The sequence below is a fragment of the Kitasatospora sp. NPDC036934 genome (assembly GCF_055608425.1).
In genome coordinates this window covers 14,375-64,349 of the sequence record NZ_JBVJQR010000037.1, presented here as the reverse complement: position 1 = coordinate 64,349, position 49,975 = coordinate 14,375, and the positions used below count along the sequence as shown (strand labels likewise).

The following is a 49,975-nucleotide window of genomic DNA, read 5'->3' as shown; positions in this document are numbered from 1 at the left end:
CCGTCGGTACGAACGCAAGGGCGAACACTTCGCCGCCTTCGCCAGCATCGCCGCAGCACTCATCTGTCACCGCCGACTGTCCAAATGAGATGACTTCTAAGTCCCGGTTCAGGAAGGCCAGTTCCCTGAAGCGCTCGGCCAGCGCGTCGAACGAGAACTCCAGCGCCTCGAAGATCTCGGCATCGGGCCGGAAGGTGATCGCGGTCCCGCTGCCGACGGCAGGTCCAGCGTGGGCGGGCGGCGCGACGGCTACACCTCGCTCCTACTCCAGCACCCAGCGGGCGCCATCGCGCCGTACCTCGGCCGTCAGACGGCCCGACAGCGCGTTGACGACGGCCAGTCCCACACCGGAGTAGCCGCCGAACAGCGAGCGCCGGTTGGCAGGCTGCACCCCGCAACAGAGCACGGTCAACCGGGTCTCCAGTGGAGGGCCGTCACTGTGGCCGGCGTGCTCGACCGGGACGCCCGTGCCGTCATCGGCGACGCGGATGCCGCCGTCGGCGGTGAGGGTGATCTCGACACGGCTGGCAGTGCCGCCGAGGATCTCATCCAGTGCCCGCTCGGCGGCCTCGAACACCAGGTGGTGGAGGCCGCTCACCGATCGATCCGATGTACATCCCGGGCCGCCTCCGAACGGCCTCCAGGCCCTACAAAATCACGATCGTGCTGGCGTCGTACGCCTTGGATTCCTCGCTCATGATGCCCCCTCCGAGGGTATCCGACAGAGCTCCCCCAGCCTAGGAGATTTCCGAGAGAACGCCAGGTCAGAACCAATTTGGCGAGGCCGCTGGCATGCTCCTGAGGAACAATCGGGAGCACCCGGCCAGGAGAAGGTGCGCACTGTCGCCGCAAGCCCGCCGCGGCCCTCTGAGGGTCGTCTGCGCCACTGTTTCGGGCGGCTGCGGGGCCACGAGTTTCAGGAATTTTCACGTCGGCCCGGTGCGGTCGTGGATGTCGGGCGAACCGTCCGGCTCCGCAGCCGTTTGGGCCCACGGAGCCGGACGGTTTGACTGATGAGTGGGCCGTTTCAGTTGTTCGGCTTCCTGACGCCGGGCGTGGAGGAACGACGTTTCGCGTGCAATTGCGAGGGGGTACGGCGCAGCAATGCGCCGCACCTGCCGGACACACGGCCTGGGAGCGACTGTCCTTCGGCGCTGGAGCCAAGCGCCCTCGAGGTCGCTCTGGTTGTTCCTGAAGCCCGTTCCCGCGTCCTGCGCCGCCTCACGACAACGGGCCGGTCGGCGGCCCGGTCTCAGGGCCGCCGACCGCTCATAGCCCCGGCCGGCCACGGAGCGCGGCAGGCATGCCGCTCCGTCAGCTCGCGCCGCCTCGCCTTCGGCTGGGCGGCGGGCGGTCCGGAACTCTGCGCCTCAGGCGACCAGTACGCCCTTGTCGGCAGAGATCTCCGCGAAGGCGGCGGCGAGCTTCTCCGCCCCCTGCCGCACGGTCTCGTACGGGCGGGCCAGAGAAATCCGGATGAACCGCTCACCGCTCTTCGGGTCGGCCCAGTGGAACGGCGCGCAGGGCAGCACGTGGACGCCCTGGGTGACCAGTTTCTGGTACAGCTCACCCGAGCCGGGGCCGTCCTCGGGCAGGGCGATCCGGGCCACGCTGATCTGCGAGGTCGGGTCGGCCAGTTCCAGGCCGACCGCCTCGATCGCCTCCCGAACCACCACACGGTTGCGCACCACCATGTCGCGGGCTCGCTCGTACCCGCCCTCGACCCAGTCCCCCGCCAGCGCGGTGACCAGGCGCAGCACCACCGGGGAGGCCGCGAGCAGCGACTCCGAGAACGCCCGGTACAGCGGAAGCGTCGTGCGCTCACTGAAGGCCAGCAGGCCGATCTTCAGCTCGTGCGTCGGCCACAGCTTGCCCGTGTCCTCGATGACGATCCAGTCGGCCCCGGCCGCGTCCAGCACCTCGTAGGTGTCGTACTGCGCGTCACGGACCTGGCCTCGGAAGCTGGCGTCGATGATGACGGTCTGCCCGTTCCGGGCGGCGTGCTCGGCCAGCGAGCGCAGGTGTCCGCGCGGCGTGACCAGGCCGGTCGGGTTGTTCGGGTGGGTCACCACGATGGCACTGACCGGCGCCTCCGGCCAGTCCCGGTCCATCAGCTGCTGCTCGGTCATCGGCACCAGCTTCAGCCCACGCGTGGTGAACAGGTCCGCAATGTTGTCGAAGGTCGGGTGCAGCACGGCGATGGTGGCGCCGACCGGCAGGGCCCGCGCGACGATGTCCGTGGCCAGCGTGGACGAGTAGCAGCTGAAGATCCGGCCCGTGCCGATGGGCGCGCTGTACTGACCGATCGCGTGCAGGAAAGCCGTGTGCGCCTCGCGCTCGATGTCCTGGAACGGCCGACTCGAAGCCTCCGCGAACATGTCCGGAATGCCGCCGATGATGGCGGCCTGCTCCGGCGTGAGCCCGAGGCGGGCGTGACCGTCGGTCAGGTTCAGGCCGCCGTCGGCATCCGTCAGCGCGTCGACCTCCATCGTGGTCAGATTGACAACGTCACTCATTGAAGAATCAGCCCCTTGTAGCGCTCGGACAACGTCATTCTCCGAATCCGGAAACGAATGCTAATGGCCGGGCCGTCTTTGTGCCTGTCCCATCTAATGGGGACCGAATTGCCGAGACGGCTGCTCGTACACTGCAGAATCCGACCGAGAAGGGCGAGATCGGCCCGGCCCGTTCCGAGGAGAAAACCCATGCACCAGCTGACGCTGACGGCGGAGGAAAACGCCGCACTGCTCCCGATGCTCACCGAACTCGCCGAAACCCACGGCACGATCGAGAATCCGGACCTGCTACGACGGGCGCCGGTCCTGGCCTGCGCCCTGCCGGTGCGGCTGCTGGAGTTCCTCGAGGAGTACCGCCGGACCGAGCCGGCGGCCGTGTGCCTGATCTCCGGGCTGGACGTGGACGAGCGGACCCTGGGCCCGACGCCGGAGCACTGGCGCAACACCCAGCACGGCTCGACGGCCCTGCCGCAGGAGATCTTCTTCTTGCTCTGCGCCGCCAGGCTTGGCGATGTGTTCGGCTGGTCCACCCAGCAGGACGGCCGCATCATGCACGACGTGCTGCCGATCAAGGGCCACGAGCACTACGAGCTCGGGTCCAACAGCCTGCAGCACCTGTCCTGGCACACCGAGGACGCCTTCCACCCGTGCCGGGGCGACTACGTCTCGCTGATGTGTCTGAAGAACCCGGACGAAGCAGCGACCACGGTCTGCGACGCCGGCTCTCTCGACTGGGCGGCGCTGGACGTCGACGCCCTGTTCGAGTCGAACTTCACGCAGATGCCCGACAATTCCCACCTTCCGCAGAACACCGCCAAGTCGACCGGTGACCCGGTCCAGGACCGGCTGCGAGAACGCAGTTTCGCACTCATCCAGTCCTGGAACGAGAACCCCGTGCAACGACCCGTCCTCTCCGGTGACCGGCACGACCCTTACATGGCCCTCGACCCGTACCACATGAAGCAGGACGACTGGTCCGAGCGTTCGCTGCGCGCGTTCCAGGAACTCTGCGAGCAGATCGAGAAGAACATGCAGGACCTGGTCCTGCGGCCTGGGGACGTTGCCTTCATCGACAATTTCCGCGCCGTACACGGGCGCCGGTCCTTCCGGCCCCGGTACGACGGTTCGGACCGCTGGCTCAAGCGGCTGAACATCACCCGGAACATCCGCGGCTCACGGGCCTGGCGGCCTTCGGCTGCGGACCCGATCATCTACTGAGCGCGGCTCCGGCGGCGGCGAACCGCCGGGCGAGCTCACCGATGGCCGGCTCGTCGACATTGCTGAAGCTGACCCGGAAGGTCCCGCAGTCGTCCGGCCCGAATGCCGTGCCGGGGAGGACCAGGGTGTCGTGCTGCAGGACCAGGTCGCGGACCACGTCCTCCGTGGCCCGGCCGGCGAAGGGGTGCCGCACCCAGCCGAAGAACCCCCCGCTGGAAAGCAGTTCGAAGCCGCCCGGCCGGTCGGCCATGACGGCGTCGAATCGGACCTTCTTCGCCGCGATTTCGGCCACCCGCGCGGCCCGCCAGTCGCCGGCCGCGGTCAGCCCGGCCCACGCCGCCTCTTGACCGATCCGAGGCGCGCAGATCGCCACGCAGTCCAGCAGCTTCATGATCTCCCGGTTGACCTCGGCGGAGGCGACCACCGCACCGACCCGGTAGCCCGGGATGGCCAGGTCCTTGGAGAAGCTGTGCAGGCTGATCACGCTGCGGCCCCAGCCCTGCTGCCCGAACAGCGCGTGCGGCGGCTCCTCGGTGCCGCAGAACGTCCGGTAGGTCTCGTCGAGGATCAGCGCGATGCCACGGCGTTCGGCCAGGGCCGCGAACCCGGCGATGACCTCGGGCGCGAGCACCACGCCGCTCGGATTGCCCGGGGTCACCAGGACGATGGCCCGGACCCGGTCGTTGATCAGCGCCTCGCACTCGGCGGGGTCCGGGACGAAGTCGGCGCCCGGCTCCAGGTAGCGCGGCCGGATGCCGTTCATCTTCAGCCACATGTCGTGGTTGAAGTAGTAGGGAAGGGCCAGCACTACCTCGTCGCCGGGCCCGGCGACCGCCGACACCGCGAGGCAGAATGCCTGGTTGCAGCCTGCGGTGACGACGATGTCGTCCATGCCCACCGTCCCGCGGTACGCCTCGCTCAGCTCGACCGCGAACACCTCCCGCAGTTTCGCGAGACCGGCCAGCTCGACGTAGTCGGCGCCGCGGGCGCTCCGCGCGACGGCTTCGACGTGGGCGACCACCTCCGGCGCGGCCGGGTACTGCGGGGCGGCCTGCGCCAGGTCCAGCAGTTCACGCTGACCACTGCAGTGGTCGAGCAGGTCGTACGCGGCGCCGATCGGAGAATCGGTCTCCCGGTGGACGAGCGGATTCAGTCGCATGTTGCGCTCCATTCTTCGGTTTCTGCGGAGCCTTCCGGGAATGTCCGGCGGGCGCCCACTCACCGGTTCAGGGGACTGGCGCCCCGAGCCCGCGCCGGGGCTCACGAGGCGTTGCCGAGCCGGTCGGCGAAGACGGCCCAGCTGCGGGCGTATCTTCGGGCGAGCCTGGCCACCGCCTGTACGGAGTGCGGGGGCAGGCCGGCCGCGATTGTCTCCCCGTCCCGCAGGAAGGCGGCACTGACGTCGAGCAGGCGCAGGACCGAGCGCCCGGTGTCGTTCAGGCGCAGGGACGGATCGCGTCGCAGGGCGTCCAGGATGTCGCCGGCCGGCAGCTCCCGGCCGGGTTCCGCGGGGCGCTGCCGGACCGCCGTCCGGGGAGCCGGGGGCTCCGTCAGGGTCGGGCTCTCCCCTCTGGCCAGCCGCGCCCGCACGTCGGAGACGGTGGTGGGCGAGACCCCGGACTCCTTCGCGATCTGCCGGAGCGAGGCGCCGGGGTTGCGGGCCAGCAACTGCGCCGCCAGGAGCCGTCCCCGGTCGGGGTCCAGCGGACGGACCCGCCCGTCCCGTCCCACCCGGGCGGTGCCCGGGGCGGGTTCGCCGTACAGGTCGCGCCGAACGTCCGCGGCCTTCCCCGGTGCCACCCCGGCCAGTGCCGCCACCGACCGGTCCGCCCACTCCGGGTGCCGGGTCAGGATGCGCCGCACCGCCGCGAGACGCTCGTCCAGCGACAGCGGACGGCCGTGCCGAACGTTCAGGGCCACTGCCAGCAGGCGGCTCTGCGTCTCGCTCCCCTCGAAGAAGCGGGCCTCGATGTGCGTGGCCCCCCGCAGCAGAGCGGCCCGCACGCGATGTACTCCGTCGATCACCGACATCGATCCGCGGTGCACCAGGACAGGTGGTAGCGACCCGTCGAGGTCGGCGAGTTCACGCGTGTAGTCAGGACATTCGACAGTGTTCCGGGGAGATCCTGCGATCAGCAGGTCCCGCAGCGCGACCGTGTGGACCGGGGCCCGGCCCACCGCATCGCGCAGTTCCAGCAGGTGCTCCGCACCGGAGCGCACGGTTGACGCTTCCACAGCAGTACGAGCAGCTTCCACCCCGGACCTCTACTGCCAACCCGAGTCGCCGGGCGCCACGACCATCGTCCGGACGCTGCCCGCCGCGACCGGCCCCGCCACCACGGCACCGCTGGCGCCCGCGGCCCATCCCCCCGACCACCCCAGCAGCCCCGACGCCGCCAGTACGCCGTTGACACGTCGCATCGTCTCTCTCCCCCAAGTATGAGTACCGGCCGGTAGCTTCCGACCGGTGGCAAGATTTTGACCGGCCGATCCGGGGGGCGAGAAGAGGGGCTGGAGGGGGCAAAGTGGCCATGTCCTCCTCAGGACACGGCCACTGCCGGAACGGCCCTTCGGTCATTCATCGCCCAGCGCCAGCAGCGGTACCTCAGCGCGCAGCAACTCCCATTCCCGGAGCGCCGGCTCGGCATCGACCAACTGCTGCCAGAGCAGCCGGGCGGACTCCTCGGCCCGGATCAGGGTCGACTCCCGCAGGTACAGGCCGACGACCGGGCAGGGGCGGTCCGAGGAATGCACGACCACGTGCACGACCCCCGGGCGGGCCGCCAGACCGGCGACGGCCGCAATGCACTCGGGCGGCAGGGCCACCGCTGCGACCAGCGGCCTCAGATGAATATGGACCAGATATGTAGTCATATGCCGCAATCAAAGGAGTCGGAACAAAAGGTGCATACCAACCAAAGTGGCTTTGCTAGAATGAAGCAACCACGAGTCAAGTTCGCAAGTACCGGAGGTGGGCCGGGTGCTCAGCCGCCTTGGAATAAGTGCAGCCGCCGAGTCGGTATATCGGACAATGCTGGCCCATCCCAACGAAAACGTCGTCAGCTGGGCGCACCGGCTCGCACTGTCAGAATCCGAAGTGCGCGACGCGCTCAGCGAGTTGAGCGAGTTTGCACTCGCCCGCCCATGCACAGAGGACCAGAACCAGGTCCGCCCGGTCAATCCGCTACTGGGCTTGGATGCCCTAATTGCGCGACAACAAGTCAATCTCGCGGCGCATCAGCAGCAGCTCGAGGAGAGTCGCGCAGCCATCGCGGAGGCGATCTCCCAGTACGGGCGCCAATACGCCGCCGGAAATGACGGAGGAATTCGCCACATAGAAGGCATCGAGGCGATACGGGAGCACCTCGAACTTCTCAACAGAACGGTCCAGGACGAGTTCCTGACGCTGGCGCCGGGAGGCGCCCAGACCGTCGCCAACATGGCCGCCTCCCGGCCCCTCAACCGCCGTCTGCTCGAACGGGGTGTCCGGATGCGGACCGTCTACCTCGACAGCGTCCGGCGCGACCCCCCGACCATGGCGCACGCCCAGTGGCTGGAGAGCCTGGGGGCACGGGTCCGCACCTCACCCACCCTGCCCAACCGCGTCATCGTCATCGACCGCCGGACCGCGCTGGTCGCGAACCGCAGCGACAACACGGCGGCCAGCGCCGTCCTGATCCAGCACCCTGGCGTGGTCGCCCTGGTCCGTGCGCTCTTCGAGAGCATCTGGGAGTCCGCCGAGCCGCTCGACACCCAGGCGGCACCGGAGCGCGGCAGGCTGCCCCGACAGCGGACCGAGGTACTGCGGCTGATGGCCCAGGGAAACACCGACGAGTCGATCGCGAACAGCCTGGGCATCTCCACCCGCACCGTCCGTCGGATCGCGTCCAACCTGCTCGAACACCTGGATGCGCGCAGCCGGTTCCAGGCCGGGGTGCACGCCGTGCAGCGCGGGTACCTGTCCGCCTCGTCCGACTGAACCGCGGGGCCGTCCAACCGCCCACGGAGGCGGTTGGACGGCCCCGGAGATTGGCCGGATCGAGTCCCCTCGGGCTAGCCGACGGCCCCGGCGATCGCGGCGAGCACCTGCTGCTCGGCCGGCCCCGTGATGAAGTGCCCACCGGGCACCCGGTCGAGGTTGAAGGCCGCCGTGGTCTCCTCGCGCCAACCGGTCATCCGCTCCGGCGGCGCGGAGAAGTCGTCGATGCCGGCGAACGCGTGGATCGGCATGCCCAACGGCACCCTGTGCCGCGGTCGGTAGGTGCTGAGCACGGTGAGGTCGGCCCGCAGGGTCGGCAGCAGGGCGGCCATCAGCTCCGGCTGGGCCAGGACCTCCTCGGGGGTTCCGCCCATGCTCCTGAGGTACCCCTCCAGGCCGTGCTCCTGGTCCTCCCACTCGAACGTGCCGTCGTCGGTGCTCGGCGCGGTGTTGGCGGCCAGGAAGAGCCGGCGCGGCTGCGGCATCGCCCGTTCGCGCAGCGTGTGGGCGAGCGCCCAGGCCACCCGGGCCCCCATGCTGATGCCGTAGAAGGCGAACGGCCGCTCCAGGAGCGGGTTGACCACCTCGATCAGGTCGTCGAGGAGCGGCTCGATCCGGTCGTACGGCGGTTCCTTGAACCGGTCGGTCCGGCCGGGCAGCTGGATCGCGATCACCTCGATGCTCGATGGCAGCAGCTTCGCCCACTGCCGGTACATCGCGGCGTTGCCACCCGCGTGGTGGAAGCACAGCAGCTGGATGGCGGCCGTGCTGTCGCGTCGGCCGAACCGCTTCAGCCAGCGTCGTTCGTCGTTCATCAACTGCCCGTTCATGTTCTGCTCCCCGGACCCGCCTCGATCAGGTAGTACGCCGATCAGCCGCTGACCACCGCATCGCGGCGCGCGCTCCGGGGGCGGAGGTCCGTCCAGTCGGCCTCCACGTAGTCGAGGCTCTCCTGTCGGCCGGCCGGGCCGTGAACGGCCTTCCAACCGGCCGGGACGTCCAGGTCGGACGGCCACAGGGAGTGCTGGTCCTCGTCGTTGACGAGAACGAAGAAGATGCCCTCGGGGTCATCGAACGGGTTCACGGCAGCGGCTCCTTACCCGGCCGAGCCGGGAGTCCAGTGCAGTCGGCAGGCCGCAGTGGCGGCACACGGCCAGATCCGCTGGCCGCGCGGCCACGTTACTAAGAGTGGCTCCCGCGGCCCCGTCCCGTGAATCGAGGACGCCCGTCTGCGGCGGTCCGCGCCTAGGGTTCCGCGAGGGCGGCCGCCCGTCCCGCCTCGTGCCGGAACCGGCCGGCGGGCCCTGCGACCAGTGCCGCCCAGCTACCGCTACGGGATAGGCATCGTTATGGACATCGCCATTGCCAAGCTTGAGGCGTGGATGCGCGACTACTACCACAAAGTCGACCACGACATCGGCAGCAGCGGTGTCCGGGATCTGACCATGGCCGAACTGCGCGCGATCTGCGGATTCGAGCTGTCGGAACTGGACACCATGATCTTCCACGACAGCGAGAGCTACGGCGGCAGCGGCCTCCGCAGCGCCCTCGCCGACAGGTGGACCAGCGGCGACGTCGATCGGATGATGGTCACCCACGGCTCCAGCGAGGCGATCTACCTGGTCATGCAGCTGCTGCTGGAGGCGGGTGACGAAGTGATCGTGGTGGACCCGGCCTACCAACAACTGCACGACATCGCGGCCTCCCGCGGCTGCCGGATCACCCGTTGGCAGCTCGACGTCACCGACGGCTTCTCCGTCGACCTCGGCCGGCTGCGGGAGCTCGCCCGCTCGCGCCCGCGGATGATCGTGGTCAACTTCCCGCACAACCCCACCGGGGCCTCGATCACCGCGGAGCAGCAGCGGGAACTGGTCGCGATCGCCGAGGAGGCGGGCGCCTGGCTGGTGTGGGACCACGCGTTCGGCGAACTGACCTACACCACCGACCCGCTGCCGATCCCGATCCAGTACGAGCGCGCCGTCGTCTGGGGTACCTTCTCCAAGAGCTACGGCCTGGCCGGCCTCCGGGTGGGCTGGTGCGTGGCCCCGCCCGAGCTGCTGGCCCGGATGGCCCTGCTGCGCGACTACATCGCGCTCTACGTCTCGCCCGTCCTGGAGTTCTTCGCGGAGCAGGCCGTCCGCAACGCGGACAAGATCGTGGCCCTGCAGAAGGAACACGCCCAGCACAACCTCCGCCTGCTCACCGACTGGGCCGCCCGCCTGCCGGAGCTGGTGCGGCTGACGCCCCCGGCCGGCGGGGTGTCCGCCTTCGTGGAGTTCCCCGGGCAGCCGGACGTGGTCCGTTCCTGCCGCCGGCTCGCCGAGCAGCACCGGGTGCTGCTGGTACCGGGCGACTGCTTCGGCGACGCCTACCGCAGCCACGCGCGACTGGGCTTCGGCGCCACGACCAAGGAACTGACAACGGGGCTCTCGCTCCTGGAACGAGTGCTGCGTGAAGACGCAGGGATGACGGTGAATCATGACTGACCTGCAGAGCCGCATCGCGGCCCTGTCCCCGGAGAAGCGGGCCCTCCTCGAACGGCGGCTCGCCGAACGCACCGCCGCGCTCGGTGGTACCGCAGAGAACCGGATCGCACCGCGCGACCGCTCGGAGCCCACTCCCCTGGCCTTCCAGCAGGAACGCGAGTGGGCCATCGGGCAGTTCCGGCCCGCCAACAACATCCCCGGCGCGTTCCGCGTCGAGGGCGCCCTCGACCTCGACCTGCTGGGCCGGGTCCTCACCGAGGTCACCGAGCGGCACGAAGTGCTGCGCTCCACGGTGGAGCTGCGGGAGGGCGGGCAGCGCGTGCAGGTGGTGCACCCGGTCACCCCGGTGCCCACCCCGGTCACCGACCTGACCGGCCTCAGCGCCGAGGAGCAGAAGGCGGAGGTACTGCGGCGGTGGAAAGCCGAGGTGGTCAAGCCCTTCGACCCGGCTCACCCGCTGCGGCTGCGGACCTCGCTGCTGCGCATGGGCGAGGACAACCACGTGGTCCTGATCACCACCGACCACGCCGCCGCCGACCTGGTCTCGGTGGCGATCCTGGTCCGGGAATTCGCCGCCCTCTACATCGGCCACCAGAACGGCGCCGAGGACATCCTCCCCCCGCTGGACATCCAGTACGGGGACTACGCCTCCTGGCAGCGCGGCTTCGGCGAGGAGGGCGTGGCCGGCGAGGTGGAGCACTGGCGCAGGACGCTGGAGGGCATCCCCGGCGCCCTCACTCTGCCCAGCAACCGGCCCTTCCCCGCGCGGCCCACCTTCGCCGGCGCCGCGCACTTCGTGGACCTGCCCGCCGACTTCGCCGAGGAGCTGCGGCAGTACACCGAACGGGAGAAGGTCTCCCTCGGGGTGGTCCTGCTGGCCGCCACCTCCGTCCTGCTGCACCGGTACCTCGGCCAGGACGACATGGTCATCGGCGAAATCGTCTCCGGCCGCAACCGGACCGAGACGGAGCAGTTGATCGGCTGCTTCGTGACCGCGCTGCCGCTGCGGATGCAGGTGACGGAGGAGATGCTCCTGCGCGACGTGGTCCAGCAGGCGCGCAGCACCGTGCTCACCGCGTACGACCACCAGAACCTGCCGATGGAGCGCCTGATCGGCCAGCTCGGCCTGGGCCACGAGGCGTCGCAGACCTCGATGAGCCACATGTGGATCGACGTGCGCACCCCGGAACGGACGCTGGAGGTACCCGGGCTGCGGATCAGCGCCGAGCCGATCGAGGTGAACGTGGCGGCCGCGCCGCTCACGCTGGACGCCAATCCGGGTGCCGAGACACTGCAGTTGCAGTGGATCTACATGACGGAGATGTTCGACACCGACACCGTCGTGCTGTTCGCGGAGCAGTTCGACCGCATCCTGCGTCGACTCGTCCGGAGCCCGGACACCACCGTCGGCGGGGTGGAGCTGGCCACCGGAACCGTCGGGGCGACCGTCCCTGCGACCGGGACGGACGCCGGGGCCACCGCCGAGCCGGGCTTCGTCGAGCTGTTCCAGCGCCAGGTCGCGCTCGCCCCGCACGCCCCCGCCGTCATCATCGACGGAACCGAGACCAGCTACGCGGAGCTCAACGAGGCCGCCAACCGCCTGGCGCACCACCTTCGTGCACTGGGCGTCGGCCCGGAGTCCCGCGTCGGCATCCTGGTGAGCCGCTCGCCGCGGCTGGCCTCGGCGATCCTGGGCGTGCTCAAGGCCGGTGCGGTGTACGTGCCGCTGGACCCCGGCTACCCGCCGGAGCGGACGGCGTTCATGCTCGCGGACGCCGACGCCTCGGTCCTGGTCACCGAGCAGGAGGCGGCCGCGGCGCTCGCCGCCGGCACCGGCGGTGACCTGCCCTTCCGCACCGTCCTTCTCGACGCCGGTCCGCTGCCCGGCGGGGACGTCGCACACGACTTGCCCGAGCTGCCCGCCCCAGACTCGGCGGCGTACATCGTCTACACCTCCGGGTCGACAGGCCGTCCCAAGGGCGCTGTCGTCGAGCACCGGTCGTTGGCGACCTTCGCCCGGGACGTGGTCGCCCGGCTCGGCCTCGGCGCGGGCGACCGGTTCCTGCAGTTCGCCTCGCCCGGCTTCGACGTGCTGGTGGAGGAGCTGTTCCCGACCTGGCTGGCGGGCGGCACCGTGGTCATCCCGACCGGCCACATCATCAGCGGCCAGGTCGACCTGGTGGACTTGATCGCGCGCGAGCGCCTGACGGTCATGGAACTGCCGACCGCGTACTGGCACGAATGGGTGCGCGAGCTGGACCGCACCGGCCGTGACCTGCCGGACAGCATGCGCCTGGTGATCATTGGCGGCGAGCGGGTGCTGCCCGACCGACTGGCCATGTGGCGACGGCTGGGCGTGCCGCTGCTGCACGTGTACGGCCTGACCGAGACCACCGTCAGCTCCACCTTCTTCCGCGTCGACCCGCGCGATCCGGTCCGCGACTGGCCGAACCTGCCCATCGGCACCCCGCTGCCCTCCGCGGACCTGCGGATACTCGACCGGCGCCTGCGGCCCGTCCCGGTGGGCGCGACGGGCGAGCTGTACATCGGCGGCGTCAGCGTGGCCCGTGGCTACCTGGGGCGCCCGGGGCTGACCGCGCAGCGGTTCGTCGCCGACCCGGAGCAGGCCGGTCGACGGCTCTACCGCACCGGAGACCTGGTCCGGCAGCGTCCGGACGGGAACCTCGAGTTCATCTCCCGGGTCGACACCCAGATCAAGATCCGCGGCTTCCGGGTGGAGCCCACCGAGATCGAGTCGGTGCTGGACCGGCACCCGCAGATCGCCGAGTCCGTCGTGACGCTGTACGAGCCGACCCCCGGCGACCGCCGCCTGGTCGCCCATGTGGTCCCCGACGGTGCGGGCATGCCCACCGTCGAGGAGCTGCGCCGGTACCTGGAGCGGGAGTTGCCCGCCTACATGGTGCCCTCGGCGTTCATCGAGCTGGACGCACTGCCGCTGTCCCCGAACGGCAAGGTCGACCACAAGCGGCTGCCGTCCCCGGAGGGGCTGCGCCCCACCACGGACGAGGTGTACGTCTCTCCGCAGACTCCCATGCAGCTGCGGCTGGCCGAGATTCTGCAACCCGTCCTGGGCGTCGGCCGGATCGGCATCCACGACAACTTCTTCGAGGTCGGCGGGGACTCCATTCTGGCCATCCAGGTGGTGGCCCGGGCCCAGGAGGAGGGTCTCCACCTGTCCCCGTACGACCTGTTCACCAACCCGACGATCGCCGCCCTGGCGGAGGTGGCCACCGCCGGACCGGCCGTCGACGCCGTCCAGGGCGACGTCACCGGGCCGGTGCCGCTCGCCCCCGGGCAACGCCGGTTCGCCACCGCCCAGGTGCCCGAGCCCCGGCACTGGAACCGCTCCGCCGTGCTGGAGCTGCCGGACCGGACCGACGCCGACCAGGTGCGGGAGGTGGTCGAGGCGCTGCTGGGCCACCATGACGGACTGCGCCAGCGGTTCCTGCTGGCCGGCCCGCGGACCAAGGTGCGGATCGCCCCGCGCGGCGACCTGACCCCGTTCGAGGAGCACGACCTGTCGGACGCGACCGATGCGGACCGGGACACCCGGCTGGCGGAGGTCCACACCGGGCTGCAGCTCGGCCTCGACCTGGCCGTGGGCCCGTTGCTGCGCGCCGCGCTGATCCGCCACGACGGGCAGCGGCCGGACCAGCTGGTCCTGGTGCTGCACCGACTGGTCGCCGACGAGACCTCGCTGGGGATCGTACTGGCGGACCTCCGCAGCGCCCTGAAGCAAGCGGCGGCGGGCGAGCAGATCCGGCTGCGGGCCAAGACCACCTCCTGGCAGTCGTACCACCGGCGGCTCGCCAAGTACGCCGCCACCGACGAGGTCCAGTCGCAGCGCGCGTACTGGGAGGCCGTATCGGCACCGGGCGGCCTGCCCGCCGACGCGGCCGGCATCCCTGTGGTGGAGCGGACGCTCACCGCAACCCTGGATGCCCCGACGACCGCCGCGCTGCTGCACACCGTCTCGGAGACGCTGAACTGCCGCACCGAGGAGCTGCTGCTCGCCGCACTCGCCCGCACGCTGGGTGGCTGGAGCGGTGCAGCGCGGCAGCTGGTGCACCTGGAGCGGCACGACCGGGCACCGGTGTTCGAGGACGTCGACCTGAGCCGGACGGTCGGCGCGCTGACCCGGGTCCATCCGGTCGTCCTGACCTGGGAGCCGGACGCTTCACCGGTCGCGGGGGTCCGGGCCGTCAAGGAGACACTGCGGACGGTACCGGCCGAGGGCACCGGCTGGGAGCTGCTGCGGCAGGACCCCGACCCGCTGCCGGACGCCCCGGCGGACCTGCTGTTCGGCTACCTCGGCGAGGAGGACGGACCGGCCTGCGAACCTGCCGGTCCCGACACCGACCCCGCGGCCCCGCGGCCGTACCCGTTCGAGGTCCGGGCCTCGGTCCGCGACGGCGAGCTGGTGGTGCGCTGGTCGTACGGCGAGGACCGGCACGACCGGCGGACGGTGGAGGGGCTCGCCGAGCGCCTGCTCGCCGAGCTCCGCCACCAGGCCGAGCCGGACCTGCGGCCCGAGGACTCGGTGCACACCCCGTCCGACTTCCCGCTGGCGCGGGTGGATCAGGGGCAGCTCGACGAACTCATCAGCCGGTTCTGACAGTCCGTCTCCGGTGTCTCCGGCGGCCTTCGTGGCCGCCGGAGACACCGGGGACGGCACCGTTTCCAGCCCGACCAAGGACGGCAGTGATGGACTTCAGCCTCTTCTTCTTCGCCGACTCCGGCGGCCACTCGGCCGAGGCCGGGAACTACCGGCTGCTGCTCGACAGCGCACGGTTCGCCGACGACCACGGCTTCACCGCGGTATGGACGCCGGAACGTCACTTCCACTCGTTCGGCGGCCTCTACCCCAACCCTGCGGTCACCGGCGCCGCGATCGCCTCCGTCACCCGGCGGGTGGGAATCCGCGCGGGCAGCGTCGTCGCCCCGCTGCACCACCCGGCTCGGATCGCCGAGGAGTGGTCGGTGGTCGACAACATCTCCGGCGGGCGGGTCGGAGTCTCCTTCGCCTCGGGCTGGCACGCCCAGGACTTCGTCCTGCGGCCGGAGAACTACGCGGACCGCAAGGACGCGCTGCTGGACACCGTCGACACGGTGCGCCGGCTGTGGAGCGGCGAGCAGGTGGACTTCGCGGACGGGAACGGCGAGAAGCGGCCGGTACGGATCTACCCGGCACCGGTACAGCCACGGCTACCGGTCTGGATCACCAGCGCCGGTTCCCCCGACACCTTCCGCGCCGCGGGCCGACTAGGCGCGGGCGTGCTCACCCACCTGCTCGGCCAGGACGTGGCCGAACTCGCCGAGAACATCGCACGGTACCGGCAGGAGCTGGCCGAAACGCACGGCGACGACGCCCCCGGGCACGTCGTCCTGATGCTGCACACGCTCGTCGGCCACGACCGGGACCGGGTGCGCGAGCAGGTGCGCAAGCCGCTGACCGACTACCTGCGCAGCTCCGTCGACCTCATCGTCAAGGCGGCGTCCGGCCTGCTGCCGCCGGGGCTGGACGTCAACCGGCTGCCCGAGCGGGACAAGGAGTTCCTGCTCGGCCACGCCTTCGACCGCTACTTCACCAGCAGCGGCCTGTTCGGCACCGTCGAGGACGGGGTCCGGACGGTACACGCGCTGGAGGCCGTCGGCGTCGACGAGGTGGCTTGCCTGATCGACTTCGGGGTGCCGCACGACGAGGTTACGGACTCCCTGCACCGGCTGGCCGAGCTGCGGCTCGCCACCGCCTCCTGACCGTCCGGCACGCGAACGGCGAAGGGCCCCTCCGCGGAGGGGCCCTTCGCCGTTCGCGTGCTGCTCAGCAGACCTTGAGGATCCAGCCGAAGGGGTCGGACCGCCGCCCGTACTGGATGCCCAGCAGTTCCTCGCGCAGCCGCATGGTGATCGGACCGGGCTCGCCATCCCCCACGGTCCAGCCGCCCGACACGCCCCGGACCCGGCCGACCGGTGCCATCACCGCGGCGGTGCCGCAGGCGAACGCCTCGGTCAGCTCGCCGGCGGCACACTGCTCGCGCCACCCGGCCGTGGAGATCCGGCCCTCGCCCGCGTCTATGCCCAGGGTGGGCGCCAGCTTGAGCAGCGAGTCCCGGGTGACGCCGGGCAGCAGAGTGCCGGTCAGCTCCGGTGTCATGATCCTCGGTCGGCCGCCCTCGGGGGCGTGGACGAAGAAGAGGTTCATGCCGCCCATCTCCTCCACCCAGGCGTGCTCCACGGCGTCCAGCCAGACCACCTGGTCGCAGCCCCGTTCCAGGGCCTCCCGGGAGGCCGCGAGCGCGCCGCCGTAGTTGCCGCCGACCTTGACGAAGCCGGTACCGCCGGGGGCCGCTCGGGAGTAGTTCTCGCTGAGCCAGACGGTCAGCGCCCGGGGCTTGGCCCCGCCGCCGAAGTAGGCGGCGGCGGGCGAGGCGATGACGCAGAACAGGTAGCTGCTGGACGGCTTGGAGAAGCCCAGCCCCCGCTGTGTGGCGATCATGAACGGGCGCAGGTAGAGGCTGGTGCCGGGGGTGGTGGGCACCCAGTCGCGGTCCTGGGCCACCAGCAGTTCCAGCGCCCGGACGAAGACGTCCTCCGGGACCTCGGGCATCGCCATCCGGCGGGCGGAGGAGTTGAACCTGGCCGCGTTCACCTCCGGCCGGAACAGCACGATCGCCCCGTTGTCCTGCCGGTACGCCTTCATGCCCTCGAACAGCTCCTGGCCGTAGTGGAACACGGAGGTGGCCGGGTCGAGCGTGAAGGAGCCGTAGGGCTCCAGCCGGGCGTCGTGCCAGCCGCGCTCCTCCGACCAACGCATCGTGACCATGTGGTCGGTGAAGTGGTCGCCGAACCCGGGGTCGGCGAGGATCGCCTCACGTCGGGCCTCCGGCACCGTCTCCCGGGCCGGAATCATGTCGAAGTCGAGGGTCACCGCTGGCCTCCAGGCAGGGGTCGGGCAGGTCGTCGAAGAACGGGTGGTACGGCGGCAGGGCCGGTCAAGACCGGTGGTGCACGGTGCAGGGCAGGGCCGCGAAGCCGCGCTGGTGCGGGGAGTGGACCCGGCGGGAGTGCGGGAGGTCGATCTCGTAGCCGTCGACGATCGTGCCGATCTCCTCCAGGGCGACCCGCATCTCCAGGTTGGCGAGGGCGGAGCCCAGGCAGTGGTGCGGCCCGCGCCCGTAGCTGATGAGCTGGCTGGTGTCGCGGTCGAGGTCGAAGCGGTGGGCGTCCGGGAAGACCCGCTCGTCACGGTTGGCGGAGGCCGGCAGAGCGGCGATCCGGGAGCCGGCCTTCAGCTCGATGCCGTGCAGGACGAGGTCCTCGGTCAGGGTCCGCGCGGTCATCTGGCTCGCCGAGTCGTACCGCAGGGTCTCCTTGACCCACTCGTCGGCACGGCCGTTGAGGCCCTGGCTCTGGACGTCCGGCAGCAGGTGACCGTGGTACCAGGCGTTGCCCAGGGTCTTGCCGGTGGACTCGTTGCCCGCGCTGATCATCAGGAACAGGAAGGCCACGATCTCCGCGTCCGAGTGCTTCGTACCGTTGACCTCGGCCTCGATCATCCGCGTCGTCACGTTGTCGCCGGGGTGGCGGCGCATGTGCTTGACCAGGTCCACGAAGTAGTCGGCCAGGCGCAGGGCCGCGGCCACCGAGTTGGGGCCGCGCTCGTCGGAGCCGTCCGCGCGCTGGTTCAGCTGGTCCGTGTCGGCCCGGATCTGGTCCCACTCGTCGGCCGGGACGCCGAGCATGTCGCAGAGCACGTCGTTGGGCACGGCGGCGGCGTAGTCGGCAGCGAAGTCGAAGCGCTCCAGGTCGCGCAGCGGCTCCAGCCGCTCGCGGGCCAGCTCCCGGATCCGCTGTTCCAGCCCGGCCACCCGGGCCGGGGTGAACATGGAGCCGACCAGGCTGCGGTGCGCACCGTGCTCGGGCGGGTCCATGGCGAGGAACAGACTGGTCTTGACCGCCTCGGGGCCCCAGAGCTCGGGCTCCAGGGAGATGCCGTTCCGGTTGGAGAACAGGGCGGCGTTGCGCAGGACGTCCTTGACGTCGGCGTACCGCGAGACGGCCCAGAAATCGCGCTCCTCGTTGCGGTAGAGCGGCGCGTTCTCGCGCATCCACGCGTACGTGGGATAGGGATCCTCGTGGATCGCGTAATCGAATGGGTCATAAGCCGGCACCGGCATCGCCGTCTCAGCTTCTTCCCGCTTGGTCAGAGCACTCATTCCCATCAACGCAAACTCCATTGCCCGGGTCGACAGAGATCCACCGTGAACCTAGAGTCCGCCCCCCGGACCGTCGCGTCCCGGAAATCGGGGGCAGCGGATTACACCAGGTCAGAGCAGTGCCGATGTCCAACGGTTCAGGGTTTTGACCAGGCGGAGAGTCTGGTAGATCTTGCTGCCGTCATCTACTGAAGTCTGGAGGCCGAATTGATTAGGATTGACATTCTCACCAACTCGCCGGTCTATCTGGTCGGCCTCGCCCAGACCCTGAGGAACTCCGGCATCCAGGTGGTCGCCACCCGCAGCTCACTGGAGGAGGAGCCGTTCTGGCTGGCGGACGCGCTGGTGGTGGACGCCGAAGCGCTCCCCGAGGACGGCCCGCGGCACGTCTCCGAGATGGCGCAGAACGCCACCGTGCTGGTGGTCAACCACCGGACGCCGGAGAAGGCCGGGGCGTACCTGTCGGCCGGGGCGGTGAGCGTCGTCGCGAGACGGGAGCCCGCCGAGCGCATCGCCAGCGCCATCCGGTCGGTGGCCGGCGGCCCGGCCCCGCGCCCGGAGACCATGAGCACCGCCGCTCCGGAGAGCACGTCGAACCCCTTGAAGGACCTCAAGCTCTCCGGCCGGGAGGAGCAGGTCCTGCGCTACATCTCTCTCGGCATGACGCACGGTCAGATCGCCACCCGGCTGGGCATCAGCTCGCACACGGTGGACACCTACGTCAAGCGGATCCGCTCCAAGCTGGGCGCCGGGAACAAGGCGGAGCTCACCCGGGCGGCCATGCTACGGGCCGGCCACCACACCGCCGGTGACGCCGCTCCTCGGGCCGAACTGACGTCCGCCCATGTCCTCACCCCGGCGTGAGGACCGGCAGCCCCGGCCCGCCCGGCCGCCGGGAGCTCCCACGATCCCGCAGCAGTACGGAAGGAACGCCATGGACGAGATGGAAGAGGTCTTCGCCCGGATCAACGCGATACGGCAGGACCTCCCAGAGCGCGGACGACTCCGGGACGAATCGACGCTGAAGGAACTGACACGCCGCCTGGAGGTCTCGCCGGGCCTGCGCCGGCGGCCCGCGGTCCAGGCCCTGATGGACGATCTGCGCACCTTCGAGCCCGGCAAGCGGATGGAGGCCGTCAAGGCACACGTCAACACCCGGCGGGACAATCACCTCTTCTCGCTCTTCGACGCCTCGTACTTCCCCCGGCTGAGCCTGGACTACCTGACCTACGAGACCCTGCCGACCGACCCGCACCTGGCGGAGCGCTACCCGAGCCCCACCATGCCCGTCACCATCAGCGGCCGGACCGAGGGGTTCGGCTCCCGCGTGGTGGTCGCGCTCTTCCCGGAGAACCACCTCGACGGGGTCCAGCGCCCCGACGACCTGATCTTCTACTTCATCGACAAGTTCGTGGAGCGGCACAACCGGATCACCCGGCGGCTGATCGACGAGATCGTGGAGCCGGGTTCCTTCCCCTCCCTCCGGGGCGCCCCCGACGAGGTCGTCCAGCAGGCGTCCTCGTGGTGGGTGCGGCTGCACGAGTACCACCACCGGCAGGGCGACATGCCGATCCCCGACTTCCTCCCGGCGAAGAAGGCCAAGCCGCTGGCGGGGCTGGAGGAGCTGCGGGTGGACGTCGCCGGCATGCTGGTCTGCCTGCACGACGACCGGCTGCCGCCCGGTCCCGCCCTGCGGACATACGAGTACATCCTGGCCGAGCGGCTGCTGCGCTACGCGGTGGAGGGCATCCCGCGGCCGAACTACGACGCGGTGGCCTCGCAACTGCTGTTCAACTACCTGATCCGCCACGACGGGATCCGGCTGCGCGAGGGCCGGATCGGGCTCGACCCGGCGCTGCCGGCCGTACTCGAGCGCTTCCTCGACGAGATCCGGCGCATCGAGTCCGGCGTCCACCGCGTGCCGGTCGAGGAGGTCCGCCGGGAACTGCTGGCGTTCACGAACGAATACACCGACTACGACCCGGAAATCGGGGACTACCGGCACATCCCGTTCTTCTCCGACGTCAAGCGGCGGCTCGGGGTCTAGTGCCCCCCGCTTTTTGGGGACATCCGGTGGCCGGACCGGCTGACTACGTTGTCGAGCATGGACGTTCAGGCCCTGTCTCATGTCATGCTGGCCCGGGCCGACAAGACCCCGGATGCCGTCGCGTACGAAAGCATCGCCACCTCCGGCCTTGTCAGCACGCTGACGTATTCGCAAATCGCATCCCGTGCCGGTGAACTCGCCCGACGAATCGGCCGGAGCAGCGACGGCCCTGTGCTGATCGCGCTTCCGGCCGGTCTGGAATACCCCGTGGCGGTTTTCGCGGGATTCCTCGCCGGACGGCCGGTGATCCCGGCCTTTCCCCCGGACCACACCGCCACCCCCGACCGCACCCGGCTGGCCGGGATCATCGCCGACGCCCGCCCGGCGGTCGCGGTGGCGGCCGGGCCGCACCCGGACCTGGCGGTGCCGACGGTGCTCCAGGTGCCGGGTCCGGAGGCGGACGGCGCCGCGCCGTACGTGGCCGCCGAGCGGGACGTCGCGGTCGTCCAGTACACCTCGGGCAGCACCGGACGGCCGCGCGGCGTGCTGGTCCGGCACGAGAGCCTGGCGGCCAACACCGCGGCCATCGCCGACCGCTTCGGCCTCGACCCGGAGTCCCGGGCCCTGACCTGGCTGCCGCCGTACCACGACATGGGACTGGTAGGCAGCCTGCTGACGCCGATGGCGGCCGGCATCCCGATCCGCATCCTCCAGCCCGGCGACTTCCTCAAGGCCCCGATGTGGTGGCTGCGGCAGATCAGCGAGACGGGCGTCACCCACACCGGGGGCCCGGACTTCGGGTACGACCTGTGCATCCGGCGGGCCAGCCGGGACGACGCGCTGGAGGGGCTGGACCTGTCCAGTTGGCGGGTGGCCTTCAGCGGAGCCGAGACGGTCCGGCGCCGCACCCTGACCGAGTTCGCCCGGAAGTTCGCCCCGGCCGGGTTCCGGCCCGAGGCGTTCCTGCCGTGCTACGGCCTCGCGGAGGCGACCCTCATGGTCAGTGCCGGCCACTGGTCCCCGGACGCCGGAGAACCGGACGCCCCGGTCAGCTGCGGCCGGCCGGTACCCGGACAGCAGGTCGTCGTGGTAGACCGGGAGGACCTGACCCCGGTCCCGGACGGCACCGAGGGGGAGATCTGGATCGCCGGCCCACACATCGCCGCCGGGTACCTCGGACACGGGGACGACGACGGGATGTTCGGCGAGCTCGACGGGGTGCGCCACCTGCGCACCGGCGACCTCGGCCGCCTCCGCGACGGCGAGCTGTACATCACCGGACGGGCCAAGGATGTCCTGGTGCACCGCGGGGTGAACCACCACGCCGTGGACGTGGAGGCCGCGGCGCTCGACGCCGTGGGCCGGACCGGCCGGACGGCCGCGGCCTTCCTGGTGGAGACCCCGTCCGCGTCCGTCCCGGTGCTGCTGCTGGAGGTGCAGGGCACCCCCGGCGAGGAACTCGCGACCGAGGCCCGGGCGGCCGTACTGGCCCGGACCGGACTGCGGCTCGACGTCGTGGCGCTGGTCCGGCCGCGCGCGCTGCCCCGCACCTCCAGCGGCAAGGTGCGCCGCTTCGCGGCCCGCGAGTCCTTCCTGAACGGCGAGTTCGACCAGGCGGTGACGGTGGGCCGCGCGGCAGCCGAGGCGCTCACCACCGGCCGCACGCACGACGACGACGCCACCACCGACCTGACCACACTGGTCTGCGGGGTCATCGCGGGCACCGCCGAACTGACCAGCTGTCACCCCGACGACGAACTCGTCGCGCTCGGGGTCGACTCGCTGCGGGCGGCCGAGGCATCCGCCGTGCTGGAGCACGCCCTCGGGCTGGCCGTCCCGCTGGAGACCGTGCTCACCTCGGCCACTCCTCGGCAGGTGGCCGACACCCTGCTGGCGGGCTGGCTGTCCACCGGGCACAGCGCGGCGCTGGTGCGCACACGCCTGAACGACGTCTACGAAGGTACGGGAGCACAGTGATGGACCTCGACATCGGACGGAACCTCGTCCACCGCTGGCGGACCGTGGTCCCCGAGACCCCGCAGGACCCGGCCGGACCAGCCTCGTTGACCAAGGCCCAGCACGGCATCATGGTCTTCGAACGGCTCCACCCGGGCACCTCGGTCTTCAACGTGCGCTTCGCCGCCCGGCACACCGGCCCGCTCGACGAGGCCCGGTTCGACCGCGCGCTGGCCGACCTGCTGCACCGGCACCCCAACCTGCGCAGTGGCTTCCGGCAGGGTGACGACGGCCCGGTCCGGACCGTCGACGGGTCCGCGGTCCTCACTGCCCGGTGGACGGACCTGCGGCACCTGCCGCCCGGCAAGCGCGAGCAGGAGGCGCTGGAACTCGCCGAGCGGCTGGCGGCGGAGCCCTTCGACCTCGACCGGGCTCCGCTGGCCCGGGTGGACGGCATCCGGCTCACCGACCAGGAGCGGCTGCTCGTCTTCACCGCACACCACCTGATCTGCGACGGCGCCTCCATGCAGGTGCTGCTCGCCGACCTCGACACCGCCTACCGGGACGGACTCACCGCCGTGGTCCCGGTGCCCGCCCCCGCCCAGGCTCCGGCCGGTGCGCTGTCGTACTGGCGGCAGCAGCTCGCCGACCTCCCCGAACTGGACCTGCCGACCGACCGGGTCAGGCCCGCACGGCCGGGATTCGGTGCGGACTCCGTCGAGGTGGTCGTGCCGGATGAGCTGGTGGCCCGGGCCGAAGACCTGGGGCGGGATGAGAACGCCACCCTGTTCATGGTGGTGCTGGCCGTGTTCCAGTGGCTCATCGCCGAGCACAGCGGGCAGTCCGACTTCGCCGTCGGCTCCCCGGAGGCGGGTCGCTCCCGCCCCGGCGAGCACCGGGTGGTGGGCCTGCTCTCCGACCTGCTGCTGCTGCGTGCGGACCTGACCGGGCGCCCGTCCTTCCGGGAGCTGCTGCGCCGGGTGCGCGCCACCTGCCTCGGCGCCTTCGCGCACCGCGGGGTGCCGTTCGAGGACCTGGTCGCCGCCCTCGCGCCCGGGCGCCACCTGGACGGCTCACTGGTCCGGGCCAGCCTCTCCTTCCAGGGCGAGTGGGGCCCGCTGCAGCTGGGCGGCGCCCCGCTCCAGCAGGTCGCGACCGGGCGCCCCGGTCTGCGGTACGACGTGGACCTGCACCTGTGGCGGAAGCCCGAATGCCTTTGGGGCACCTGGGACTACAGCACGGAGCTGTTCGACCCGAGCACCGCCGCCCGGATGGCCGCCCGGCTGCCGGTCCTGCTGAGCCGGGCGCTCGCCGAGCCCGACCGGCCGCTGGACCGGCTGGACCTGCTGACCGAGGACGACCGGACCCTGCTGGACCAGTGGGGCCAGGGGCCGGACACCGACGACCCGGACACCAGCCTGGTGGCGCTGGTCGCCGCCCAGACCGCGCGCACCCCTGACGCCGTCGCCGTCGAGGACGCCCGGCACTCCCTGACGTACCGCCAGCTCGACGAGCGGTCCAACCGGCTCGCGCATCTGCTGGCCGAGCGGGGGATGGAGGACGGCGACATCGTCGGCATCCGGCTGGGCCGGTCCGTGGAGCTGGCCGTGGCGATGCTCGGCATCATCAAGATGGGCGGCGCGTACCTGCCGCTCGACCCGGCCTACCCGGCCGACCGGACCACGTACATGCTCTCCGACAGCGGGGCCCGGCTGGTCGTGACCGAGGCCGAACTGGCCGCGCTGGACCGCCAGCCGGACACCCCTGTGGACCGCGCGCCGGTCCGCCCTGACCAGCTGGCCTACGTCCTCTACACCTCCGGCTCCACCGGCCGCCCCAAGGGCGTCCTGGTCACCCACCGCAACGCGGTGCCCATGGTGCTCTGGGGCCGGCGGACCTTCACCGCCGAGCAGATGTCGCGGGTGCTCGCCTCCACGTCGGTCTGCTTCGACGTGTCGGTCTTCGAGTTCTTCGGCCCGCTGTGCACCGGTGGCACCGCCGTGGTGGTCGACAACGCGCTGTCGCTGCTGTCCGACCCGGTGGACGTCTCGATGGTCTGCTCGGTGCCCTCCGCGGCCCGGGCCCTGATCGCGGCGGGCGCGCTCCCGCGCAGCACCCAGGTGGTCGGGCTCGGCGGCGAGGCCGTAACCGGCACGCTGGTCGACGACCTGTACGACACCGGGCACGTACGGGCCGTCGTCAACCTCTACGGGCCGACCGAGGACACCACCTACTCGACCTACGCCGTGCTGCAGCCGAACGAACAGCCGCCGCCGATCGGCGTGCTGCTGCCGCACGGCCGCGGCCTCGTCCTGGACGAGGCCATGCGCCCCGTGCCGGTCGGCGCGGTCGGCGAGCTGTACCTGGCCGGCCGGGGCGTCTCCCGCGGCTACCTCAACAGGCCCTCGCTGACCGCGAGCCGCTACGTCGCGGACCCGTACGCGAAGAACCCGGGCGAGCGGATGTACCGCACCGGCGACCTGGTCCGGTACCGCGCCGACGGTGCGCTGCTCTACCTGGGACGACGCGACTTCCAGGTCAAGGTGCGCGGACAGCGCATCGAGCTGGGCGAGATCGAGAGCGCCCTCCTGCGCCACCCGGACGTCCACGAGGCCGTGGTGGCGCTCCATGAGGACCGTCTGACCGGCTACCTGACAGCCCGCGAGGGCACCGCGCTCGACCTCGACGAGGTGCGGGCGTACCTGCGCCGGACCCTGCCCGTGGTGATGGTGCCCAGCAGCCTGATGCTGCTCGACGCACTGCCGCAGACCCCGAACGGCAAGGTGAACCGCCTCGCACTGCCCGCCCCGGCCGCCCCGGCCGGCGTCAGCGGGGAGCCGCCGCGAGGGGCGGACGAGGAGCTGATCGCCGAGGTGTGGCGGGAGATCCTGGAGCTGGACACGGTCTGCCGCGACGACGACTTCTTCGACCTCGGCGGCGACTCACTGCTGGCCGGGGAGATGCTCAGCCGGCTGCGTTCCCGGGCCGGCGGCGCGCTGCCACTGCGCATGGTGTTCGAGCACTCGCGGCTGGCCGACCTGGCCGCCGCCCTTCCGACGGGCCCCACGACCGTCCCCGACGCGGTGACGCCGCGGCCTCCCCAGGCCCCGGCAGTGCTCTCCTTCGACCAGCAGCGGGTCTGGCTGGAGAGCATGGTCAAGGGCGGCACCGCCTACAACGTGCACGGCCGCCAGTGGCTCACCGGGCCGCTGGACGTGCCTGTGCTCGAACGCAGCATCCGGGCCATGATCGGGCGCCACGAGGTCCTGCGGACCAGCTTCCCCGCGGAGGGCGGCCTGCCACGGCCCCGGGTGGCCGCGCACGACCCGTCCTGGCGGCTGACCGTTCGGGAAGCGGGCAAATCCGGCCCGGACCAGGCCGAGCGCCTGGCCGACGCCCAGGCCGGCACGGTGTTCGACCTGGCGACCGGGCCGCTCTTCGACTGCCTGCTCGTCCGTGTCGACGACCAGCGCCACCTGCTCAGCATGACCATCCACCACATCGTCTCCGACGCCCACTCGGTCGGACTGATCCTCCGCGAGCTCTCCGCACTGTACCGGGCGGGTGGCGAGCCGGAACGCGCCGAACTGCCCGAACTTCCTTTCCAGTACCTCGACTTCGCCGCGTGGCAGCGGGCCGAGCTGAGCGGCGAGCGGCTTGCCGCTCAGCTCGGGCACTGGCAGCGGCAGTTGGCAGGGGCTTCCCCCGCACTGGCCCTGCCCACCGCGCGGCGACGGCTGCCGACCCAGAGCGCGGCCGGCGGGCGGGTGCGTGCGGAGCTCACCCTGGAGGCGTCCGCCGCCCTGCGACAGCTCTGCCGGGCCCACGACGTGACCCCGTTCATGGCGCTGCTCGCGGCCTACGCGACCGTGCTCGGCCGCTGGTCGGGCCAGGACGACCTGGTCGTCGGGGTGCCGGTGAACACCCGTGCCACCGCCGGGGCCGACGCCCTGGTCGGACTGTTCGTCAACACCCTCCCGCTGCGCATCGGGCTCACCGGGGAGCCCTCGTTCCGCGAGCTGCTCGACCGGGTGCGCCAGACCTCGCTGGAGGGCTACGGCAGCCACGCCGACACCCCGTTCGAAGCACTGGTCAGCGCGCTGAAGCCGGTTCGGGACCCGGCCCGGACACCGGTGTTCCAGGTCATGCTGAACATGATCGAGAGCGCCGACGCGGAGTGGCGACTGCCCGGGATCACGGTCGAGACCCCGGCCCACCCGGTGCAGCCCAGCAAGTTCGACCTGAACCTCGACGTCCACCATCACGGCGACGGTTACCGCTTCGACCTGCAGTACCACGCACAGCGCTACGACGCCGCCGCCATGGAGGTCCTGCTCCGGCAGCTCGACGCAGTGCTCACCGCAGCTGCGGACGACCCGGAGATCGGCATCCGCGCGCTGCCCGTGCACGACGGCGACCGGGTCGGCCCGGAGCGGCCGGCCACCTTCCCGGGGCTGTCCGCCGGGGACCGGTTCGCCCCGCTGTCAGGCTCCGTCGAGCACTGGGAGGCCGCCGTGACGGCCGAGGGCGCCGCCCTCGTGCTGCCCGACCGGCCGTCGGCCACGGCCCCGGAGGCGCTGCTCCGTCTGCTCCGCACCTCGGCGGTGACCGCCGTCGAGCTGGGCGCACCGCTGCTCCGGGCCCTCACCGGCCACGCTCCCGGGGCGGTCCTGCCGCTGCTCCGGCACGTCTTCCTGGTCAACGACGGCTCACTGACCGCCCACGACGTGGCACGGGCCCGGAGCCTGGCGCCCGGCTGCCGGGTGGTGGCGGTGTACCGCCCGACGGCCGACACCCGGCCGACCGCGGTGTACGAGGTGCCCCTGCACTGGTCGCCTGCCTCGGCCCCGCTGCGGGTGCCGATCGGCGACCCCGGCACGGCCCCGGTCCGCACGGCGGGCGGGCTGCCGGCCGCCGTCGGCGAGCTCGCCCGGTTGCACCCGGCGGACGGGAGCGACGGGCAGCCGGTGCGGCTGCGCCCCGACGGCCTCCTGGAGTTCGCGGGACCGGCGGACGGACCGGACCTGCTGGAGACCGTCGCGGCCCTGCTGGACCTGCCCGGGGTCGCCGACGCGGTGGTCACCGCCCCGACCCGCGCCGGGGAGGGGCCGGCCGCCTGGGTGTCTGTGCCGCACGCCGCGACCGACCCGGTCGCGGTGCGCCAGCACCTGGTGGCCCGGCTGCCGCAGTACCTGATCCCGGAGCGGCTAGTGCTGCTGCCCCGCATCCCGCTCGACCCGGAAGGCCACCCCGACCTGTCCGCCCTTCCGCACCCCGCGGACCCCGCGGACCCCGACACCGACCGTAACGACAACCCGCAGGAGTAACCCGTGAGCATCCAGCAGACGGAGTCCACCGTCGAAGGCTCCGAGGAGGCGCGCCTGGACCAGGTCCTGGCCGTCGTACGCAAGGTCATCGGCAAGCCCGGACTCACCGCCGACGACGAGGTCATGGACCACGGCGGCACCTCGCTGTCCATCGTCCTCATCCTGTCCGAACTGAAGAACACCCTCGGCATCGAGGTCGACCTGCGCGCCCTGGACGGTTCCGTCACGGCCCGCAGCCTCGTTCGCACCGCCCGCTGACCACTGAAGAAACGAGCTGAGACAGTCATGACGGACACCTCCCAGACCGGCTTCGCCCTCGACGAGGCCGACCGCGAGACCTTCCGCAAGCAGGGCTTCCTCATCTTCAAGGTGCTGGAGGAGGAGGAGATGGTGCGCGCCTGGCGGACCGAGCGCCTCGCCCTGATGGACCGCAGCAACGCCGTCTACACCGAGGAGTGGGCGGTCTCCGGCAACACCAACATCTCCAACTACGACCGGCACCTGGACAACGACTTCCTGGCCGATCTCATCACCGACCCGCGCATCACCGACCGGGTGTCCAGCGTGCTCGGCCCCGACGTGCTGTGCTGGCGCACCGAGTTCTTCCCCAAGTACCCCGGCGACGAGGGCACCGACTGGCACCAGGCCGACACCTTCGCCAATGCCTCGGGCAAGCCGCAGATCGTCTGGCCGCAGGACAGCAGCTTCGGCGGCACCCTGACGGTCTGGACCGCCTTCACCGAGGCCACCGTCGACAACGGCTGCCTGCAGTTCATCCCGGGCTCGTACACCTCGATGAACTACGACGAGACCAAGGTCATGGAGTACCGGCCGGAAAGCATCAACCGGAGCCGGAAGGAGGGCGGCGTGCGCCGCGGCTTCTTCGGCTACGACTACCGCGAGCTGCAGATCGACCCGGACTTCGTGCCGGACGAGTCCAAGTCGGTGCCGATCGTCCTGCGCCCCGGCGAGGCCGTCATGTTCTGGTCGACGCTGATGCACGCCTCCTACCCCCACTCGGGCCGGACCGAGGACATGCGGCTCGGCTTCGCCGGGCGCTACGTGCCGACCTCCGTGCACGTCTACCCGGACACCGACGTCGTCGAGGAGTACGGCGGCAAGGTCAGCCTGGACCGCTACGGCGCGGTGCTCGTCAGCGGGGAGAACCACTACGACCACAACCGCATCGCCACGCACACCACCACCGGCCACCCGTTCCGCGCGCGCTGACGATGGCGACCCGGACACCACCGACACCCCAGGCCGGCACCGCAGCCGCGGTCGCCCTGACCGACCTGGTCGCGGCCATCCGGCAGCTCGAAGGCATGGTCCGCCAGACCGGCCCCTTCGCGCTGCCGGCCGGCACCTGTGACCGGGCCCCCGAGCTCGTGGCGGCCGTCTGCCGTGAGCTCGGCGTCGCACTCGCCTTCGACGGCCCGGAGGACGACCACGCGCTGCTCGCGCTGGCCGCCGAGATCAGGCGGGCCCAGCAGGCACCCGCACTGGCCGGCCTGGCGCCCGACGACGCGGCACGGCTCGCCCGCGGGATCCACCACCGCGATGACGAGGGGCTGCGGGTGCACCGCGTCACCCGCCCGGACGGGGCCGAGCTGGAGGTCGTCGAGACCGGCCCGCCGGACGCCCCCGGCATCCTGATCTCACCGGCCTGCGGCATGAGCCACCGGCTCGCGCTGCCCTGGCTGCGGGCCCTGGGGGACGAGTACCGGTGCGTGGTACCGCAGACCCGAGGCACCAGCGAGCCGATGACCGATCCGGCCGACTTCGACCGGTACCTACCGGGCGTGCCGGAGCAGGCCGACGACCTGCTCGCCGTGGCCGAGGCACTGGACCTGGGCCCGTTCCACCTGATGGGCATGTGCGGGGGCGCCGTCCCCGCACTACTGGCTGCCAGTCAGCAACCTTCCAGAGTAGGGTCATTGAGCCTTTGGCATGCCGACCTGGAGCTGGGTCCGGAGGCCGCGAAGACCGACCACCAGGCCAGTCTGCGGGCGCTTCTGGACCTGGCCGGCGAATCCCGGGCCACCGCCGGCTGGCTGCGGGACAAGATCGCCAGCGGGCCGATGACCGGCGTGCCGCCCAGGATCGGCCCCCTGGTGGTCCGGCCCTACGCGACCGCCGAACTCCTCTACCGGTACGCCCGGTTGACCGGGGCGACCATGCACTGGGACTCCCGGCAGACCGCTGCCGCGATGACCCGGCCGTGCCTGATCATGACCAGCGCCGACGACGGTACCGCCCATCCGGACGGGTCCAGGCGGCTGGCCGAACTGCTCCCGGACGCCCGGCTGGTGGTCACGGAGCACGGCACCCACCTGGACGCCTTCCGGGCCAGCCCCGAACAGCAGGAGACACTGCTCTCCTTCCTGCGCGAGCGGGACTGACCGAGCGCACGGCACAGCACGGCGGAGCGGCCGGTGGAAGATGTCTTCCACCGGCCGCTCCGCCTTTCCGCACCGGGTCAGCCTCCCAGACCGGCTTGCGCCTCGGCCTCTCTGCGCAGGCCCGGGTGGTAGCGCAGCGAGCCGCCGGGACCGCCGTACGGGCGGGGGCGCACCGCGCTGGTGCGCCGCAGGACGGTGATGCTGTTCTGGCCGAGCTTGTGCGGCTCCAGCAGGTTGACCATCTCCAGCTCGCCCGGGCGGCTGCGCTGCACCTCGGCGAAGTAGTCGAGGATCGCCTCGCCCTCCGGGTAGGTCATCAGGTAGTGCATGACGACCAGTCCCCCGTCGGGGTTGATGTGCTCCCAGAAGTGCTCGAAGAAGTACAGGCACTCCCAGGCGTCGACCCAGGCCAGGTCGATCGGAAGGAGGTCAGCCGGGAGCAGTCCGGCGCACTCGTGCAGGTCGGCGTTGACCACCTGCACCCGTTCGTCCAGACCGAGCTCCTCCAGGAGGCCCAGCACCCGGCCGGCCGACGACGCCTCGATGGACAGGTTGTCGACGGCCACGAACCGGGGCCGGTAGGGCTCGGCGTAGAACGAGGGCGCGAGCAGCGGCGGCTCGGTGTACGCCCAAATGTCGTCGAGCTCCGCACCGGCGCCCAGATGCGCGCGGGTCTTGGCCGCCAGGGCCTCGGCCTCGGCGGCTGCCTCCCGCTCGTTCTCGGCCAGGGCTGCGGCCAGGAACGGAGTCGTGTAGCCCATGCCGATCTCCAGCACCCGCCGCGGGCGGTGCAGCCGGACCAGCTGCGCGAGCAGCGGGGCGACCACCTCAGTGCCCATGCCGGGCGCCCGCAGCTTCTCCACCGCGGCCCGGAACTCCGGGTCCGACACCTCCAGCGCTGCCATTCAGCGTTCCTCCTTGTCTCGAACCGTGAAGCGCACGGGCAGACGCTCGTGCCCGTGCAGGAAGTTGGACCGCACCAGCTCCGGCACACCGGCGAGCTCGATCCCGCAGAACAGCTCCGTCAGGACCGTCAGGGTCGTGCGCATCTGGAGCCGGGCGAGCCCGGACCCCGGGCAGCTGTGCACGCCGGTGGCGAAGCCGAGGTGCGGATTGGGGTGACGACGGATGTCGAAGACGTGTGCCATCGGGAAGACCTGCTCGTCCCGATTGGCCGACACCTGCCACAGCACCAGCGGTTCGCCGGCCCGGACGGTCTGGCCGCCGAGCTCCACGTCGCGGGTGGCGACCCGGGTGAGGTGCCGCACGGGATTGGCCCAGCGCACCGACTCCTCGACCGCCGAGGCCACCAACTCCGGCCGGCGGCACACCGCCCGGAAGCTCTCCGGGAACTGGACGAAGGCCAGCAGCATGTTGCCGAGCGAGTTGCGGGTGGTCTGGGTCCCGGCGATGGCCATGTTGAGGGCGTTGAGGATCACCTCGCCCTTGGTCAGGCCGTCGCGGCTCGCCGTCCCCTCCGCCAGCTGCTGGACCAGGCCGCGCCGGCCCGCCTGCCGCCGGCCGGAGCGGACCAGCTTCGAGAAGTAGCTCAGCAGCTCCTCGTTGGCCCGGGTCGCCCGTCCGTCGAGGTCGGCCGGCCGCCCGTCCTCGACGACCGTGCCGGAGAGGAAGACCTGGGCGGTGCGCTCCGCGATCCAGTCGAGGTCCTCGGGCGGCAGGCCCAGCAGCAGACCGGCCACCTGGGTGGGGATCCGGGTGGACACCTCGGCGACGAAGTCCACCGGCCGGTCGCGGTCGCGGACCGCCCCCAGCAACCGCCGGACCAGCGCCTCGACGTCCGGCGCCATCGCGGCGACCGCGCCGTCGGTGAAGAACCCCCCGATGGCCCGGCGCAGCCGCCGGTGCTCCGGCGGATCGGTGACCTCGACCATCATTCCGGCGGCCGGATCGGGCGCCGTCCCCACCGAGTCGATGGTCATGCCGTGGGTGGCGGTGAAGGTCTCGGTGTCCCGGTGCACCCGCAGCACGTCCGCGTACCGAGTGACGGACCAGAACCCCGGGCGGCTCTTCGCTCCGTGCCAGCTGACCGGGTGCTCGCGCCGCAGGTCCGCGAAAACGCCCTGGAGGTCCAGGGTGTGGTGCAGATCGGGTAGGGCGAGGTCCAGCCAGGGGAGCGGATCGGTCCGCCCGGCGGACGGTGCGGCTTCCACTGGGCTTGTCGTCATGACGGCCACCTTCCTGCAGGCCCCGGCGACTGCCGTGGCCGAGGACGGTCCTGATCTGCAAGGTAGCGGCCGGCACCGGGCGGCCGGGTGTCCCAGGAAACGGGGAGCGCGGGCCCGCGACCAGCACCGCCGGGCTCCGTCCTCGATTCATGTGACGCCCCTGCCGATGCCCCACTAGGTACCTTCGGCCGCAGGTCAGCAGCTACGTCGGGGGCGTGACGCTCTTCCGGGACCGGCTGGGCGGGCACCCCCGGCGACGTTCCGGTCAAGGAGTCGACGCAATGAATCCGTTCGGTACCCCCGAACCCGCTTCCGCCCACGACGGTCCCCCCGCCACCGTCCCGGGCCTCATCCGGACCCGTGCTCGGCGGTCGCCGGACGCCCTGGCGGTCGAGGCGTCGGGCGAGTCCCTGACGTACCGCCAGCTGACGGCGCAGGCCGAGGGCCTGGCCCGGCACCTCCTCGGGCTCGGGGTGGGCCCGGGCGACCTCGTCGCGGTGGCGCTGCCCCGCGGGGTCGACCTGGTGCCGGCCCTGCTCGGGATCCAGTGGGCCGGTGCCGCGTACGTGCCGCTCGATCCGGAGCACCCGGCGGAGCGGCTGAACCACATCCTGCGGGACTCGGCGGCACGGGTGCTGGTGACGGCCGACGCGGCCGGCGTCCCCGGCCTGCGGGCCGGACTGCGGGTGCACCTCGACGACGTGCCACCGCACGACGGCCCGGCCGAGCTGCCCGAGCCCGATCCGGAGTCCGCGGCCTACGTCATCTACACCTCCGGGTCCACCGGCCGCCCCAAGGGCGTCTCGGTGCCTCACCGGGCGCTCGCCAACTTCACCGCCTCGATGCGCGAGCGCCTCGCGCTGCCCGAGGACGTGGTGCTCCCGGCGGTGACCACGGTCTCCTTCGACATCGCGGCCCTCGAACTGTTCCTGCCGCTCGTCATCGGCGGCACGGTGGTCCTGGCCCGGCCGGAGGAGACCACCGATCCGCACCGGCTGGCGGCACTGCTCGCCCGCACCGGCGCGCGGGTGATGCAGGCGACGCCGGTCGCCTGGCGGTTGCTGCTGGAGACCGGCTGGACCCCGCCGCCCGGTTTCACCGTGCTGTGCGGCGGCGAGCGGCTGTCGGCCGAACTCGCCGACCGGCTCCTGGGCGAGCAGGTGGTGCTCTGGGACCTGTACGGCCCGACCGAGACCACCGTCTGGTCCTCCCTCACCCGCCACGAGCACGGCGTCGACACCGAGTTCCACCCGGTCCGCGCGACCGCGCTGCACGTGCTCGACGACCGGCTGACCCCCGTTCCCGCGGGGGGAACGGGCGAGCTGTACATCGGCGGCGCGGGGCTGGCCACCGGCTACGTCGGCCGGCCCGGCCTGACCGCACAGCGCTTCACCGCCGATCCCACCCCCGGTGCCTCCGGCGCCCGGCTGTACCGCACCGGCGACCTGGCCAGGCTGCACCCGGACGGCCGGATCGAAATCCTGGGCCGCGCGGACGACCAGATCAAGCTGCGCGGCTTCCGGATCGAACCGGGCGAGATCGAGCACGTGCTGGCCGCCCACCCCGGCGTCGCCGAGACGGCCGTCCGGGTGACCGGAGCGGCCGAGGGCTCCCCGCGCCTGGTCGCCTACCTGCGAGCGGCCGATCCGGCCTGCCCGCCGGACCAGCACCGGCTGCGGCTGCTCGCGGCCCGCTCGCTCCCCGGTTACATGGTCCCGGCCCAGTTCGTGGTCCTCGACGACTTCCCGCGCACCCACAACGGCAAGCTGAACCGGGCCGCGTTGCCCGCCCCGCCCTCGCTGCCGCGCCCGCAGGCGCCCGTGGCCACCGGGGCGGACACCGGACCGGACGGCGCGCCCCGGTCCGCCGGCGGGACCGAGGAGCGGGTGGCCGAAGTGCTGGCCGAGGTGCTGGAACGCCCGGAGATCGGCCCGGACGACGACTTCTTCGCCCTCGGCGGAGACTCGCTGCGCGCCGTCCAGGCGATTCTGCGCCTGAACGCGGAGCTCAACCGCGAAGTCCCGATCAACGCGCTGTTCGAGGCCCGCACCGCCTACCGCCTGGCCCTGCTCCTGACCGGGGAGGACTCCGGCGAGCCGGACCTGACCGCCCTCCCGGCTGACCGGGCGCCCCGGCTGTCCTGGGCGCAGTGGCGATCCTGGCTGCACCAGCAGCGGCTGCCCGACGACGCCTCCGGCAACCGGCCGCTGGCGGTCCGGCTGCCCGGGGTGCTGGACGTACCGGCTCTGGAGGCGGCGGTGACCGGGCTGCTGACCCGGCACGAGGTGCTGCGCACCCGGTACGAGTACGACAGTTCCGGCCAGCCCGTCCCGGTGGCCGATCCGCCGGTGCCGGTCCGGCTCACCGTCGAGGACGGCGACCCACAGGCGGTGCTCGCCACCGAACTGGCCCGGCCCTTCGACCTGTCCGCGGAGCCGCCGGTCCGGCTGCGGCTGCTGCGGGAGGCCACCGGGCAGTCGGCGGTGCTCCTCCTGGTGCTGCACCGGATCGCGGTCGACGACCGCTCCTGCGAGCTGATCGCCAAGCAGATCCGGGCGGCCTACCGGTCCCGTGAGGTGTCCGCGCCCGAGCTTCGCTACGTCGACTACGCACACTGGCAGCGGGAGCTGGTGAGCGGCCCGGCCGGTCACCGCCAGCTCGACTTCTGGCGCTCGACGCTGACCGGGCTGAAGGTCGCCGGGCTGCGCACCGACCGGCCGCGTCCACTCGGCCGCGACGGGGCGGGCGGGACGGTCCGGTTCGAGGTGCCCGCCGATACGGCCGAGGCGCTGCGGCTGGTGGCCCTGGAGTACGACGCTCCCGCGTCGGCTGGCCTGCTGGCGGCGTTCTTCTCGGTGCTGGGCCGGTACACCGACGGCACCGACCTGACCGTCGGGGTGCCCCTGTCCACCCGGAAGCGACCCGAACTCGCCGACCTGGTAGGCGTGTTCGAGGAGACCGCGGTGATCCGGGCAAGCCTGGACGGCGCGCCATCCTTCCGCGAACTGCTGGTCCGGGTCCGCGATGCGGCACTCGCCGTGAACCGGCACACCCTGCTGCCGCTGGAGGAGATCGTCGCCGGGGTGCTCGACGTGGTGGACACCCCGCCGACCCCGGGCCGCAGCCCGCTGTTCGACGCGGTTCTCAGCACGCACGGGGTTCCGGCCGAGCAGCCCGGCTTCCCGCTGCCGGACCCGGCCGGCAGTGGGCACGACCTCTGGCTGCAGCTCACCGACCGCACGGACGGCGGCATCGACGGCCGGCTCCGGTACGCCACCCAGCTCTTCGACGAGGCGACCGCCACCCGGATCGCCGGGGACTTCGCCGGTCTGCTGGCGGAGCTCGCCGAGCCGACGGGCTTCCCTGCGGGCGTCACGGTGGGGGCCGACGCCTGACCGGGCACTGCGGACAGCGGAACGGCGGGCCGGGGCTTTGAGCCCCGGCCCGCCGTTCCGCTGTCGGTTCCTCTGTCCGTCTTCTGTCGGTTCCACCGTCCGCGGACGGTGCGGAACGGCCTCGTCAGTCGCCGAGCGTCCGGTACAGGTGGGTCCGGCCCGGGAGCTCCCCGGCCAGCCGGACCGCGATGGCCTGCTGCGCGCGGTAGTCGTCCCGCCGCGGGTCCAGCACGATGCCGATCATGGTGCCGCTGTGGCAGGCCACCAGGCCCACGCCCGACACCTCCCGGCAGATCTCCCGCAGGTCCGCGAAGTTGCGGTTCGGCATCCGGGACTGGTTGAGGGCCGCGCTCTCGGTGGCGACGGCGCCGACGGCGGCCAGGTCACCGTCGGCCACGGCCCGGGTCAGGTCGTCCAGCAGCCGCGCGTAGTGCCGTCGTTCGTCCGGATCGAAGCCGGGCGCACTGTGGTTGAACGCCAGGGTGTCCACGAGTCCGCCCTGGTCCACCGCGACTATCTGCAGTGCCGGAAGCCGTCCCAGGGTGCGCAGCAGCGCGCCCCGGCGATGGTCGAAGGCCACCACGCCCGGGTACATCACGCCGTCGGTCGGCTCGATCGCGGTGAGCAGCTCGCCCAGCCGCGGTCCCGGCACCTGGCCGCCGGTGACCGCCAGCACGGCGCGCGCCGTGGCCACCAGGTCCGCGGAGGAACTCGCCAGCCCCTTGCCCTCCGGGATGCTGCTGGTCAGCACCAGCTCCCCGTCGCACGGATGGCCCAGCTCGGCGAGCAGGGCCGCGGCCAGCGCCCGGGCCTTGGACTTGCCGGCCGGCTCGACCCGCAGCCCGCTACCGGGCGGCCTCAGCACGAACCGCGCGGTCGACCAGCGGGCCACCGGCAGGGTGACCAGGAAACGGCCCTCCCCCGCAGCCTCCCCGGGGCCCGGCAGGGCGCCCTGGAGCAGCTCGCCGAAGGTCCCGTTGGCCGTGCCCACCCCCGCCCGGCCGGAGCCGGGCGGGGCGGGAACAGGCGCGGTGACGGGGACTGCCGGGGCCGTCACGACCGCTCCTTCGCCGTCAGCAGGCCGATCACCGTCTCGGGGGAGGTCCGGACGAGGTCGCCCGCCGTCTGCGCGAGCGGGTGCCGGGTGATCCCGGGCGCCCCCTCCGGCAGCCGGGGCGCGGCGCCGCCCAGGATGATCTCGGTGACCGGGCAGTCCAGGCCCGGGCCCTGCGCGCCGAACCCGGCGAGCAGGCGCAGCGCCTCGGCCCAGTCGTGCCGGTAGGCCCTCGCCACGAACGCGAGCCGGCCCGGCGTCGCGCCGTCCACCTCGACGTACGCCTGGCGGCGGCTCAGCAGATCGGCGATCGCGTCGTCGGTGAGCGCCTCGTCGTTCACCTCGGCGAGGTGCTCGGGCATGGTGTCGTCCCAGGCGGCCAGCACCCCGGCCACCTTTGCGCCCGCGGTCTGCAGGGCGCGGGCGGTCGCCAGCGCCGCGGCCGCTCCGGCGCCCTGCCCCCAGAGGTGGAGGCCGTCCCGTCCGGCCAGCTCGGCGGCGAGCCGTCCGGCCAGCCCGGCCAGCCCCGCGGGCCGCTCGTCGGGACGGGCGAGGTCGTGGCCGGGCAGCTCCACGGCGAGGACCTGCAGGCGGTCGCCGGCGAGGTCGGCGAGCCGCTGGAAGTTGATGGCGTTGCCACCGGCGTCGGGCAGGCAGAGCAGCACGGGCCGGTCCGGTCCGGCCGGGCTCAGCTCGTGCACGAGCCGGCTGTCCCCGGCGCCCATCGCCTCGTCGATCAGCCGGGCCTGCTCGTGCAGCACCGAGTGGCCGAGCATGTCGGCGAGCGAGACCCGGTGCTCCAGCCGCATCAACAGGTGGATGGCCGACAGCGAGGTACCGCCGAGGTCGAAGAAGTCGTCGTGCCGGCCGACCCGGCCCTCGACCGTCCCCAGCACCTCGGACCAGAGCACGGCCAGGCGGCGCTCGGTGTCGCTCGCCGGGGGCTCGAAGGCGCTCAGTCCCGCCGACATCTCCGCCGCGAGCTCCTTGAGCCGCCGTTTGTCGGTCTTGCCGTTCTCGTTCAGCGGCATCTCGGGGAGCCGGAAGTGGTACGCCGGGACCATGTAGGAGGGCAGCCGGGCGGACAGCAGGTCGTGCAGGTCGACCGAGGACAGCTCCAGGTCGGAGACGTAGAAGCCGACCAGCCGGGCCGCGTTGCCCTCGCCCACCGTGACGACCGCCGCGCCGGACACGCCGGGCACCTCGGCCAGCGCGGTCTGGATCTCGCCGATCTCCACCCGCAGGCCGCGCAGCTTGATCTGCTCGTCTCGGCGGCCGAGGAACTCCAGTCGGCCCTCCGGCAGCCAGCGCCCGATGTCGCCGGAGCGGTACAGCCGCTCCCCCGGGGTGTACGGGTCCTGGTGGAAGGCGGCCGCGGTCCGCTCCGGGTCGTTGATGTAGCCGCCCCCGACGCAGACGCCGGCGAAGACGATCTCGCCGCGGGCCCCTTCCGGCATCAGCCTCAACTGCTCGTCGACCACGTAGACGCGCATGTTCCGCAGCGGGCGGCCGACGTCCACGACGGCCAGCCGGCGCTCGGGCGGGCCGTCCAGCACGGTGTGCATGGTGTCGTCGGAGACCTCGGTGGCCCCGTACGCGTTGACCAGCCGGACTCCGGGCACGGCGGCGAACCAGCGGCGGACCAGGTCCGCCTTGAGCGCTTCCCCGGTCACCGACACCGAGGCGAGCCTGGGCAGTCGGACCACCCCGGCCTCCAGGTGCGCGAGCAGCACCTCCAGGTAGGACGGGACGATCTGGATGGTCGTCACCCCCCGGCGGGCCAGCAGCGCGGCGAACGCGGCGATGTCGAGCTGCTCGTCGAGGTCGGCGATCACGGTCGAGCCGCCGACCAGCAGGGGCGCGCAGATCTGCCACAGCGAGATGTCGAAGCACTGCGACGCGGTCTGGGTGACGACGTCCTCGGGGCCGAGCCCGTGGTCGTCCACCTTGGCCCACAGGTGGTTGATCATCCCGTCGTGGGCGCATACTGCGCCCTTGGGGCGGCCGGTGGAGCCGGAGGTGAAGTAGACGTAGGCGGGCTGGTCCAGGGCCGGCGGGGCGGGCAGCTCCCCGGCGGGGGCCGGGGCTGCCAGGAGGGCGTCGATCCGAAGCGCCCTGCCCTGCCACCGCTGGTCCCTGGACACCTCGGTCATCAGCTCTGCGCCCGCTGCGTCGGTCAGCGCGAGCGAGCACTCCGCGCGCAGCAGCTGGTCGAGCACCCGGGCGGCGGGGAAGTCCGGACGGACCGGCAGGTAGACGCCGCCGGCCTTGAGCACGCCGATCAGCGCGGCCACCCAGTCGGTGTGCCGGTCGCAGACCACCGCGACCGCCTGTCCGGCTCCGACGCCCAGCGCCCGCAGGTGCCGGGCGATCCCGTCCGAGGCCCGGTCCAGCTCGCCGTAGCCGACCGCGGTGTCGCGGTGATGGACGGCCGGCCGGTCCGGGTGGGCCGCGGCGCGGGCCCGGAACGCCTGGACGAAGCCGTCCGGGCCGTTGTTCACCCGGGGCCCGCACAGCGCGGTCAGCTGCCGGTGGAGCTCCTGCCCGTCCAGCATCCCGGCCAGGTCCACGGGCCTGCCGGGCCCGGCCACCGCCTGGGCGAGGGCGTGGCCCAGGTACCCGAGGAGGCGCTCGGCGGCCCGGTGCGACACCTGCGCCGTGTCGTAGTCGGCGCTGAGCCGCCCGGCGTGCCGGTCCACCGCGATCGTCAGGGTGTGGTCGCCGGGGGCGACGCTGCCGTGCAGGTCGAGCACGCTGTGCGGACGGCCCTCAAGCGGCTGGCGCCGGAGCGCGGCGGCGAGTTCGGACCACGTGGCGGGGTCGGCCGTGGCGGTCAGCGCGGTGAGGGCGCCGTCCGGACCGGTGACGGCGGTGGTGACCTCCGTCTCGCCCGTGCAACGGGCGAGCACCGCGGCCCAGCACGCCTGCACCAGCTCGTCGTCGGTGCCGCGCAGCGCCGGGGGCAACTCCGTCTCCTGGCGGCCTCGGCCGGGGCGGGCATCCGGCAGGGTCCACGGCGGCAGCGCGGTGGTCGGCGCGGGGGTGCGGGTGGAATCAGTGAGGTTCATGACTGCCTCCGGGCGAGGATCGCGCGAGTGTTGCCGTCCTGGTCGGCGACCGGTCGGATCTCGCTGTAGGTGCCGAGTGCGGTGAGGCGCTTCTCCACGACGCGGCCCATGCCCGCGCCGACCTCGAAGCAGAGCCAGCCGCCGGGGACGAGGTGCCGGGGGGCCTCGGCGATCAGGCGGTAGACCACGGTCAGGCCGATGTCACCGCCGTCGAAGGCCGCCGCGGGCTCGAACCCACCCACTTCGACGGGCATCGCCTGCGCCGTTGCGGTCGGCATGTAGGGCGGGTTGCACACGATCAGGTCGAAGGCCGAGGGCCGGTCCGGCAGTTCCTCCAGAGCGTCGAACAGGTCACCGGCGGCGGTCGTCACGCGGTCGGCCACTCCGTGGAACCCGGCGTTCCGGGCGGCCACGGCGACGGCCTCGGCTTCCAGGTCCGAGGCCCAGACCCGGGCCCGGGGCTCCAGCACGGCCAGCGAGACCGCGAGGTTGCCGGCGCCCGTGCAGAGGTCGAGCACCCGTACCCCGGCACCGGCCCGGTCGGCGACCGTCCCGGCCAGCTCGACCACCGCGCCGGCCAGCAGTTCGGTGCCCCGGCGCGGGATGAGCGCACCGGGTGCGTTGAGGAGTTCCAGGCCCATGAAGGCGCTGCGACCGGTGAGGTAGGCCAGCGGCTCGCCGGCCACACGGCGGGCGACCAGCGCGTCGAGGGCGTCCTCCTGTTCCGGGCTGAGGCCGGGCAGCGAGGTGTCCGGGTCCGAGGTGACGGCCCTGGGGTCGCCGGCGGCGGCGAACCAGAGTGCGCGGGCGGTGCTCTGCGGGTCCTCGTCCGGCTTGTCCGGGGTGAACACGGCCTGCTCCCGCAGCCGTCGCACGGTCTGCTCGTACAGGTCCGGCCCGGCCTCGGACGGCTGGTCGCCGTCCTCGTCCACCATGTCGAGTTCGTCCAGCAGCGCGGTGAGTTCGTCCACGTCGGACAGCTCCGCCTGCGTGCGGACGATCAACTGAGCGAGTTCGTCCACGGTCGGGGCCTCGAAGACGTCCCGCAGCGCGAGTTCGACCCCGTACAGCGAGCGGATACGGGTGGCGAGCTGGGTCGCGAGCAGGGAGAAGCCGCCCAGCTCGAAGAAGCTGTCGTAGACCCCGACCCGGTCGAGGCCCAGCAGCTCCTCGACCAGCTCGGTGAGCTGACGCTCCATGGGTGTGCGCGGCGCCACGAACTCCTCGTCCGCGTCGTGGTCCTGCCCGGCGACGGCCAGCGCCTCCAGGTCGTACTCGCCCCAGGGGGTGCGCGGCAGGGCGGGGAGCACGACGATGTGTTTCGGGAGCAGGTAGCCGGGCAGCCGGGTCCGGAGGAAGTTGTGCAGCCCGGCGACGTCGGTGTCCGGGCCCGGTCCGGAGAGGTAGGCGGTGAGTTGGGCAGCGCCGTCCGGCTGCTCCGTCACCGTCACCACCACGTCGCGGACCCCGGGGACGTCCCACAGGGTGGCCGCGGTCTCCTGCGGGTCGAACTCCACCCGGTCGTCGGTGCGGCACACGAACTCCAGGGAGCCGTCCGGCCAGCGGCGCCCGAGGTCCCCGGTGCGCTCGCCCGCGAAGCAGAGCTCGCCGAGCTCGCCGACCGCCGCTGGGCGGTCGCCGGGGCGCAGCACCTCGGCCCGGTGGCCGGCCGGTTCCCGGCCGAGCGGCACGCGCAGCGGCGCGGTTCGCAGGCTCCAGTCGCCGGGTGTCTCGTGGACCGCTCGGGGTAGGCCGTCGAGTCCGGTGCGGTAGAGCGAGACCAGCCGGCCTGTCGGGGCCAGCCGCCGCAGGGTGGCCACGTCCTGGGAGAGCAGGTCACCCGCGTTCTCGACGAACACCAGGCCCAGGTCCGGCAGTCGGGGCTCGCCGGGCGCGGCAGCCAGGGCCCTCAAGACCGACGGGGTGGCGTACAGGACGGTGATCGCGCGGTCCCGTAGCCATTCCGTGACGGCGGTGGCGTCCGCGGTGAAGGAGCAGTTCGGCACGTGGAACGCCGCTCCGACGTGGAAGGCCGTGCCCAGGGCCGCCGCCAGGTGGCCGGGCACGCTCGACAGCACGGCGACCCGGTCGGAGGCGGTGACACCGAACGGCCCGGCCGCCTGGTGGTGCGCCGCCGGTGCGCCGGAGACCGGCCCGGCCGGGCGCTGCAGCAGCTCGAAGAGGTCGATGGTTCCCGCGCCGCCCGCGACGTCGATCACCACGGCCCCGGATGGGGCGGCCGACGGGTCGTCCACCACCTCGCACCGCATGCCGGCCTGCTCGCAGCCGAGCAGTGCCGCCACGAAGCCCGCGGTCGGGCGCCGGACCACGACGACCGGGTCACCGGCGGCGAGTCCGTGCCGGGCCAGCAGTGCGGCGGTCTCCGCGGCTGCCCGGGAAAGCCGCTGGTAGCTCCACTCGCCGTCGGCGTCCGACACCGCGGTGCCGCCGTGGTGCGCGGCGTGGCGGTCCACCGCCTCGTGCAGCGCCGGGGTGGCCCGGTGCGGCAGAGCGTCGGGCTCGGCCGGAGACTGGAACGGGTAGTCGAGGATGCCCTGGCCGGGGTCCGCGACGGCGCCGCCGAGCAGTCGGTGCAGGTGCGCGACGAGGACCTGGACCATCTCGGCGTCGCAGCGGTCCGAGGCGAAGTCCAGCTGCAGCCGGAGCCGGCCGTCGGACTCCTGCGCGGTGACGCTGAGGTCGAACCGGCTGAACAGGGCCGGCGTCTCCATCGGCTCCACCGTGAGCCCCATGGCCTGTTCGGCCTCGGGGCTGCCGACCACGTTGAGCACCACCTCGAACAACGGGGTGCGGCGCGGGTCGCGCGCCACCTGGAGGTCCTCGACCAGGGCGTCCAGCGGTGCGTCGGCGTGGTCGTAGCCGGCCAGCGCGACGCGGCGGACCCGGCCGAGCAGTTCGCTGAAGGTGGGGTTGCCGGACAGGTCGATCCGGAACGGCAGCACGTTGACGAAGAAGCCGATCATGTGGTCCGTGCCGCTGGTGGTGCGGCCCGCCAGCGGCACCCCGATCACCACGTCCTGCTGCCCGGTCCAGCGGCTGAACACCGTGGCCAGCCCGGCCAGTAGGGCCATGAACGGGGTCACTCCCTGGGCCCGGCACAGCTCGTACAGGGCCGCCGTCTCCGCCGCGGTGAGCACCGACTCCATCCGTTCGGCCTCGGCGTGCTGGGTGGTGGTGCGGCGCTGCGCGGTGGGCAGCGCGAGCACCGGCGGCGCACCGGCCAGATGGTCGCGCCAGTACCGGACCTGCTGCTCCAGGGCCTCGCCCACCAGCCGCTCGCGCTGCCACACCGCGTAGTCGCCGTACTGGACGGCGAGGGGCGGCAGATCGGCGGCGACCGGGTCACCGCCCGCCTGGTAGAGAGCCGACAGCTCACGCACGAACAGCGCCAGCGACCAGGTGTCGGAGACGATGTGGTGCACGGTCACCCCGAGCAGGTGCTCGGTGGCGCTCATCCGGACGAGCAGGCACCGCAGCAGCGGGCCCTGCGCCAGGTCGAACGGGGTGGTCGACTCCTCGTCCAGCAGCGCCAGAGCCAGGGCGGTGCGGTCGCCCTCGACGGCGGAGAGGTCCTCGACCCGGACCGTCCAGTCGTCGTCGGCCGGTGCCACCAGCTGGACCGGCCTGCCCTCAACCGTGGGGAACCGAGCGCGCAGCGCCTCGTGGCGGGCCAGGATGGCGCGCACGCTCTTCTGCAGCACCGACACGTCCAGCGGGCCGACCAGCCGGCGGCGCATGTGGACGTTGTAGACCACGCCGGGCAGCAGCTGGTGCTCCATCCAGAGCCGTTGCTGGTCGTAGGAGAGCAGGGGTTCGGCGTCCGCCGGACGCGGCGTGATGGTCCGGGGCGAGGCCGCCGCCTTGGCGGCGGCGTCCTTCGCGGCGACCTTGGCGGCCAGACTGGTGACCGTACGGGACTCGAAGAAGTCCATCACCGGTATCTCGACGCCCAGGCGCTTGCGGATCACCGCCACCACAGTGGGTGCGAGCGAGTGGTCGCCCAGGGTGAGGAAGTCGTCGGTGAGGCCGATGTCGGTACGGCCGAGGACATCCTGCCAGATGCCGAGAACAGCATCCCGATAGCGGGCGCCCTGCCCTCCCGCGGCTTCCGCGGAAACGTCGGAGAAATCCTGTCCTGCGAACTCGTCGTTGTCCGCGGAATCCCGCGTCGAAGGAAATGACATGGTCGAAAGACTAGGACCAGGACCGTCCGGTCGAATGTCACCTAAAGCAGGGGCCCGGGGGATCTCCGGGGAATCCCGGAAGGCCCGTACCCGAGCCTCCGGAAGGGGAAATGACTGGGCCGGGAAGGGCGGGCGGAAAAGGCCGGACGGGGCCTCGGCGGCCCCGCCCTTCAGCGGCGGACCAGATAGTACTCCTCGTCGCGGGCGACCCGCTCCAACACCTCCGGCCGCCCGGAGGCGGCGGCGATGTCCTTCATCCAGTCGAACACTTCGTCGGCCTGTATCCCGACCTCGAAGTGCCGCTTCGTCAGGATCGCCATCACGTCCCGGTAGTTGTCGAGGTCGACCACCTGCGCGAGGCCGAGCAGCGCGTCGCGCTCCGCCGGGCGCAGCGCCCGGCGGCCGGCGATGTTCTCCACCGGAACGCCCAACTGCCGCGCAGGCGGGGCGAGCAGCGTCTCCTCGATGCTGTCGGCGACGAAGTCGCAGGTCAGATGGATGCGGTCGACGTCCCAGAAGGACGCCGCGGTGTGCGTGCGGGTGGCGTCCAGGAACCACATCTCACCGGCCCTCATGTGGAAGACGGTGTCCCCCTGGGAGCTGAAGCACCGCTCGGAGGTGCGCAGCGGCACGTGGATGCGGATCATGTCCTGGTCGAGTTCCAGGTAGTCGCGGTGCGGCACCATGACGCAGCCGGGCGGCAGCACCAGCAACCGGGCGAACTTCAGGTGCTCGGTCCGGAACAGCCCGGTGATCAGCTCGTTGACGTAGGGCAGCAGCCGGCCGTGCTCGGTGGGCCGGGCTCCTCCCCGGTAGTCGCCGAGCAGGGCCTCGTCCAGCGCCCCGGTGGCGTTCCAGAGCATGGTGTTGCGCAGCGGGGCGAAGGCGAAGTCGCTGTAGGAGGAGGCGTACGGCAGCTGGTCCATCACCGCCAGGTCGGCGGCCAGCCGCTCGGCGTCGAGCCATACCGTGCCGAGGCGGCGGGTCCGCTCGTGGCCGGCCGGCTTGCCGGCCGTGCTGTCGGTCATCAGGTCTCCCTCGTGAGGCAGGTCGGGTGACTATGCGGGGGTCGGCAGGCAGTCGGCGAAGGAAGCCAGGGCACGGGACCAGTTCCCGGCGTACTCCTCGGTCAGCCGCATGAAGTCCTCGGCCTCGGCGGCCGAGCGGACCAGGCTGGACGTGCCGGTCTGGTCGGCGCTCACCTGGGCCGCGTGCACGGTCTCGGCCCGGATGTGGGAGTCGACCCAGTCCAGAGCGCCGTCCTTGCGGAAGATCGCGACGCCGTCGGCCTCGACCTTGCCGTACATCCGGCGGAAGGCCACCGCGATGTCCAGCGCGATGGTCTCGACCACCCGCAACTGCACGGCGGCACCGAGCGGTTCCGCGGCCAGACGGTCCATGTTGGCCAGTAGCTCGGTGACCGCTGCGGGCAGCTCGGCGGCGCGGGCGCGGACCTCGGCCGGGACCAGCGCGGCCACCGGCGCGAGCACGGTGTCGTCCCACCAGACGTAGTGCACCCCGGCCGGGCCCTCGGGTGCGACGGCGCTGAACTCCGGTGCCGCGTTGGCGAGATCGTCGCCGATCACCTGGTAGACGGTCTGGAACGCGCCGAGGACGGTGGGCGAGGGGTCGGGTTCCCGGTTGAGCCGGGTCGCGAGCACACCGAGCCCGCCGAGCGTGGTGAACATGAAGCTCTTGGTCATCACGCGCCAGCGGTGCGCCACCGCGAGGGCGCCCTCGTGGGACACCTCGGTGGCCCGCCGGGCCGCGTCGAAGAACGGGTTGTCGGCCCGCCGGAGCCGGGCCGCGTCGATCGCGGCCTCCACCCGCGCGTCCAGCTCGGCCTGCTCAGCTGCGGACTGCCCGGCGGAGGGCGGGGCGGGGGTGGTCATGGTGCCTCCTGGTGTGTGGGTCGAATTCACCTGCTCAACTACACACTCGATACGCCACGGAACGGAAGTCCGACCGTTCTCCTCCAGCGCCCCCGGTTTCAGTGACGCGACGCCTCCCGGCCTCCCTCGTACGTTCGATAGGAACGGCACTCGAATGATTTCCGCAGGGAGCGTGGGTGGGTACCAAGAATATCGACGACGTCTACGAGCTTTCCCCGTTGCAGCAGGGAATGCTGCTCCACAGCCTGCACGACGGCGCCGCCGACATGTACCTCAGTCAGCACACTTACACCGTCGACGGCCCCTTCGACCTCGACGTTCTGCTGCTCGCCTGGCAGCGCATGGTCGCCGCGCACCCCTCGCTTCGCACCTCCTTCCACTGGGACGGCGGCATCGAGAAGCCACTGCAGGTCGTGCACAGCACGGTGGAGCTGCCGGTGCACCGGCACGACTGGGCGGACCAGGACGAGGAGCAGCAGGAGAAGGAGCTGGAGCGGCTCCGGACCGAGGACCGCGCGGTGGGCTTCACCCCGGCCGTCGCCCCGCTCCAGCGGCTGCACATGATCCGGCGCGGCCCGCAGCGACACACCCTGATCTGGACCTACCACCACCTGCTGCTGGACGGCTGGTCGGTGCCGGTCTTCATGAACGAGATGATGGCGCACTACCGGGCGCTGGCCATGGGGACGCCGGCCCCGCCGCCGGCCCCGCCCTACCGGAGCTACATCGCCTGGCTCCAGCGCCAGGACCTTCAGGAGGCCCGCGACTTCTGGGTGCGGACGCTGGCGGAGGTACGCCCCAGCCCACTGCTCGAACTGGCGCCGGCCGATCCCGAGCGCGGCACCGGCGAGATCGAACGGCGCACCGTGCCGCTCGATCCGGAGATCTCCCGGAAGCTGCAGGCCACCGCGTCGCGCCATCGGGTGACGCTCAGCACGGTGGTGCAGGCGTGCTGGTCGGTGGTGCTGCGGCGGCTCACCGGGCTGAGCGACATCACCTTCGGCTGCGTCAGCTCCGGGCGGCCGCCGGAGCTGCCCCAGGTGGACCGGATCGTGGGCTCGTTCGCCAACACCCTGCCGCTGCCGGTCAGCGTGCCCGAGGACGGCCCGCTCGGCGCGTGGCTGCAGGAGCTGCAGGGCCTGTACGCGCAGATGCGCCGGTACGAGTACACGCCGCTGGGCGACATCCGGAAGTGGAGCGGCACCACCGGACGGGTGCTCTTCGACAGCCTGCTGGTGATGGAGAACTACTCGCTGTCGGTCAACTCCGAGTCGGGCCAGGAGCTCTCGTTCCGCACCCACGAGCTCTTCGACAAGATCGACATTCCGCTGACGCTGACCCTCGCCCCCGATCCGGTCAACAAGCTGGAGCTGCTGACCCACCGCGAGCGGTTCGCCCCGGACTTCGTCGACGACGTTCTGGCCTCCCTCTTCCGCGTGTTCGAGGCCGTGGTCACGGCCGAGGACGTGGCCCCGGTCGTGCTGGCCGCCGGCCCCCGCCTCGCCGGCGCGCCCAGCGGGCCGGACGCGCCGGAGTCCGCCCCGACGGCGCCGCAGCAGGAGCCCACCGCGCCCACCGGCGCGCTGGAGGAGTCGATCGCGGCGGTGTTCGAGGACGTCCTCGGCATCGCCGCCGTCGACGCCCTGGCGAGCTTCTTCGACCTCGGCGGCAACTCCTTCGACGCGGTCAGGGCGGTCAACCGCATTCCCGGCTCCGGCCTGGGCATGCTGGCCGTCCACCCGAGTGTCCGCGCGCTGGCCGGCGCGCTGGAGTCGGGCGACCGCCCGGCCGGGCTCATCCGGCGGCTCACCCCCGGCGGCACCGCCTCGCACACCCTGGTCTGCGTGCCGTACGGCGGCGGCAGCGCGCTCAGCTACCAGCCGCTGGCCCGCGCGCTGCCGCCCGACATCGAGCTGCTCGCCGTGCAGGTCCCGGGCCACGAGCCGGGCGGGGACGAGGAGTTGAAGCCGCTCCAGGAGGTCGCCCGGCAGTGCGCCGACGCCGTGCTGGCCACGGTCGAGGGCCCGGTCTCGGTGTACGGCCACTCGGCCGGCTCGCCGCTGGCCGTCGAGCTGGTCCGGCTGCTGGAGGCCGCCGGGCGGACGGTGACCCGACTGTTCATCGGCGCGTCCTACCCGTTCTACGACGGCGGGCGGATCGGCCGGATCCTGCTGCGCCGGCTGGAGAGCACGGACGCCGTCGCGCAGGAGCTCCGCGAGCTGCGGGAGGCCGCCGGTTTCGACGGCGAACTGGCCGAGGAGGAACTGGCCTTCGTCACCCGGGCGGCGCACCACGACATCACGGTCGGCCGCGAGTACTTCTCCCGGGAGTGGCCGAAGAACGGGGCGACCGCACCGCTCGCCGCACCGATCACGTTCATCGCCGGAACCGAGGACCCGGGCACCCCGCAGTACCAGCAGCGGTACACGGAGTGGGCCCGGTTCGGCCCCGCCGTCGAGCTGGCCACCGTGCCGTCCGCCGGGCACTACTTCCACCAGCAGCAGCCGGACGAGCTCGTGCGGATCGTCCGCGCGGCGCTCGACCGGCCCGGCGGAAGGTGAGCCAGGCGCCGTGACACCATCAGCCTCCGGGTTCCGCGCCTATGTTCTGCTGTGGGTCGGCCAGTTCGCCGCCCTGGCCACCTCGTCCGTCAGCGGTTTCGCCCTCGGCGTCCACTGCTACCTGCAGACCGGTTCGGTCACCTCGTTGGCCGTCCTGTACGCGCTGCCCTTCCTCCCCTTCCTGCTGGTCGCCCCGCTGGCCGGTCCTCTGGTGGACCGGTGGGGCGCCAAGCGGGCGATGCTGGTGAGCAACACCGGCTCGATGCTGGTCGCGCTGCTCATGACGGTGCTGCTGTGGACGGGCGCCTTCGCCGTCTGGCAGGTGTACTTCATCGTCCTGGTCACCGCGACGCTCCGGGCCCTGGACCTGCCGGCCTTCGAGGCGGCCCTGCCGTTGCTGGTCCCGCAGGACCGGATCGGCCGGGCCACCGGGATGCGCATGCTCGCCACCGGGGTGAGCGCCGTGGTCGGGCCGGTGCTCGCCGGAGCCCTGCTGGCGGTCGTCGACGTCGAGGGCATCGTGGCGCTGAACTGCCTTTCCTTCCTGCTCGCGATCGGCACCTTGTCGCTGGTGCGGATCCCGCGGCTGCCGGTCCCGGACGCTGCCGGCGGCGGAGCGCGGCCGTCCGTGCTCGCGGACGCCCGGGCCGGGTGGCACTACCTGGTGGCCCGGCCGGGGCTGATGTCGCTGGCGGCCCTGCTCGGCGTGATGAGCTTCGTCGTCGGCTTCGGCGAACTGGTCCTGCCGCCACTGGTGCTCGCCTTCGACGAGGCGTCCGGCCTCGGCCTCGTGATGTCCGTCGGGGCCCTCGGCATGGTCGTGGTCAGCGGGGTGTTCAGCATCTGGAACTGGCCGCCGCCACGGCACCGGATCACCGGCCTGGTGACCGCGTTGTTCGTGTTCTCGGCCTCCGTGGTGCTGGCGTCGCTGCGGCCCTCCGTGGTGCTGCTCTCGGTGGCCGTCTTCCTGTTCATGGGCTGCGCCACCTTCATCGTGGGAACCGTCCAGACCGTGTGGCAGGTCAAGGTGAGCCCACGGATGCTGGGGCGGACCACGGCGCTGCGCAACGCCGTCTCGATGACCCCCCAACTGGTCGGCAACCTGCTGGCGGGCGCGCTCTGCGACTGGGTCGCCGTCCCGCTGGTCGGCCGTGACCGGGTGCGCTCCGACACGGTGGCCCTGCTGGTGGGCAACGGCCCGGGCCGCGGCTACGCGCTGACCCTGGCCGTGCTCGGCCTGGTCACGGCGCTCGTCGTGGCGCTGGCCGCCCGGTCGCCCCGGCTGTGGCGGCTGGACCAGGAACTTCCGGACGTCACCGTCCCGGAGCGGGACCTCACCGAGGCCGCGGCTACGCGCTGACGGTGGCGTGGGGAAAGAAAAGGGGGGGGAAGGGGGGGGGGGGGTGCGCTCCCCTCTGGTTCCTCCCCCCCCCCCCCCTCTCCGCG

Annotated in this window: 32 protein-coding genes; 15 read left to right on the top strand and 17 right to left on the bottom strand. The window is 72.2% G+C overall.

The window, feature by feature from the left end:
- Nucleotides 1-262: 262 nt before the first annotated feature.
- A complete protein-coding gene (locus ACZ7BZ_RS34590; protein ID WP_470361811.1) occupies nt 263-598 on the bottom strand; it encodes an ATP-binding protein in 336 nt (111 codons plus the stop codon).
- A gap of 772 nt (nt 599-1,370) precedes the next feature.
- Nucleotides 1,371-2,516 (bottom strand): aminotransferase class I/II-fold pyridoxal phosphate-dependent enzyme, encoded by a 1,146-nt coding sequence (locus ACZ7BZ_RS34585; protein WP_470361810.1) that lies wholly within the window; start codon nt 2,514-2,516, stop codon nt 1,371-1,373.
- Between the two features lie 189 nt (nt 2,517-2,705).
- Here ACZ7BZ_RS34585 and vioC point away from each other — a divergent pair, with 189 nt between their 5' ends.
- Entirely contained in the window at nt 2,706-3,734 is a 1,029-nt protein-coding gene (vioC, locus tag ACZ7BZ_RS34580; protein WP_470361809.1) for an arginine beta-hydroxylase, Fe(II)/alpha-ketoglutarate-dependent, read from the top strand.
- On the opposite strand, the gene ACZ7BZ_RS34575 is transcribed toward vioC, so the two are convergent.
- The 4 genes from ACZ7BZ_RS34575 to ACZ7BZ_RS34560 all read right to left on the bottom strand — a co-directional run bounded on the left by ACZ7BZ_RS34575 (nt 3,724) and on the right by ACZ7BZ_RS34560 (nt 6,608).
- Nucleotides 3,724-4,893, bottom strand: a complete 1,170-nt coding sequence (locus tag ACZ7BZ_RS34575) for an aminotransferase (RefSeq protein WP_470361808.1) — start codon at nt 4,891-4,893, stop codon at nt 3,724-3,726. The genes vioC and ACZ7BZ_RS34575 overlap by 11 nt on opposite strands.
- Before the next feature lie 101 nt (nt 4,894-4,994).
- Nucleotides 4,995-5,738, bottom strand: a complete 744-nt coding sequence (locus ACZ7BZ_RS34570; protein WP_470361807.1) for a helix-turn-helix domain-containing protein — start codon at nt 5,736-5,738, stop codon at nt 4,995-4,997.
- Nucleotides 5,739-5,999: 261 nt separating this feature from the next.
- Nucleotides 6,000-6,155, bottom strand: a complete 156-nt coding sequence (locus ACZ7BZ_RS34565) for a hypothetical protein (RefSeq protein WP_470361806.1) — start codon at nt 6,153-6,155, stop codon at nt 6,000-6,002.
- Between the two features lie 153 nt (nt 6,156-6,308).
- Nucleotides 6,309-6,608 carry a hypothetical protein gene (locus ACZ7BZ_RS34560; protein ID WP_470361805.1) on the bottom strand — a complete coding sequence of 100 codons (300 nt, stop codon included), beginning with the start codon at nt 6,606-6,608 and terminating at the stop codon, nt 6,309-6,311.
- Nucleotides 6,609-6,765: 157 nt separating this feature from the next.
- Between ACZ7BZ_RS34560 and ACZ7BZ_RS34555 the strand changes: the two genes are divergently transcribed.
- The gene (locus ACZ7BZ_RS34555) at nt 6,766-7,713 is read left to right on the top strand and encodes a helix-turn-helix transcriptional regulator (RefSeq protein WP_470361804.1); all 948 of its coding nucleotides are present in this window, start codon (nt 6,766-6,768) and stop codon (nt 7,711-7,713) included.
- A gap of 74 nt (nt 7,714-7,787) precedes the next feature.
- On the opposite strand, the gene ACZ7BZ_RS34550 is transcribed toward ACZ7BZ_RS34555, so the two are convergent.
- Together ACZ7BZ_RS34550 and ACZ7BZ_RS34545 are read right to left on the bottom strand one after the other, a co-directional pair.
- Entirely contained in the window at nt 7,788-8,543 is a 756-nt protein-coding gene (locus ACZ7BZ_RS34550) for a thioesterase II family protein (RefSeq protein WP_470361803.1), read from the bottom strand.
- A 41-nt stretch (nt 8,544-8,584) separates the two neighbouring features.
- Entirely contained in the window at nt 8,585-8,797 is a 213-nt protein-coding gene (locus ACZ7BZ_RS34545; protein WP_470361802.1) for an MbtH family protein, read from the bottom strand.
- A 265-nt stretch (nt 8,798-9,062) separates the two neighbouring features.
- Between ACZ7BZ_RS34545 and vioD the strand changes: the two genes are divergently transcribed.
- From vioD to ACZ7BZ_RS34530, 3 genes are all read left to right on the top strand, one after another.
- A complete protein-coding gene (vioD, locus tag ACZ7BZ_RS34540) occupies nt 9,063-10,199 on the top strand; it encodes a capreomycidine synthase (protein ID WP_470361801.1) in 1,137 nt (378 codons plus the stop codon).
- Nucleotides 10,192-14,835, top strand: coding sequence for an amino acid adenylation domain-containing protein (locus tag ACZ7BZ_RS34535; RefSeq protein WP_470361800.1), 4,644 nt, complete (start codon nt 10,192-10,194; stop codon nt 14,833-14,835). The genes vioD and ACZ7BZ_RS34535 overlap by 8 nt, the downstream gene beginning before the upstream one ends.
- 89 nt (nt 14,836-14,924) lie before the next feature.
- Nucleotides 14,925-15,977 (top strand): LLM class flavin-dependent oxidoreductase, encoded by a 1,053-nt coding sequence (locus ACZ7BZ_RS34530; RefSeq protein ID WP_470361799.1) that lies wholly within the window; start codon nt 14,925-14,927, stop codon nt 15,975-15,977.
- A 64-nt stretch (nt 15,978-16,041) separates the two neighbouring features.
- Here ACZ7BZ_RS34530 and ACZ7BZ_RS34525 read toward each other — a convergent pair whose 3' ends face one another.
- Nucleotides 16,042-17,130, bottom strand: a complete 1,089-nt coding sequence (locus ACZ7BZ_RS34525; protein WP_470361812.1) for a branched-chain amino acid aminotransferase — start codon at nt 17,128-17,130, stop codon at nt 16,042-16,044.
- A gap of 82 nt (nt 17,131-17,212) precedes the next feature.
- Entirely contained in the window at nt 17,213-18,328 is a 1,116-nt protein-coding gene (locus tag ACZ7BZ_RS34520; protein WP_470361798.1) for a cytochrome P450, read from the bottom strand.
- A 315-nt stretch (nt 18,329-18,643) separates the two neighbouring features.
- Between ACZ7BZ_RS34520 and ACZ7BZ_RS34515 the strand changes: the two genes are divergently transcribed.
- The 7 genes from ACZ7BZ_RS34515 (at nt 18,644) to ACZ7BZ_RS34485 (ending at nt 30,168) form a co-directional block, all read left to right on the top strand.
- Complete coding sequence (locus ACZ7BZ_RS34515) at nt 18,644-19,300, top strand: helix-turn-helix transcriptional regulator (protein WP_470361797.1); 657 nt, start codon at nt 18,644-18,646, stop codon at nt 19,298-19,300.
- 70 nt (nt 19,301-19,370) lie between these two features.
- Entirely contained in the window at nt 19,371-20,483 is a 1,113-nt protein-coding gene (locus ACZ7BZ_RS34510; RefSeq protein ID WP_470361796.1) for a DUF6421 family protein, read from the top strand.
- 57 nt (nt 20,484-20,540) lie between these two features.
- The gene (locus ACZ7BZ_RS34505) at nt 20,541-22,460 is read left to right on the top strand and encodes a non-ribosomal peptide synthetase (RefSeq protein WP_470361795.1); all 1,920 of its coding nucleotides are present in this window, start codon (nt 20,541-20,543) and stop codon (nt 22,458-22,460) included.
- On the top strand, nt 22,460-27,766 hold the full coding sequence (locus tag ACZ7BZ_RS34500) for an amino acid adenylation domain-containing protein (protein WP_470361794.1): 5,307 nt from the start codon (nt 22,460-22,462) through the stop codon (nt 27,764-27,766). The genes ACZ7BZ_RS34505 and ACZ7BZ_RS34500 overlap by 1 nt, the downstream gene beginning before the upstream one ends.
- Nucleotides 27,767-27,769: 3 nt before the next feature.
- Nucleotides 27,770-28,024, top strand: coding sequence for an acyl carrier protein (locus tag ACZ7BZ_RS34495; protein WP_470361793.1), 255 nt, complete (start codon nt 27,770-27,772; stop codon nt 28,022-28,024).
- 27 nt (nt 28,025-28,051) lie between these two features.
- Nucleotides 28,052-28,996, top strand: a complete 945-nt coding sequence (locus ACZ7BZ_RS34490) for a chlorinating enzyme (RefSeq protein ID WP_470361792.1) — start codon at nt 28,052-28,054, stop codon at nt 28,994-28,996.
- A 2-nt stretch (nt 28,997-28,998) separates the two neighbouring features.
- Nucleotides 28,999-30,168 (top strand): alpha/beta fold hydrolase, encoded by a 1,170-nt coding sequence (locus ACZ7BZ_RS34485; RefSeq protein ID WP_470361791.1) that lies wholly within the window; start codon nt 28,999-29,001, stop codon nt 30,166-30,168.
- A 77-nt stretch (nt 30,169-30,245) separates the two neighbouring features.
- Here the strand turns inward: ACZ7BZ_RS34485 and ACZ7BZ_RS34480 are convergent, their stop codons facing one another.
- On the bottom strand, nt 30,246-31,073 hold the full coding sequence (locus tag ACZ7BZ_RS34480) for a class I SAM-dependent methyltransferase (RefSeq protein ID WP_470361790.1): 828 nt from the start codon (nt 31,071-31,073) through the stop codon (nt 30,246-30,248).
- Nucleotides 31,074-32,354 (bottom strand): cytochrome P450, encoded by a 1,281-nt coding sequence (locus ACZ7BZ_RS34475; protein ID WP_470361789.1) that lies wholly within the window; start codon nt 32,352-32,354, stop codon nt 31,074-31,076. It abuts the gene before it with no gap.
- Between the two features lie 281 nt (nt 32,355-32,635).
- Between ACZ7BZ_RS34475 and ACZ7BZ_RS34470 the strand changes: the two genes are divergently transcribed.
- On the top strand, nt 32,636-35,749 hold the full coding sequence (locus tag ACZ7BZ_RS34470) for an amino acid adenylation domain-containing protein (protein WP_470361788.1): 3,114 nt from the start codon (nt 32,636-32,638) through the stop codon (nt 35,747-35,749).
- A 124-nt stretch (nt 35,750-35,873) separates the two neighbouring features.
- On the opposite strand, the gene ACZ7BZ_RS34465 is transcribed toward ACZ7BZ_RS34470, so the two are convergent.
- The 5 genes from ACZ7BZ_RS34465 to ACZ7BZ_RS34445 form a co-directional block, all read right to left on the bottom strand.
- Entirely contained in the window at nt 35,874-36,806 is a 933-nt protein-coding gene (locus tag ACZ7BZ_RS34465) for a GHMP family kinase ATP-binding protein (protein ID WP_470361787.1), read from the bottom strand.
- Nucleotides 36,803-39,871, bottom strand: coding sequence for a non-ribosomal peptide synthetase (locus ACZ7BZ_RS34460; RefSeq protein ID WP_470361786.1), 3,069 nt, complete (start codon nt 39,869-39,871; stop codon nt 36,803-36,805). The genes ACZ7BZ_RS34465 and ACZ7BZ_RS34460 overlap by 4 nt, the downstream gene beginning before the upstream one ends.
- Complete coding sequence (locus ACZ7BZ_RS34455; RefSeq protein ID WP_470361785.1) at nt 39,868-44,076, bottom strand: HemK family protein methyltransferase; 4,209 nt, start codon at nt 44,074-44,076, stop codon at nt 39,868-39,870. The genes ACZ7BZ_RS34460 and ACZ7BZ_RS34455 overlap by 4 nt, the downstream gene beginning before the upstream one ends.
- A 170-nt stretch (nt 44,077-44,246) precedes the next feature.
- The gene (locus ACZ7BZ_RS34450; RefSeq protein ID WP_470361784.1) at nt 44,247-45,104 is read right to left on the bottom strand and encodes an aspartyl/asparaginyl beta-hydroxylase domain-containing protein; all 858 of its coding nucleotides are present in this window, start codon (nt 45,102-45,104) and stop codon (nt 44,247-44,249) included.
- Between the two features lie 30 nt (nt 45,105-45,134).
- Nucleotides 45,135-45,968: a DUF6202 family protein gene (locus ACZ7BZ_RS34445; protein WP_470361783.1), complete on the bottom strand. Its 834-nt coding sequence runs from the start codon at nt 45,966-45,968 to the stop codon at nt 45,135-45,137.
- A gap of 176 nt (nt 45,969-46,144) precedes the next feature.
- Between ACZ7BZ_RS34445 and ACZ7BZ_RS34440 the strand changes: the two genes are divergently transcribed.
- Both ACZ7BZ_RS34440 and ACZ7BZ_RS34435 read left to right on the top strand, forming a co-directional pair.
- Nucleotides 46,145-48,529 (top strand): alpha/beta fold hydrolase, encoded by a 2,385-nt coding sequence (locus ACZ7BZ_RS34440; protein WP_470361782.1) that lies wholly within the window; start codon nt 46,145-46,147, stop codon nt 48,527-48,529.
- 10 nt (nt 48,530-48,539) lie between these two features.
- Complete coding sequence (locus ACZ7BZ_RS34435; protein ID WP_470361781.1) at nt 48,540-49,889, top strand: MFS transporter; 1,350 nt, start codon at nt 48,540-48,542, stop codon at nt 49,887-49,889.
- Nucleotides 49,890-49,975 lie beyond the last annotated feature (86 nt).

Bases quoted from the DNA above. Each gene is read 5' to 3' on its own strand.
- ACZ7BZ_RS34585 (WP_470361810.1), bottom strand. From the start codon at position 2,516: ATGAGTGACGTTGTCAATCTGACCACGATGGAGGTCGACGCGCTGACG.
- vioC (WP_470361809.1), top strand. From the start codon at position 2,706: ATGCACCAGCTGACGCTGACGGCGGAGGAAAACGCCGCACTGCTCCCG.
- ACZ7BZ_RS34575 (WP_470361808.1), bottom strand. From the start codon at position 4,893: ATGCGACTGAATCCGCTCGTCCACCGGGAGACCGATTCTCCGATCGGC.
- ACZ7BZ_RS34565 (WP_470361806.1), bottom strand. From the start codon at position 6,155: ATGCGACGTGTCAACGGCGTACTGGCGGCGTCGGGGCTGCTGGGGTGG.
- ACZ7BZ_RS34560 (WP_470361805.1), bottom strand. From the start codon at position 6,608: ATGACTACATATCTGGTCCATATTCATCTGAGGCCGCTGGTCGCAGCG.
- ACZ7BZ_RS34555 (WP_470361804.1), top strand. From the start codon at position 6,766: ATGCTGGCCCATCCCAACGAAAACGTCGTCAGCTGGGCGCACCGGCTC.
- ACZ7BZ_RS34550 (WP_470361803.1), bottom strand. From the start codon at position 8,543: ATGAACGGGCAGTTGATGAACGACGAACGACGCTGGCTGAAGCGGTTC.
- vioD (WP_470361801.1), top strand. From the start codon at position 9,063: ATGGACATCGCCATTGCCAAGCTTGAGGCGTGGATGCGCGACTACTAC.
- ACZ7BZ_RS34535 (WP_470361800.1), top strand. From the start codon at position 10,192: ATGACTGACCTGCAGAGCCGCATCGCGGCCCTGTCCCCGGAGAAGCGG.
- ACZ7BZ_RS34530 (WP_470361799.1), top strand. From the start codon at position 14,925: ATGGACTTCAGCCTCTTCTTCTTCGCCGACTCCGGCGGCCACTCGGCC.
- ACZ7BZ_RS34525 (WP_470361812.1), bottom strand. From the start codon at position 17,130: ATGATTCCGGCCCGGGAGACGGTGCCGGAGGCCCGACGTGAGGCGATC.
- ACZ7BZ_RS34520 (WP_470361798.1), bottom strand. From the start codon at position 18,328: ATGCGCGAGAACGCGCCGCTCTACCGCAACGAGGAGCGCGATTTCTGG.
- ACZ7BZ_RS34510 (WP_470361796.1), top strand. From the start codon at position 19,371: ATGGACGAGATGGAAGAGGTCTTCGCCCGGATCAACGCGATACGGCAG.
- ACZ7BZ_RS34505 (WP_470361795.1), top strand. From the start codon at position 20,541: ATGGACGTTCAGGCCCTGTCTCATGTCATGCTGGCCCGGGCCGACAAG.
- ACZ7BZ_RS34500 (WP_470361794.1), top strand. From the start codon at position 22,460: ATGGACCTCGACATCGGACGGAACCTCGTCCACCGCTGGCGGACCGTG.
- ACZ7BZ_RS34490 (WP_470361792.1), top strand. From the start codon at position 28,052: ATGACGGACACCTCCCAGACCGGCTTCGCCCTCGACGAGGCCGACCGC.
- ACZ7BZ_RS34485 (WP_470361791.1), top strand. From the start codon at position 28,999: ATGGCGACCCGGACACCACCGACACCCCAGGCCGGCACCGCAGCCGCG.
- ACZ7BZ_RS34480 (WP_470361790.1), bottom strand. From the start codon at position 31,073: ATGGCAGCGCTGGAGGTGTCGGACCCGGAGTTCCGGGCCGCGGTGGAG.
- ACZ7BZ_RS34475 (WP_470361789.1), bottom strand. From the start codon at position 32,354: ATGACGACAAGCCCAGTGGAAGCCGCACCGTCCGCCGGGCGGACCGAT.
- ACZ7BZ_RS34470 (WP_470361788.1), top strand. From the start codon at position 32,636: ATGAATCCGTTCGGTACCCCCGAACCCGCTTCCGCCCACGACGGTCCC.
- ACZ7BZ_RS34460 (WP_470361786.1), bottom strand. From the start codon at position 39,871: ATGAACCTCACTGATTCCACCCGCACCCCCGCGCCGACCACCGCGCTG.
- ACZ7BZ_RS34455 (WP_470361785.1), bottom strand. From the start codon at position 44,076: ATGTCATTTCCTTCGACGCGGGATTCCGCGGACAACGACGAGTTCGCA.
- ACZ7BZ_RS34450 (WP_470361784.1), bottom strand. From the start codon at position 45,104: ATGACCGACAGCACGGCCGGCAAGCCGGCCGGCCACGAGCGGACCCGC.
- ACZ7BZ_RS34445 (WP_470361783.1), bottom strand. From the start codon at position 45,968: ATGACCACCCCCGCCCCGCCCTCCGCCGGGCAGTCCGCAGCTGAGCAG.